The sequence below is a fragment of the Burkholderia sp. SIMBA_051 genome, from assembly GCF_046534915.1.
Lineage (GTDB): Bacteria > Pseudomonadota > Gammaproteobacteria > Burkholderiales > Burkholderiaceae > Burkholderia > Burkholderia ambifaria.
This window is the reverse complement of record NZ_JAWRXS010000016.1, coordinates 113,150-169,741: the sequence shown is the minus strand read 5'-3', so window position 1 is coordinate 169,741 and position 56,592 is coordinate 113,150. Positions and strand designations below refer to the sequence as shown.

The window sequence follows — 56,592 nt, the reverse complement described above, 5'->3', positions numbered from 1 at the left end:
CTACAGCTTCGGCAAGGTGCAGCGCGTGCTCGCGATCAAGCTGCTGTCGAACGAGTTCCTGACGGCGCTCGTGCGCGACGGCAAGGTCGCGACGTTCGACGACCAGCGCGACCTGCTAGCGTTTTCGAAAATGGAAGGCAGTTCGTACCGTTGTTATCACGAGCTTCGCAAGAGCCTGCGCTGCGAAGCCGGCAGTTGACCCCGCGACAGGCCGATCGATCCCGATCAACCCAACTCAAGACCCAAGGAGCTCCTCTCATGACGACCCAGACCGTTCCGGCCGACGCGCTCGACATCCTGTCCCGCGAAGTCGCGAAGATCCTCAACGTCGAAACCGTCGATACGGACGCCGGCATCGGCGAGCTCGGCATCGATTCGCTGAACATCGTCGAGCTGATCGTGTTCTGCGAACAGCTGTACGGTTCGATCGATCCGGAAGCGCTGAACATCACGCAGTACACGACGCTGCAGCAGCTCGACGCGCAACTGCGTCGCCAGCAGCACGCGGCCTGACCCGGCGATGCTCGCGCCCCTTGCCACCGCGGCCGCGCACGACGCCGCGCTGCCGGCCCCGGCCACCGCGTTGACGGTGCAAGCGCTTGCGTACCGGCGCGCCGCGCCGTCGCGCGACGGCCACGCCGTGCCGCTCGACGACACGGCGCGGGCGATCGGCGCACTCGCCTGCGCGGAGCGCGAACGCGTGTGCGGCGCGATCGGCGCGGACGACTACGTGCTCAGTTCGACGATCCTGTCGATGCTGCTGATGAACGACTCGCCGCAGCATCGCGTGTTCGCGCGTGCGCTGGCCGGCGCGAACGACTATGGGCCCGACTGGATGACGTGCTCGTACGAGTGTGCGGGCTGGGGCTACGTGCTGCGCCGCACGCTCGCGACGGCTGCCGAGACGGGGCCGCGCACGCTGCTGCTGCAGATCGTCGATATCGACGTGCACGGCTATACGTACTGGCATGGCAACCCGGCGTGGGGCCGCTCGGGCTTCGGCGTGTGCACGCTGCTCGTCGACGTCGGCCGCGAGGCGACGCCGTCGGTGCTCGCGGATGCCGCACCGCCCGCGAGCGCGGTCGTGCGGCTCGGCCGCGACATCCGCGGATTCTGCGCGGCGCGGCCCGGCGTGCGCGCGGCGCTGCCGTTCTTTCCGGCCACGTCGCGCCGCGCGCTGCTCGCGTCGGTCGGCACGACCCCGTTGCTGCCCGACGGCCACGGGCTGTTCGGTCATGCGTTCGGCAGCGATCCGTGGCTGTCGGTGCTGCTCGCGCACCGCGACGGCGACACGCCACGCCGCGCGGCCGTCTGCTCGCTCGCGTTGAACGGCTATTACGCGATCGCCGACGTCGCGTTCGCGCCGGACGCGATGCTCTCTCTCGACGGCGAGGCCTGACATGGTGCGCCCCGTTCACTTCACCTACCGGATCGAGCGCGATGCGCGGCAGCCGGTCACCGTCGCCGCGAGCGCGTACCGGATGCCGCTCGACACGCCGGCCGACTATGCGCGCGCGGCCCTCGCGGAAGCCGCCGGCGAGGCCCACGATGCGCACCGCATGCCCGGCGGCGAACGCCGCGTGCTGCTCGACCATGTCCAGTATTTCGCGTTCCTCGCGGACCTCGCACGGCGCGTGCGCGCCGCCGTGCATGCGGACGCGCGCCTGTTCATCGAAGTCTGCGCGCCGTACTTCGGCGCGCTGCCTGCCGAGCTGCTCGCGCCGCACGTGTTGCTCGGCGTGAACCTGTACGGCGAAGCGCTGCGCGATGCGACGCGCGGCACGCCGGTCGTATGGATCGGCGACCGCATCCTGCGCGACGCGGAGTTCGCCGGCGACAACCGCGTGCATTGCGCGATCTGGCCCGCGCGGCTCGCCGATGCGTTCGACGCGCAGCTGCGCGGCCCGTGGCCCGCGTATGCGATCCGTGTCGAGCCGCACGCAGCCCCGCTTTCCGCGCATCCCTCGTTTTCCGCGTTATCCGATTCCGCCCATCATTCCGGCGCCGCCGCGCTGCCGGGGAGACCATGACATGACTGACACGCTCACCGTTATGCAGGACACGGCCGACATTCGCTGGTCGATGCCCGTCGACGCGCTGATGTCGAACGACTACGCGCTGCGCGAAGAGGCGCTGAACCGGTTGTACGAGAAGGCGAAGGCCGCGCAGTGGGACGTCGCGACCGACGTCGACTGGAGCCACGAACTCGATCCGGCCAACCCGCTTGGGATGCCCGACCCGACCCTGCTGATCTACGGCACCGAGCTGTGGGGCAAGCTGTCCGACTCGGACAAGCGCGAGGTGCGCCACCACGCGCAGGGCTGGCTGCTGTCGCAGATCCTGCACGGCGAGCAGGCGGCACTGATCTGCGCGTCGAAGCTCGCGTCGGCCGAGGACGGGCTGAGCGCGCGGCTGTGCGCGGCCGCGCAGATGATGGACGAAGCGCGCCACGTCGAGGCGTACGCGAAGCTCGTCAACGAGAAGCTCGACGTCAGCTACCCGATGAGCCGTTCGCTGAAGGGGCTGCTGCACAACACGATCACGAGCAGCGCGCTCGACATGACGAACCTCGGGATGCAGGTGCTCGTCGAGGGCATCGCGCTGTCGATCTTCCAGAGCGTCGTCGCGTACAGCACGGACCCGTTCATCAAGGACCTGTTCATGCGGATCCAGCGCGACGAGTCGCGCCACTTCGCGGTCGGCCGGATCACGCTGTGCCGCGTGTATGCGGAGATGAGCGCGCACGAGCTGCGCGAGCGCGAGCAATTCGTATGCGAAGGCGCGGCCGTGCTGTACGAGCACCTGTGCGCGGACGACATCTGGGAACCCATGGGACTGTCGAAACGCGAATGCAGCGCGATGGTCCGCGAATCGCCGGTGTCGAGCTCGATCCGCCGCTCGATCTTCCGGCGGCTCGTGCCGACGATCCGCGAGATGGGCCTGCTCACGCCGACCGTGCAGGCGACCTTTGAAAAACTCGACGTCCTCGACTACGCGGCGATGCCGCTCAACTGATATGACGATGGCCTCTTCCCAAGCATCCCGCGACCCCGGCTTCTGGATCGGCATCGACGCGGTGGCCTACGAGCTGCCGGGCCCGCCCATCGACATCGAGGCCTGGGCCGCCGAACGCGACTACCCGGCGCAGCGGGCGGCCGCGATCGTCCAGTCGGGCAGCCGCTATTTCCACATGGTGCTCGACACGAGCGAAACCGACCTCGCGATCGCGGCGGCCGGCCGCCTGCTCGACTCGGCCCGCGTGCAGCCGTCCGACATCGGCGCGATCGTGCATGTGCACACGCAGCAGTTCAGCGTGCCGCCCGCGCCGCGCAGCCTGCCGCACGAACTCGCCGCGCGCTTCGGGATCGAGCCGCTGTGGCTCGGCTCCGTCGCGCAGCTGAACTGCGTGTCGGTCGCGGCCGGCATCGAGACGATCCGCGCGCTGATGCGCCGTCATCCGCAGCTCGACGCCGCGCTGCTCGTGTCGTCCGACCGCGTGTACGGCGAGGATTTCCGGATGCGGCAGATGACGGGCGTGCAGTGCGACGGCGCGGCCGCGATGCTGATCGCGCGCAACAGCACGAAGAACCGGCTCGGCGGGATCGCGATCGAGACGCATGCGAAATGGCATCGCGGCTCGGACACCGTCGCCGCGAACGAGGCCGACCTGATCATGATGGAGTGGCCGTACACGCGCAAGGCGATCGACGCCGCGATCGCGCTGGAGCCGCACGCGCTCGACGCGTACGAACTCGTGCTGCCGCACAACGCCGACCTGCCCGGCTGGAACGCGCTGTGCCGGGCGATGCGCGTGCCGGCGGAGCGGCTGTATGCGCACAACATCCACGCGCGCGGCCACGCGTGCTGTTCGGATTTCCCGATCAACGTGGCGGACGTCGGGCTCGACGCGGTCGCGCGCGGCAAGCGCGTGCTCGGCGTGATGCAGTCGAACTGCGGCGCCTATGCGGCCGCCACGCTTCATCCGGTGGGCCGCCATGACGCCTGAGCGCCCGCTTCCGCCCGCCGCCGACTACGGCTGGCTCGCCGACCTGCGCACGCCGTGCTACGTGTACGAGCCGGAAGTCGCGATCGCGCGCTACCGGTCGCTGAAGGCGCGGCTCGGCACGAAGCTGATCGTGTCGCTGAAGGCGAACCCGAACCAGGACATGCTCGCGCGCTGCGCGCATGCGTACGAGGACGGTGTCGAACTCGCGAGCCGCGGCGAACTCGACGCGGTGATCGGCCGGATCCGCACGCCGCGCTACCTGAACAACCCGTCGATGGACGAGATGTTCATGCGTGCGGGGCTCGCATCGCGCTGTCATTTCGTGCTCGACAACCCGGACGCGGTCGCGCGCTTCGTGCCGCTGGCGCGCGAAGCGGCGGCCGGCGGCAGCACGCCAGGCGCCGTGCTGCTGCGCATGAATGCGGGCGCACTCGCCGCCGAGCACGCGCGGGCGCTGTGGCACGACCACTTCGGGATGACGCCGAACGAAGCGCACGACGCGGTGCGCACGCTCGCGGCCGCCGGCTTGCCCGCAGCCGGGCTGCACGTGTTCTCCGGCCCGCACTCGTTCATCCGCCAGGACGCGACGCAGCCCGACACGCTCGTGCTGCCCGAGCGCCTCGCCGCGCTCGCCCGCGATCTCGCGCCCGCCAACGGCGCGCCGCTCAGTGCGCTGAGCCTCGGCGGCGGCTTTGCCGACGATCATCCGAGCGACGCCGCATTCGAACGCTATGCGGCCGCGCTCGCACCGCTGACCGGCGACTACACGCTCGCGCACGAAGCCGGCCGCGCGATCTTCGCGGACGCGGGTGTGTTCGCGACGCGCGTCGTCGCGGTCAAGCCGTGGCAGGACCGCACGATCGCGGTGTGCGACGGCGGCCTGTCGCATGCGTTCCTGCTCGCGCAGACCGAATCGGTGATGCGCCGGCTCGCCGCGCCGTCGCTCGTGCGCCGCGGCGCGGCGCCGCCGTCGCGCGGCGTGCCGACGCTCTATGTCGGCAGCACCTGCAGCCGCGCGGACGTGATCGGCCGCGACGACACGGGCGTACCGCCGCAGGTCGGCGACATCGCCGTGTTCGCCCGGTGCGGCGCGTATCACCGCACGTACTCGATGGCGCATTTCCTGTCCCACGAAGCCGCGCACGTGTACGTGCGGCCCGCCTAGACCTCCCAAGGAGCCGATCATGAACGCACTGATCAGCATCGCCGACCTGCTCGAGCGCGGCGCGCAACGCTGGCCGCACCATGTCGCGTATGCCGACGGCGGCGGCCGGATGACCTACGAACAGCTCGCGCACGCGGTGCGGCGCGCCGCCGACGTGCTCGCCGCACGCGGCGTCCGGCCCGGCGAGCGCGTCGCGATCTACGCGCCCAAGCGCATCGAAACCGTGGTCGCGATGCTCGCGGCCAACGCGCTCGGCGCGATCTTCGTGCCGGTCAATCCGCAATTGAAGGAAGCGCAGATCGAACACATCGTCACCGACAGCGGCGCGGCGCTGTTCGTCACCGGTGCGCAGCGCCTCAAGCGGCTGCCGGCGCTCGCGACGCTCGTCGGCACGCGTGCGCTGCTGATCGAGGAACTGACCGACGCGATCTCCGTGTCGGACGCCGGCGACGCATCGTATGCCGCCGGCCGGCCCGTCGACGACGATCCTGCCGCGCTGCTCTATACGTCCGGCTCGACCGGCAAGCCGAAGGGCGTGGTCGTCTCGCACCGCAATCTCGTGTCGGGCGCGTTCAGCGTCGCCGCCTACCAGCAGCTGGCCGACGACGACGTCGTGCTCGGCGTGCTGCCGCTCAGCTTCGACGCGGGCCTGAGCCAGCTCACGACCGCGCTGGCGTCCGGCGCGTGCTATGCGCCGCTCGACTTCCTGCAGCCGGCCGAGGTGCCGCGCCACTGCGACGCGTTCGGCGTCACGTCGATCACCGGCGTGCCGCCGCTGTGGATGCAGCTCGCGTCCGCCGGCTGGAGCGACACCGCACGCGCACGCATCCGCCGCTTCGCGAACACCGGCGGCCATCTCGCGACGCCGCTGCTGCAGCGCCTGCAGGCGCTGTTCACGCACGCCGACCCGTACCTGATGTACGGGCTGACCGAAGCGTTCCGCTCGACCTACCTGCCGCCCGCGGATGCGGCGCTGCGCCCCACGTCGATCGGCAAGGCGGTGCCGAACGCGGAGATCCTCGTGCTGCGCGCCGACGGCAGCGAATGCGCGGCCGACGAGCCCGGCGAACTCGTGCATCGCGGCGCGTTCGTCACGCTCGGCTACTGGAACCGGCCCGAGCTGACCGCGCAGCGCTTTCGCGCGCTGCCGCGCCGGCACGGCGAGATTCCGCGTCACGACGTCGCCGTGTGGTCCGGCGACATCGTGCGGCGCGACGCGGACGGCTACCTGTACTTCGTCGCGCGCGGCGACGACATGATCAAGACGTCCGGCTATCGCGTGAGCCCGACCGAAGTCGAGGACGTGCTGTTCGCACTGCCGCATATCGCCGAAGCGGCGGTGTTCGGCGTGCCGCACCCGGCGCTCGGCGAGGCGATCGCCGCCTGCGTCGTGTCGACGCTCGACGCGGATGCATGCCGTGCCGACATCGCACGCGCATGCCGCGAAGCGCTGCCGACCTACATGAGCCCGCTCGTCGTCGAGCCGCTGCCCGCGCTGCCGCGCAACCCCAACGGCAAGATCGACCGTCCGGCGCTCAAAGCCCGCTATCGCGACACGTTCGCGAGCCCCAACCTCGAGGAGACCGCCGCATGACCCCGTCGACGCTCGACGAAACCCGCGTGGGCGCGCGCCGTGTCGCCGCGCCCGGCACGCTCGCGCTGTCCGGCGGCGTCGTGGTGCTGCCGCCCGCCGTCGTATTCAGCGCGATCCAGGCGCAGGAGCGCCACCCCGGCTACCGTCATCTGCTGCTGCCGCAGGCGCGCTTCGCGCGGCCGCGCGGGCTCGGTGCGCTGACGCCCGAGGAAGGCGTGCGCCTCGCGCCCGGCGGCCGCCCGGTGCTGCGCGTCGCGCCACCCGGGCGCAGCCTCGCCGATCTCGCCGCCGACGCGGCGCTCGACCTGCGTGACCAGCTCGGCTCCGCGCAGCTCGCCCGCACCACGCACGTGATCGTCGCGAGCTGCGCGCTCAACGAAGGCATCGGCGATTCGGTCGTCGGCCGCATGCAGTACGAGCTCGGGCTGCAGCGCGTGACGCCGTTCGCGCTCGGCCAGAACGGCACGCTCGGCTGGTACTCGGCGCTGACGCTGCTCGAAGGGCTGCTGAACGAAGGCGACCAGGCGCTCGTGATCCTCAGCGACAAATGGCTGTATCCGTTCTTCCGCCAGTTCGGCGATCTGGTCGGCTACGGCGACGCGGCCGCCGCGCTGCTCGTGTCGTGCGCGGGCCCGGCGCCCGAGCCAGCGGCATGGGGCGGCGTGCGCGCGGTCGCGGTGGAGTTCGGGCCGTCGATCGCCGATCCGTGGGCCGATGCTCCGGCCGCGCTGCGTGACACGCTCGCGCCGGTCGCCGCCCGCGCGATTCGCCGCGCGCTCGACATGGCCGGCCTGCGCACCACGGACATCGACTGGTGCGTGCCGCCCGGCTTCGATCCGGGCTTCGCGGCGCGCGTGGCCGACGCCGCATCGATTCCGCTCGCCGCGCGGGTCCAGCACGAGGCGTCGGGCCACCTGTCGTCGGCCGAATCGGCGGCGGCGCTGATCCGGCTCGCCGGTGCGCTCGACGAAGGCGAGCGCCGCACGGTGCTCGTATGGGACGCGGCGCTGCATGGCGCGGCGGGCGCGGCCGTGGTCGACCTGGCCGGCGGCTTCGACGCCGCGCTCGATATCGAGGGAGAAGCGTGATGAGCGCATACAAGGTGAGCCTGCGCGAACTGCGCTTCTTTCTGTGGGAACTGTTCGAAGCCGACCGACACTTCCTCGAACACGGGCCCTACAGCACGCACGATCGCACGTCGATCGACGCACTGCTCGAACGCGCGCGCGACTTCGCGCTCGACCTCGGGCGCAGCTACCAGCAGGCCGACGTCGAAGGCTGCACGCTGCTCGACGATGGCCAGGTGCGCATCCCGTCGCATTTCCACGCGCTTTGGGCGCGCTTTCGCGACGAATGGTCGAACACGCTGTTCGGCACCGCGCACGGGCTGCCGCCGATCGTCACGCAGATGATCTACGAGATGTTCATGGGCGCCAATCCGTCGTTCATGACGTATGGCGGCTTCACGCGTCCCGCGGTCAAGCTGCTGCAGATGCACGGCACGCCGCACCAGAAAACGCTGATCGCGCCGCTCGAGGCGTACCGCTGGGATGCGTGCTTCTGCGCGACCGAACCGCAGGCCGGCACCGACCTCACCGCGGTCGCGCTGCGCGCGACACCGCTCGAACGCGACATCTACGCGGTCGACGGCGAGAAGGTCTACATCTCGGCCGGCATGCACGAGCTGACGGAAAACACGCTGTACTTCGTGCTGGGCCGTGTCGACTGCGCATCGCCGGACTCGTTCTCGCTGTCGTGCCTCGTCGTGCCGCGCTTCTGGCCGGACGAGGAAACCGGCGAACTGCAGCCGAACCATGTCGACTGCATCGGCCTGCCGCGCAAGATGGGGCTCAAGGGCTGCGCGAACACGCACCTCGTGTTCGGCGCGAACGGCACGACTCGCGGCTGGCTGCTCGGCGGCCGCCGCAACGTCGGCTTGCTGCAACTGATGCCGCTGATGAACCAGGCGCGCATGAGCACCGGGATGTTCGGTGTCGGCGTCGCGTCGAGCGCGTACCTGCATGCGGTCGAATACGCTAGCCGCCGGCTGCAGGGCCGGCCGATCGAGCGTGCGTCGAACACGAATGCGGCGCGCGTCGCGATCGTCGAGCATGCGGACGTGCAGCGGATGCTGGTCGACATGAAGAGCCGCGTCGACGGCTGCCGCGGCCTGCTCGGCAAGCTCGCCGCGACCGCGACGCGCGCGGCGATGCTCGAGGCGACGCCCGACGCCGACCCGGCCGAAATCGAGCGCCATCGCAAGCTGCAACTGCTGCTCACGCCGATCTGCAAGGCGTTCATCTCCGACCAGGCGTGGCGGATCTGCGAAACCGCGATCCAGGTGCACGGCGGGCTCGGCTACACCGATGCGAGCCCGGTCGAACAGAATGCGCGCGACGTGAAGATCCTGTCGATCTGGGAAGGCACCAACTACATTCAGGCGCAGGACCTCGTGCGCGACAAGCTCGGCTTTGGCCGCCATTCGCGGCTGATCCAGTACTACCGCGACGAGCTCGACGCGTTTCTCGCGCACCAGCATCACGGCAGCACCCACGCGGAACTGCGCCCGCTGTTCGACGCGCTGCGCGCGGGCGCCGACCGGATCGCCGCCGCGCTCGACGACATCGCGCGCGACGTCCAGGACGGCCACACGCACCGCAGCAGCCAGTTCTACACGCGTTTTCTGGAGATGTTCGGCGTCGTCACGTCGGCTTGGGTGCTGCTCGAATCGGCCACGATCGCCGCGCGCCGCCTCGATGCACCCGACACGGCCGACGCGCCGGCCGAACTCGCGTTCTATCGCGGCAAGCTGAAAAGCGCGCGTTATTACTTCGCGAACGTGCTGCCGGTGGTCGACCAGCATGCGGCGGTGCTGGCCGCGATGGCACATGCGGCGATCAGCGTGAGCAGCGACGAACTCGTCCAGGCGGAATGACATGGATACGACGCTCGCCTCTGCTGCAAACCCGACCGCAACCGCTGCGACCGGCGATGCGCCGCGCAACCTGCTCGGCCGCCCGGCCAGCCGCCATCGCGGCACCGACATCGACGGCGCGACGCTGGAGCCCGAAGCGCTGCGCGTGCGCGATCTCGACCTGAACACGCTGATCGGCGCGACGACGTTCGAAGGCGCGCTCGCGCATCTGTGGTTCGACGTCGCGCCGGGCAGCGACGCGCACCGCGCGCATCAAGCGGCCCTCGGCGCGCGGCTGGCCGCGTTCGCCGCCGCGCTCGCGCCCGGCTCGGCCGCGCAGTGCGTCGCCGCGAATCTCGGCGCGGCCGGCGTCGCGCCGGTGTTCGCGGCCGCGTCCGGCCTGCTGCGCGGCTTCGACGACGTGCTCGCCCACATGGATGGCCCCGCCCCGGACGACGCCGACCTCGATGCGATGCTGCTGTGCGTGGCCGCCGCGCCGTTCCTGTTGCATGCCGCGATCGAAGGCCGCCCGTTCGCCGCCCGAGACGACGCCGCGGCCGCGTCGCTCGCGCACGCATCGACCCACGCACAACGGATGCTCGCGCTGACCGGCGCGACCCGCGACGACGCGCCGGCGCAAGCCGCGATGGACATGCTGCTGGTCGCATGGCACGCCGGTTTCGGCTACATCACGCCGACCGTGCTCGCGCCGCGCGTCGCGATCGGCACCGGCGTCACGCTGACGCAGGCGATCGCGGCCGGCTTCCTCGCGAGCGGCCCGTCGCACGTCGGCGCCGCACTCGAGGCGATGCATTGGCTCGGCGCGCTCGCGCGCTCGGTGCCAGGCGGCCCCGCCGCGCCGCACGCGGCGCTCGACGCCGCCGGCCGCACGGCGATCGATGCGGCGCTCGACGCGAAACGCACGCTGTACGGCTTCGGCCATCCGCTGTTCGTCGCCGATCCGCGTCCGCCGCACATGCGCCGGCTGTTCGCCGAACGCGGTTTCGACGGCACATACCTGACGCTGTTCGACGCGTGCTGCGCGCAGGCCGATGCGCGCCGCGCGCTGCGGCCGAACATCGATTTCCTGACGGCGGCCACGTTGCTCGACCTCGGCGTCGCGGCGCCGTCGTGGGGCGTCGGCGTCGGGCTCGGCGCGCGCATCGCGGCGATGGCCGCGCATGCGGTCGAGCGGCGGCGCCGCCCCGCGTTCGGCGTCAACAGCGCGACCGCGCGACGGCTGCTGGCCGCCGTGCCGGTCGGCTGGCTGTGATCCTTCACCTTCAGCCCCCTTCAGCCAAAGGAACGTCATGCTGCTCAAGAACCTGCGCCCGGCGAACGACTACGATCGCTTCGCCACCGAAACGCTCGAACCGTGGGACCTGCTGTTCATCAGCCGGATCCGCCAGCTCGCGCGCGCGATGACGCCCGGCGTGATCGCCGACATCGGCACGGCCACCGGCGTCGTGCCGGTGCGCCTCGCGACCGATCCGGCGATGCGCGGCTGGCGCTACGTCGGCATCGACCTCGACCCGGCGATGCTCGACGAAGGCCGCCCGCGCATCCACGAACTTGGCCTCGACGACACGATCGAGATGCGCGTGGGCGACGCGCTCGCGCTGCCGTTCGACGACGGCACGCTGACGATGGCGGTCGGCCGCGCGACGCTGCACCACCTGCCGGACAAGGCGCTGAGCCTGACCGAGATGTATCGCGTGCTCGCGCCGGGCGGCATCGCGCTCGTGCACGACATGCGCCGCGACGCGCCGCAGCATCTGCTCGACCGCTTCACCGAGATGCGCGCGGCCGCCGACTATCCGCCGACGCACGTCGAGGAAAAGATCACCCTCGACGAAGCGCATGCGCTCGTCGCCGCGGCCGGCCTCGCGGACGTCGCGTCGATCTACAGCCCGAGCGCGGGGCTCGGCGCGCTCGGCTTCGAAATCCTGCTGAAGAAACCGGCGCTGGCCTGAGCGATGACCGATCTCGCCTTCCTCGCCGCGCACGCCGCGATGCGGCTCGGCGCCGACGACGTCCACTGCGCGCCGGTCGCGCCCGGCGCGACGCTGCCGCTGTGCGTGACGCCGCGCAGCGCGGAACTCGCGACCTCGCCGGAGATGTTCGTCGCGTGGTACCGCTCGCGGCTCGATACGATCGACACGCTGCTCGACGCGTGCGGCGCGCTGTTGTGGCGCGGCTTCGCGGTGCCCGACACCGCCGCGTTCGGCCGCCTCGGCGCACTGTATCCGGCACACGCGAACGGCTACACGGCGGGCGCGGCCCCGCGCAAGCAGCTCGACGGTCGGGTGTACGAATCGACCCGCATGCCGCCGCCGTTCAAGATCGGATTGCATCAGGAAATGGCCTATATGCCCGCGTTCCCACGCCTCGTCGCGTTCTATTGCCGGCAACCGGCCGACGCGGGCGGCGAAACGCCGATCTGCGACATGCGGCGCGTAACCGCGCGCGTGCCGCCCGCGCTGCGCGATCGGTTCGCCGCGCGCGGCGTGATGTATCTGCGTAATTTCGCGGCGCCCGGCGATCGCGCGCACGGGCTCGCCGCCAATCCGAACCTGCCGTTCGCCGAATACCACCGGCCGTGGGACGACGCGTTCGGCACGACCGAGCGCGACGAGGTCGAGCGGCTGTGCAAGGCGCGCGGCGTCGGCTGCCGCTGGCTCGACGACGGCAGCGTGACCGTGTCGCACGTCGGCAGCGCGCTGCGCGCGCATCCGCGCACCGGCGAGACGGTGTGGTTCAACCAGGCGAGCGCCCAACACCCGAACCCGCGCTCGATGGGCGAACTCAGCTACCGCTACCTGCAGCGCGTGTACGCCTCGCGCGCGGCGTTCCCCTATGAAATCCGCTATGGCGACGGCTCGCCGATGCCGTTCGACGATCTGGTGGCCGTCTACGACGCGTTCGACGACGAGGAGCTGTCGTTCCCGTGGCAGGCCGGCGACGTGCTCGTCGTCGACAACATGCTGGTCGCGCACGGCCGCAACCCGTACCGGGGCGCGCGCGACACGCAGGTCATGCTGTTCGACTGACAGGATGCCGACGATGAGCGACTCGCTACTCGCCTCCGTGCGCGCGCTGTTCGGCCCGCCGCCCGCGTTCGACCGGCCGCAGCGCTCGGGCGCGCAGCCGCTGCCCGACGCGCAGGTGCCCGCCGCGGCGCTCGGCGCGCGTGCGCTCGACGTCACGGCCGGCGATTTCCGCTTCCGCGCGCAGCACGTGCGCTTTCGGCTCGGCGCGATCACCGCGATCGTCGGGCCGAACGGGTCCGGCAAGACCACGCTGCTCGAAGCGCTGCTCGGCTTCCGGCGCGGCGCGACCGACGTGCGCGTGCTGGACCAGCCGGCCGCGCGCTTCATGCGCGACACGCGTTCGCTGCGGCGGCTCGGCGCGCAATTGCAGAAGGTCGAGTATCCGGACCACCTGCGCGTGTCCGAGATCGTCGCGCTGCATCGCGCGATGTACGTACAGGCGGACCCTGCGATCACCACCGCGCTCGGCATCGCCGAGCTGCTCGACAAGCCGTGCCGCGCGCTGTCGAAGGGCCAGCGCCAACGCGTGGACCTGTACGTCGCGCTCGCGCACCGGCCCGAGCTGGCCGTGCTCGACGAACCATTCACCGGGCTCGACCGCCGCTATGCGGGCGTCGTGATCGACCTGCTCGGCGACCGCACGCGCGGCACGAGCGTCGCGATGATCTGCCATTCCGAAGAAGAGCTGGCCGCCGCCGACGATCTCGTGTGGGTGCGCGACGGCGGCATACGCTACCAGGGGGACAAGGACACGCTGCGCGCCGAGCTTGTCGGCGACGCGCGCGCGGAGCTGCATTGCCGCGACGAAGCCGATGCGCGCGCCTTGCGCAAGCGGCTTGCCGCGCTGCCCGGCGTGACCGGCGTGCGCGTATCGCCTTCGCATGTCGTCGAAGTGTTCGGCGACGCGACGCTGCATCCGAACGTGCACCGGATCGTCGGCGAACGGGGCATCCAGCATCTCGCGCTCGCGCCCAGCACGCCGGGCGACCTGCTGCGTCTGTGCACCGAGGGCCCGGCCCGTGACTAAGGTATTTCTGATTCTCGTGCGCAACGAGCTGCTCGGCTATCTGCGCAGCCGCTCGTCGCTGTTCTGGACGCTGGTGTTCCCGGTGTTCCTGCTGAGCGTGATGCTGTTCGCGTTCGGCGGCTCGGGCTCGCTCGGCACGGCCGACATCGCGTTCGACGTGCCGGGCGGCCCGAGCGCCTACAGCCGCGCATGCGAAGCGCAGATCGTCGACAGCCTGTCGCACAGCGACACGGTGAAAGCGACGTTCGGCCGCGGCACCGCAGCCGATCGCGTGACCGTCGTGCTGGGCGCCGACGAACGCACGCCGGCGACGATCCGCTACGACTTCAACGGCACGCTCGCGGTGAAGGCCGCGTCGCGGGTCGTCGAGATCGCGCTCGCGCGCTGCGCCGCGCAGCGGCTCGGCGTACCGGCCGCGCAGGCGCGCTTCGAGAACAGCGCGCCCGCGCGCCGGCCGTTCGACTATGGCGCGTTCTTCGCGACCGGCCTGCTGGTGATGGCGTTCATGGCGATCGGGCTGAACTCGACGACGACCGCGATCGCCGCGCTGCGCGAACGCAACACGTTCAAGCTCTACGTGTGCTTCCCGGTGTCGCGCGGCGTGTTTCTGGCCGCGCTGATCGTCGCGCGAATGGTGATGATGGCGCTGTCCGCGCTCGTGCTGCTGACGGTCGCGCGCGTCGCATTCGGCATCGCGCTGCCGATCGCGGGCCCGGACGGGCTGCGCGCGTTGCCGATCGTGCTGCTCGGCGCGGCGATGCTGCTCAGTATCGGCGTGCTGCTCGCGAGCCGCACGCGCTCGCTCGCGGCCGCCGAACTCGCGTGCAACGTCACCTACTACCCGCTGCTGTTCTTCAGCGACCTGACGATTCCGATGCACGACGCACCGGCCTGGCTGAAAACCGCGCTCGCGTTCCTGCCGACCAACCAGTTCGCCGTCGCGCTGCGCGGCACGCTGCTCGACGGCGCATCGTACGTGCAACTCGCGCCGCAATTGCTCGGGATGGCCGCGAGCACGGCGCTGTTCCTGTTTGCCGCCGCGCGGCTGTTCCGCTGGCATGACGCATGACGCGTCGGCCGCTGTTTCGACGTTTCGACGATGGAGAAAACCGGATGAAAGCGAACAATCCCATAACCGACTACCTGCTGCATGCGAGCAACTTCCTGCCGGCGATCGTGTTCCTGTTCTACGGCCGGCTCGGCCCCGGCGAGCCGGGCGCACGCTGGACGCATGCGTTCCTGATCGGCGGCGTGCTCGCGCTCGTGCATGGCGCGTGGCTGATGCGGCGCGCGCAACGCAACAGCATCGCGCTCGGCGTCGACCTGTTCCTCGTGATCGGCGCGGTGCTCGCGATCGTGTCGCCGGCAGGTAGCCGGTTGTGGGGCGAGGAACTCGGCCCGGCCGCGATGCTCGTCTGCGTGCTGGTGGTCGGGATCGTGCACACCGCGTGGTCGGCCGGCGGTTTCGTCGACGGCACGGCCGCCGATCAGGCGCGCGTCCGCTCGCTGTCGTTCGTGATGCTCGCGGTCACGGCGGTCGCGCTCGCGGTATCGATCACGATGCGGCACAGCCCGCTGTGGGGCGGCGTCGTGCCGCTGATCGCGCTCGTCGTCGTGCGCGGCCGCCTGCGCCGGCAACTCGCGCACGCGCACTGACGATGAGCGCGCTGCCCGAACGCGCCGCGCAACGGCACGCGCTCGCCGCGGCGCTCGGCGACGGTTGGCTCGACGGCGACGCGTGCGAGCCGTACGCGACCGATGCCGCGCGGTACGGCGGCACCGCGCTCGGCGTCGCACGCCCGGCGTCGACCGCCGAAACCAGCATGCTTGCGCAGGTCGCGGCCGCACACCGGATCGCGCTGGTCCCGCAGGGGGCTCGCAGCGGGCTCGTCGGCGCCGCGATTCCGGATCGCAGCGGCACGCAATGCGTGGTGTCGTTCGACCGGATGCGCGCGATCCGCGCGTTCGACGCGGCGAACCGCAGCATCACGGTCGAGGCCGGCGTGCGCCTGTCCGAGATCAACCGCACGGCGGCCGAAGCCGGCCTCTGCCTGCCAATCGATCTCGGCAGCGATCCGGCGGCCGGCGGCCTCGTCGGCGCGAACGCGGGCGGCAGCCGCCTGATCAAGTACGGCGACGTGCGCCGCAACGTGCTCGGCGTCGAAGTCGTGCTCGCCGATGCGGCCGGCACCGTGATCGATGCGCTCGCGCCGCTGCGCAAGCGCAACGCCGGCTTCGACGTCGCGCACTGCTTCATCGGCGCGAACGGTGCGAACGGGCTCGTGACGGCCGTGTCGTTCGCGCTCGCCGCGATCGAGCGCTCGTCGTGCGCCGTGTTCGTCGCATTCGCGTCGTATGACGCGGCGCTCGCCGGCTTGCTCGCGTTCGAACGCGCGTTCGGCGAGCTGCTGTCGGCGTTCGAATTCATGTCGGCCACGGCCGTGCGATGTGTCGCGGCCGCCTGTCCGGACCTGCGCATTCCGTGCGCGACGGACGCCGCCGCGTGCCATGCGCTCGTCGAGATCGCGACCGGCATGCCGGGGCTCGATGCGTTGCTCGAAGCGCGCGCGCTGGAAACGCTCGAGGCGCTGGCCGACGACCGTGTGGTGCTCGATGCGGCCTGCGGAGCGGCCGAACGCTTCTGGCGGATTCGCGACGCGCTGCCGGTCGCGGTCGCGCAGGAAGGGGTCCCGCTGTCGTTCGACGTGTCGTTTCCGCGCGGCGCGCTGGCGGCGTTCGTCTCCGGCGCCGAGCAGTGGCTCGCCGACGCGCATCCGTCGCTGCGCTGCCACGCGTTCGGACACTTCGGCGACGGCGGCTGTCACCTCGTCGTGTCGATTCCATATGACGAAGCGCAGCGCTACGGGCCGTTGCAGCAGGTCGCGCTGCGCGGCGCGCTGTACGAGCGCGTCGTGCGCGCCGGCGGCTGCTTCAGCGCGGAACACGGGATCGGCCCGGTCAACGTCGCGTACTACCGCAAGCACGTGCCGGCCGCGCAACGGCAACTCGCCGGCGCCGTCCAGCGCGCGATCGACCCGCTCGGCCTGATCGGGCGAGTCCGTTACTGATGCGCCGATTCGATGCGCCACGGAGAATTCGTATGAAATCCCCCCACCCGCCCTGCCCGGGCCGCGCCGCCGAACCGGACGACGATCCGTCGTTCCCCGGCATGCCGGCCGCACTGCCCGACTCCGGCGCGGTGGTCAACGTGCGCGGCGTCGCGTACGTGATCGAGCTGCCGCCGCGCGACCATGCGCGCGCGGCGCTGTGGCGCGAGCTTGCGCATTGGCGCGACGATCGGCCGGCCGATGACAGGTCGGACGGCGACGCCGCGGTGGATGCTCGTCAGGATTGAGCGTTCATGCCCGGGGGCACGTGCGGGCGGTGTTCGGTGTTCGGTGTTCGGTGTTCGGTGTTCGGTGTTCGGTGTTCGGTGTGCGGTGTGCGGTGTGCGGTGTGCGGTGTGCGGTGTGCGGCGTGCGGCGTGCGGTGTGCGGTGTGCGGCGTGCGGTGTGCGGTGTGCGGCGTGCGGCATGCGGCAGTGCCGCTTCACGCGGCGATCGGCACACGGCCGCTCCGGCCAGCCATTCACCGCCCCCGCGCAATGCGGAACACCGACATCGCGGCCTGCATCGAACCGGCCTGCTGCTCGAGCGCGCTCGCGGCGGCACTCGCCTGTTCGACGAGCGCCGCGTTCTGCTGCGTCATCTGGTCCATCTGCGTGACCGCCTGGCCGACCTGGTCGATACCCGCACTCTGCTCGACGGTGGCCGTCGTGATCTCGGTCATGATCGTCGCCACGCGCCGCACCGACGACACGATCTCGTCCATCGCGCGCCCGGCCTGCGACACGAGTGCATTGCCGTCGCGCACGTCGTCGATCGACGCGCCGATCAACTGCCGGATCTCGCGCGCGGCGCCCGCGCTGCGCTGGGCCAGCGTGCGCACCTCGCCCGCGACGACCGCGAAGCCGCGCCCGTGCTCGCCCGCGCGCGCCGATTCGACCGCCGCGTTGAGCGCGAGGATGTTGGTCTGGAACGCGATGCCATCGATCATCGCGGTGATCTCCGCGATCTTCTGCGAGCTCGTGTTGATCACGCCCATCATATCGACCGCGCGGCCGACCAGTTCGCCGCCTTGCTCGGCGAGATCCGCCGCGCTCGCCGCGAGCGTGCTCGCCTGCTGCGCATTGTCCGCGTTCTGGCGTACCGTCGACGTCAGCTGCTCCATGCTCGCGGCGGTCTCCTCGAGCGACGCGGACTGCTGTTCAGTGCGGCTCGACAGGTCGAGGTTGCCCGCGGCGATCTCGCGCGCGGCCGTGTGGATCGCGTCGCTGCTGTCGCGCATGCCGGTGACGGTCGTCGCGAGGCCTGTCTGCATCCGCTTCATCGCTGCGAACAACTGGCCGATTTCGTTGCGGCCGGCATTGGGCACGTTCACGGTCAGGTCGTTCGACGCGATCCGGTCGAGCAGCGCGGCCGCGTTCGCGAGCGGCCGCGACACGATCGCGCGCAACGCGAAGTGCGTCGCGGCGATCAGCGCGAGCGCCAGCGCGACACCGATGCCGACCATCGCGACGATGCGCGTGTACGCGGCGTTGTCGTCGTCGATCGTGTCTTCCGCCAGCTTGTTGGCCGTGCGCTGGAATTTCTCGACGTTCGCCGAATACACCTGGCCGGCGAGCGTGATTTCCTTGTCGTTGATCTCGGCATACGCGGCGGTATCGCCATTGCGCAGCGCGTCGCTCGCGCGGGCGAGGACGCTCGCGAGATGCGTCGACGACTCGACCAGCGCCTGCTTCAGGTCGGCACCGAGGCTGCCGATCGGCGCGGTGTCCTTGAACGCCTGCGTTTCCTTCGCCGACAGATCGAACGTGCGCTGCGCGCTTTGCAAGGCCGAGTCGCGCTGCGCCGGGTCGTTGTGTTCCTTCAGTGCCGAATACGCGCGCACGAGCGCCGAGCGGGTACGCGTGCTGTCCTTGTACGCGTCGTTGACGAGCGACGTCTGCGTTGCGATCGCGTGCAGACGTTTCGCGTTCGTGTTCGCGCTGCCGAGCGCAACGACCCCGACGATGCCGCCGACGATGATCATCGCTGCAAACGTGGCCAGCACGGCGAGCAAACTGTTTTTTACCTTCAGATCGCGCATGGTGAATCGACTCTCGAAGTTATCCCTAGTCGGTTAACGACAGCGGCTGGTTCAACTTGAGTCGATTGCGCTTCGTCGTGCGGATCAGTTCGTCCCGTCGTACGTGACGATCTCGACCCAGTTCGCGCCCTTGCCGACCGGATACTTGCCGAGCGCGTCGAGGTGGCCGGTGTGCCGGTCGATGCGATACACCGCGAGCATCGGCGACAGTTGCCCGGCCGCGAGCAGATATGTGCCCGACGGATCGATCGCGAAGCCGCGCGGCTGCCGCTCGGTCGCGAACGTGCCGACTCGCGCGAGCTTGCCCGACGCCGCATCGACCCGGTACGCCGCGAGCGTGCTCGACGTGCGCTCCGACGCGTAGAGGAATTTGCCGTCCGGCGTCAGGTGCAGGTCCGCGCCCCACGGCTTGTCGCCATGAAAATCCGGCGGCAGGATCGACACCGTCTGAATCGGCCGCGCCTCGGCGCCGCCATGCGACAGCCCCAGCACGTGCAGCTTGCCGTCGAGCTCGTCGATCAGGTATGCGAACCGACCGTTCGACGAAAACACGAAATGGCGCGGGCCCGACTTCTCCGGCAGCCGGTAGGCGGGCTCGGCCGTGTCGGTCAGCGTGCCGGTCGACGCATCGAACGGCAAGCGCAGCCATGCGTCGGCGCCGAGCACCGACGCGAACGCGTAGCGGCCGTCCGGCGACTGGCGGATCGCATGCGCCATCGGGCCGGTCTTAATCGTCTGCTGCACGTCGCCGGCCACGCCGTTCTCGCCGATCCGGTTGACCGCGAGCAGGTTGCCGCCGTACGACGCGGAGAACAGGTAGCGGCCCGACGCATCGGTCGACACATACGCCATGCTGTCCGCGAGCGGCGCGCGGCCCAGCTCGATCAGCCGCCCGTCGAGCGGATTGATCGCGAAGCTGACGACGCGATACGGCGTCGAGCGCAGCGCCGCGTACAGCCGGTGATGATCGGGCGACAACGCCATCGGCATCACGGTGCCGTCGACCGGCACGGTTTCGATCGCGCGCAGCGCGCCGCTCGACGTGTCGACGCCGAACACTGAGATGTCGCGGCTGTCGCCGTTCGATACGTACGCATATGTCGCGGCATGCGCGAGCGATGCGGCCAGCGCGAATGCGGCGGCTGCGACGGCGCGCCATGCTGTGTTGTGGTTCATGGGAATAGATACGCTATCCGTGATACGCGATACGTGAAAAACACCGTTGACGCGATGACGGCGCCGGAGGTCGTCCGGCGCCGCGACAGGCAAGGCCTAGCGGTCAGAACACCGCGTGGCCGCTGATCAGGCTCGGCAGCCAGGTCGAGAAGAACGGCATATACGTGACGATGTTGATCGCACTGAAGATCGCGAGGTAGTACGGCCACGCCATCTTCGTCGTCTCGCCGATCGACACGTTGCCGATCGCGCAGCCGACGAACTGCACCGAGCCGATCGGCGGGTGCACGAGGCCGAGCGAGCAGTTCAGCAGCAGCATGATCCCGAACTGCACCGGCCCGACGCCGCACGCCATCGCGATCGGCAGGAACAGCGGCGTCGTGATCAGGATGTGCGCGGCCATGTCGACGAACGTGCCGAGGAACACCTGGATGATGTTGATGTACAGCAGCATCAGCCACGGCGCGGCGGTCGACTGCTTCAGCAGCCCTTCGATCGCATCCGGAATCTCCAGGTACGACATCTGGAAGCGCAGCATGTTCGACACGGCGATCAGCAGCAGCACGACGCCCGTCGTGCGCGCCGCATGCGACAGCGCACGGCGCAGCTTCGCGACGGTCAGCGTGCGGTACACGATCGCGGTCAGCACGAGCGAATACACGACGGCGATCGCGGCCGCTTCGGTCGCGGTGGCGATCCCCTTCGCGACGCACACGAGGATGATCGCGATCACCATCAGGCCCGGCACCGCGCCGACGAAGCTGCGCAGCACCGCATACCAGCCCGGAAACGACGGCAGCGCGGACGAACCGTCTTCACGGCGCGGATAGCCGTGACGCACCGCTTGCCAGTACGCGGCGACGAGCACGAAGCCCATCACCCACAACACCGGCAGCAGCCCGGAGAACAGCAGGTCGCCGATCGACACGCCGCTTACCTGCTGGCCGTGCAGCATCCCGGTGATCCCCTGCGCGGCGAACGCGTAGATGATCATGTTGGTCGAGGTCGGCATCAGCGCGCCGGCGAGCGACGCGTGCGTCGTCACGTTGACCGCGTAAGCCGCGCTGTAGCCTTCGCGCTTCATCAGCGGAATCACCACGCCGCCCATCGCCGACGTATCGGCGGTCGGCGAGCCCGACACGCCGCCGAACAGCGTGCATGCGACCACGTTGGCCATCCCGAGGCCGCCGCGGAAATGGCCGACGGTCGCTTGCGCGAAGCGCAGGATCCGGTCCGCGATGCCGCCATGCAGCATCAGCTCGCCGGAGAAGATGAAGAACGGCACCGCGAGAAACGAGAACGCGTTCATCCCCGAGATCATCGACTGCATCGCGGTCGCGATCGGCAGCCCTTCGACCATATAGGTCAGCACGCAGGAAATGCCGAGCGCGAACGAGACGGGCACGCCAAGCACGAGGAAAATCAGAAAACTGACGGACAGGATCGCGAGTTCCATGGCGTTATTGTCCCGACGAAGAACGACGAAGCGCGAGCAGGTGCTCGAGCGAGAAGAGGACGATCGCGATCGCCGCGGGAATCGTGATCAGGTAGCGCACGCCTTCGGGCAGCCCGATGATCGGGATGCGGTCGGCCATCGTCTCGGCGGCCATGCTGCCGCAGCCGACCATGATCGCGATCGCGAACGCGATCAGGCTCAGATGCTGGATCGCGATCACCACGGTGCGCGGGCCCGGCGACAGGCGCCGCACGAACGAGTCGAGGCCGATATGGCCGCCGTCGCGCACCTTCATCGCCGCGCCGAACATCGCGATCACGATCACCAGCAGCAGCGCGATCGGCTCGACGAAATCCGGCGCGTTCTCGAACACGTAGCGCATCACGACCGCGTAGAACACCAGCAGCGTGAGCGCCGCGAGACACAGCGACGCGATTCCCGCCAGCGCGCGGAACAGCAGGTCGTTCGCGCAGCGCAACAGCGGCGCGGCCGCGCGCGGCCGGCCCGGCGCCGCACCGTCCGCGGCGGCCGCGTCCGGCGAGCCCACGGCCGCCGCGCCGTTCAGGGAAGTGCGACGGGTCACTTGGTGGCCTCGATCTCGTCGACGATCTGCTTCATCTGCGGCGTCTTCTCGTACTTCGCCCACAGCGGCTGCATCGCCTTCACGAAGGCCGCGCGGTCGACCTGCGCGGCCGGCAGGATCTTCGCGCCGCCCTTCGTCACCGCCTGCTGCGCCGATGCCTCACGCGCGGTCCACAGCTTCTGGTAGTACGGCACCGAATCGGCCGCGGCCTTCCTGATCGCTGCCTGCTCCTGCGGCGACAGCGTGTCCCAGATCTTCTTCGAGAACACCAGCACTTCCGGCGTCATCGCGTGCTGCGTCTCCGAGTAGTCGGGCGCCACCTCGAAGTGCTTGGTTTCCTCGTACGACGGCAGGTTGTTTTCCGCCGCGTCGACCAGGCCCGTCTTCAGCCCCGTGTACACCTCGGCGAACGGCATCGGCGTCGGCGTGCCGCCCATCGCCCTGATCTCGTCGACCATCAGGTCCGATGGTTGCACGCGCACCTTCAACCCCTTCATGTCCGCCGGCGTGCGCACCGGACGCTTCGCGTAGATCGAGCGCGCGCCGCTCTCGTAGAACGTCAGCGCGATCATCCCCTTCGCCGAAAACGCGTCGAGGATCTTCTGCCCGGCCGGGCCGTACATCGCCTTGCGGAAATGGTCGACGTCGCGGAACAGGAACGGGAACGACGGGATCAGCGACTCCGGCACGATCTCGTTGAACGACGCGCCGTTCACGCGCGCCATGTCGATCGCGCCGATCCGCACCTGGTCGACCGTGTCCTTCTCCGAGCCAAGCGCGCTGTTGCCGAACACCTTGATCGAGTCCTTGCCGCCCGTGAGCTTCGACAGCTCGTCGCCCATGAACTTGACCGCCATGTTGGTCGGGAAGCTGTCGCCGTGCACGTCCGCCGAGCGGAATACGCGGGCCTGCGCGGACATCGCGAAGCCGGCCATCAGCGCGACGGCCAGTGCGGTACGGGAGCGGGGGAATCGGTGCGTCATCGTCAGTCTCCTTGTTGGTTGTAGCTCGCTATTTGGCGGCGATTCGGGTGGCTTGTGCATAGATCGGGCTTGGGCCTTCGCTGAATCGCAGTCATACGTTGTATGACGTGTCGGAGCGAATGTACGTCGGTTAATCGTTTAACTCACTTGGTGCATACCCCTATAAGCGCCTCTGTAGCGGGTTCACGGACGGATAGAGGGAAAAGCGTTCTCTGTTTAGGCGGATGCTAGCGAAACGTTTTCCGGAAATGGCTCTGTATTTGAATCGGAGGTAGGTTGCGTCGTTTTCCTGATGCCGAATGCCGTCTTTCGTTTCCCTGCCTCACGTCATAGGATGACTGTTCACAAGGGCGGCTACGGCCCACGCCGCCGCCCCGCCTCGACCGACCCGATACCAACCCGGCAGCGTCCGCGCACGCTGCCTCACCAGGAGACATCCGTCATGACATCCCGACTTTCCGTGTCGAGCGCCCGCCCGCGCGTGCTCGCCCTGTTCGCGACGCTCGTCGCGACCGCCGCCGCGTTGAGCGCGTGCGGCGGCGACGACGCGAGCACCGGCAGCAGCGCGGCCGCCTCCACGCCGCCCGCCGCCAGCGTGTTCCAGGTCGGCACGACCACCGTCGACGCCGCGCTGCCCGCCGAGCCGACCCTGCCCGCCGACACGCAGGTGTGCAGCACGCTGGAAGCCACCAATACGCTCGTGAGCCGCCCCGACGGCTCGCTGCCGCCGGAGGCCGATCCGTCGATCGCGGGTGTCGGCAAGGCCGTGTCGAGCGCGACGGCGAACCCCGACCAGGCGCGCATCCAGGCCGCGCTCGACGCGTGCGGCGCCGCCGTCGACGCCGAAGTCGGCGCGACGATCGCGGCCGCCGACGCATCGGCCACCGCTGCGCAGAAGACGGCGGCCGCGCCGAACGTGAACATCGCCGGCGCATCCGGCGAGGAGCTGGCCAAGCCGAAGTACCGTGCGAGCAAGTTCGCGGTGCGGCTCGTCGTCAACCGGACGGGCGCCGGCAACAGCTTCATCAGCGGGCCGCTGACGCTGCCGTCCGGCGTCACGCTGTGGATCGACAAGGGGGTGACGCTGTACGCGTCGCGCGACGTGAAGGCGTACGCGCCCAACGTCGCCGGACCGTATTGCGGCAACACCGCGGTCAGCGCGACGAAGGCCGGCAGTTCGTCGAACTGCCTCGCGCTGATCACCGGCACGAACCTCGTGAATTCGGCCGTGGTCGGCGACGGCCGGATCGACGGGCGCGGCTACGCGGAACTCGTGACGTCCGACGCGAAATACCCGCTGATGAAGGTCGACCTCACCTGCTCGAACACCTACGCGGCGTACAAGAGCGGCACCGTCGCGCCGGACGGCACCGCGTGCGACGACGGCGGCACCGTCGTCGATTCGAAGTCGACCGTGCGCAACATGACGTGGTGGGATCTCGCGTATCTCGGCAACATGGTGCAGAACGGCACGACCGGCTTCGGCTCGCAGTCGAACTTCCGTTTGATGGTGTTCAACTACGCGAAGAACCTGACGCTGTACCGCATCACGCTGAACAACAGCCCGAATTTCCACGTGGTGCCGAGCGGCGTCGACGGGCTGACGATCTGGAGCGTGAAGGTGCAGACGCCGACGCTCGCCGCGTTCGCGAACCCGGCCGGCAACGGCAACCCGCTGTACAACGGACAGACGTTCAACGCCGACAACGTGAAGAACACCGACGCGTTCGATCCGGGTTCCGCATCGAAGCCGACCTCGACGACGCTGTCGACCGGCAGCACGACCTCGTCGACCGGTGCGATTTCGTTCGACGGCTACCTGAAGAACTTCGTGTTCGAGTTCAACTACGTGAGCACCGGCGACGACGATATCGCGCTGAAGGGCAGCAACAATCCGTCGCCCGCCGGCTCCGGGTTGTTCGGCATCGACGGAAATCGCGACGTACGCTCGGATCGAAAATGGGGCGTCGTGATCGCGCACAACCATATCTACTGGGGGCATGGGATTTCCGTCGGCAGCGAGACCAACGGCGGCGTGACGAACGTTCAGGTGTACGACAATTCTTTCTGGGATTCGGAGGAAGGATTGCGAATCAAGTCCGACTACGCGCGCGGCGGCGAAGTGAGCAACATCCACTATTCGAACATCTGCATCCGCGATGCGAAGAACGCGTTGCTGTTCACGCCTTACTACAGCACAAAGGCCGTGCCGGCCGGCGGGCCGCTGTATCCGAACTTCCACGACATCTCGATCGCCAACGTCGTGATCATGGGGACGGCCGGCGTGAAACTGCAGGGGTTCGAAGCGAATACCGGCGGCTACGGCGAGCCGGCATTCCCGCTCGTGATGTCGCTGACCGATGTCGTGGCCGACACGCCCGACGGGATCTCGACCATCGCATCCGACGCGAACCTCACGCTGCACAACGTGAACCTGCCGGTGTTCGCGTCAACTGCGAACCGCGTCGTCGTGAATGGCGAGGCCACCCGCAACGCGCGTCCGGGCAACGTGCTCGACTGCAGCAAGGCGTTCGTCGACTTCCCCGGCATCGACCAGTCGAACCCGTTCGGCTCGACTTGGGCTCCGTCGTTGTAATGACGATGCGATGACGTCGGTTCTGCGTCGTCATGCGGGGCGTCGCGTCATCGTTGTCGGCGCGCCTGTCCTGTGCGCTTCGACACGCGGGCCGGACACGGCGCGCGTGTCGTCGTTGCGGGCACGCATGATGCGCGCTCGCAGCGACGTCGGAAACGCGAAAGGAGGTGTGCTATGCAGACGACCAGAACGCCGGCGGGGCAGAATCAAGACCCGCCGTTGAATCCGGGCGATGAAGGGCCGCCCGATGCGCCCGGCGTAGGCGAGGATCTGTGCGGAGTATGCCGCGGCACCGGCATGGTCGAAGGGCAGAAATGCGCGGTATGCGGCGGTACCGGCAAGGTATTACAGGGAATCGGTGGCGGTTAATCGGGATTCGGCGATGCCCCGGACGGCTTGGGCATCGCATGCGACCCCGCTTCAGCGTCGGACGCTAGTGCGGCATGTCGGCTATCTCGCCCCGCACGACTTCAACGCCCCAGCCGCCGGTCACGCAGGAACGCATTCAACTCACCGCCCGCATGCTCGATGTGCCGCTTGAGCAGTGACGCCGCCGCCCGCGCATCGCCCTTGCGGCACAACGCGACGAGTTCGGCGTGTTCGGATTCGGCCACGTCGCGCGCGGCCTCGGATAGAGACAGTTGCACGCGCGTGTAACGGTCGGTCTGTTGCAGCAGCGACGCGACGATCGCCGTGGTTTTCGGCTGGTCGGCACGCGACAGCAGCAGCTGATGCAGTTCGGTGTTCAGTTCGCCCCAGCGTCCGGACTGGCTCGCATGCAGCACTTCGCTGTATTCCGCGAGGATCGCGTCGAGCCGCGCGAAATCGTCGGCGGTGAGCTTCGGAATCGATTTTTTCAGCAGCACGGGTTCCAGCAGCGCGCGCAATTCGAACAGTTCGGTGATGTCCTCCGGTGACAGCTCCGAGACGATCGCACCCTTGTGGGGCAGGATCTTCACGAGCCCTTCGCTCTCGAGCTGCACGAGCGCTTCGCGCAGCGGGATGCGGCTGATGCCGAGTTCGGTCGCCAGCGCATCCTGGCGAAGCTGGTAGCCGTCGACATACTCCCCTGTCAGGATACGGCGGCGCAATTCGTTCGCTGCGGCTTCGGCGCGCGTGGCGTAGACAAGAGCAGGGCGTTTCTCGTTCATGTTGCGATTCGGACTTGGGGAAGGCGGGCAGGCAAGCGCCGGTGCGGCGGCGGATATTGCATATTTTCTACAATATTAGCAGAGGGGTCTTGGGGGAGGTGGCGGCGGACGCGGAGCGTCGGGCAGGCGTGCCGCCGCGCCCGTCGGTCAGCCAACAAAAGGGCTCTTCGTAGGTGTCGCTACCGACCCATTTCAGCCAGTCACGAAGTCGGAGCGTGAATGTCGGTTCGGGGCAGCATTGGACAATGGTCCCCGACGTTACAAGCCCGCGTCGTAGTTGTCGCTACTGCCGCAAATGCGGAGCGAAGGTCCTGCCGACCACGCCCGAGATGAAATCGATGACCGCGCGAATCGGCGGCGCATGCCTGAGATCGGCATGCACAACCAGCCAGATTTCGCGAGAGAACGACTCCCCATCAAACGGCAGGCGTTGCAGATCGGGATCGCTATCACCCATGAACATTGGCAACGCAGCCACTCCGACTCCCGTTCGGGCCGCCACCTGCTGCGTCGTGATATCACTTACTTCGCAAATGATCGGTCGCCCTTGGGCAATCGACTCAAGCCACTTCTGGTGCGGCATTTCCGCGAATTGCGCTTCATAGCCGATGAATGCCCAATCGGCGGGGGTAGACGCGTGCACATATCCGTGGCTCGCATATAGCCCAAACATCATCTCACCAAGCTTGCGCGTGACGTTTTGTGGTTCCTCGGGGCGAACGAGCCGCACCGCAAGATCCGCTTCACGGCGGCCTAGCGAGATTCGCTGCGCCTGACTGGCCATCGACAACCGAATGCCCGGGTGTAATCGAGTGAATTCATGAAAGTGATTCGCGAAGAGGTTATTCGCGAGCACTGGCGGCACGCTCATGGTCACCATGCCGTGCATCGGCATGTGCTCCGCTAGCGCAAGTCGCTCAATCGCAAACGCGTGCTCTTCCATTTGCTCGGCCAATTGGAGAATCTGCCCGCCTGCTGACGTTGGTCGGCACGCACGCGGCAATCTGTCGATCACACGTACCTGCAGTTCGGCTTCGAGCGCGCTGATGCGACGACTGACCGTCGCATGATCGACACTCAATCGTCGTGCCGCGGCCGAGAGACTGCCAGTTTGCGCAACGGCAATGAAGCAGCGAAGGTTTTCCCAGTCGAACATCGGTGCATTTTCTCCGGGTTGCTATGCGATTTTGCGGAATATTCGCACAGACCGCGATCCTATACGCTTCGACCTTCCCAATTCGAAGGATTGTCGATGCCGTCACCATCCAAACATCAGTCGTTGCTGGTTCAAGTGGCGGCATGCCTCGGCTTTGTCGTCGTTCTGGTCGACGTCAGTGTCGTCAACGTCGCGCTCGACACGTTGCGGACGGCTTTTGGCGCAAATGTCACCGACCTGCAATGGGTCGTCAATGCGTATGCGCTCGTCTTCGCATCGTTGCTGCTAATTGCGGGCGCGCTGGGCGACCGGCTTGGTGCAAAGCATATGTTTATCGCAGGCTACGCGATTTTCACGCTGTCATCGATCGGCTGCGGCTTGACGCAAACCATGCAAGCGTTGATCGAGTGGCGTCTGGTCCAAGGGCTAGGCGCAGCGCTGCTGGTGCCGAATTCGCTGGCCGTCTTGCGTCTGGCGTTTCAGGATACGGCGACGCGCAGTCGGGCGATAGGCTGGTGGGGCGCGGGAGGTGGTATCGCGTTGGCCGCAGGACCGCTTGTGGGCGGGCTACTTGTCGCTGTAATCGGCTGGCGCAGTATTTTTCTGGTCAACGTGCCCGTCGGTGTAGCAGGCATCTGGTTGACCTGGAGATTCGTGCCTGATACGAAAGCCCAACGTGGCAGGAGTCTCGACCTTCCCGGGCAACTCACCGGCGCACTTGCACTGGCGGCGCTCACGTTCGCATCAACCGAAGTCAGCGCGCTGGGCTGGAGCAGTCCCGTTGTTCTCGGCGCCTTCGCACTATGCATCGGGCTGAGTATCGTATTCATCCGTTTGGAAACACGCAATCCGGCCGCGATGCTGCCGACCGCGTTGTGGGAGGACCGGACCGTCCGCAGCGCGACGATTATCGGCATGATCGCGAATCTGGTCTTTTACGGCATTGTCTTCACGTTAAGCCTGCTCTTTCAGTCCATCTGGCACATGACGCCAGTGCGCTCGGGAGTTGCACTCTTGCCGATGATGGGTATTTTGATGCTGATGAACATAGTTGCCGGACGACTGGCGAGTCGGCTGGGGGCGCGGACGTTGGCAACGATCGGCTTACTGATTTCCGCAGTCGGTTATCTCGCGATGTGGCCGGCAATCGCCGCGGAATCTTTCTGGCTGCTTGCAGTCCCGATGCTCCTCGCAGGCAGTGGCATCGCCCTTACGATTCCCACTATTACTGCTGCCACGCTTACCGCCGTGAGTAGCGCACACTCGGGGGTGGCATCGGGATTGTTGAATGCTGCCCGTCAGATCGGTGGCGTAATGGGCGTCGCGATATTCGGCTTCTTCGTTCGGCGGTCAGGGTGGGTGTCGTTTATGCACGGGATGGAGCATGCATTGGTCGTTTCGGTACTACTCTTGATAGTCGGCGCCGCAATGGCCTGGCGAAATTTAGGCCAGACGCCGCCTCTAGCTCGAAGACAGAATGGTCGTTCACCGTCCTGAAGCAGACGATTGAGCGTCAGCAAGTCGTCGCACGAATAAGACCGCTTCTGGCCGACTACAGCCCGACGGTGAGCCGTTGTCGGATGCCGGCGTCGAACGGACTGCATCCGGTTGAATCCGCCACCCTTCCCGGCCATTCGCTACGTCAACTTGACTTGAAGGGAGATCCAGTTCGAGTCCCGAGCAACGGGCGCTACCTGACCCGGACGCTCGCCTGAAACCGAAGCGGCCATTGACACTCTTGCTTGAGTCGGTTTGTCGCTTTCACCAATAGCGCCTCACCACGCGATGTGTCCTTCGACACAATCGCTGCCAACTTTGGCCAGCGCATTCACCAGCCCTGCGCGCAGCAGGGTCAGCGCGCGGCTCTTTTCGTCGATTTCTGTGAGCTTTGCTTGCAGGCAAGCGACCTTTTTCGCAACACCGAATGTCGGACTGTCCCATATATGAATGACGTCGCCAATTTCCGTGAGCGTGAAGCCTAATGCCTTCGCATGGATAATCAGCTGTATCCGCTGTAACGAGCGTTCGGAGTAGTGCTTGTACGTATTTGTCGCGTGAGGTTGTGTTGCTTTGTCCAGCAGCCCCATTCGCTCGTAGTAGCGCACGGTATCGTGCGAAACGCCCGCCCGCTTGCATAGTTCGCCGATGCGCATGCTGCCTCCATTCAATGTTGTGGACCGTCATTAAGGCTTGACCGTTGCCTGTAGTCAACGGTTTACAGTCCAAGTCACCTTCCACTCCATCCGCGGGCTATGAGAAATCGTTTCGATTTTCACGGAAAAACAGCACTTGTCACGGGTGCATCGTCGGGTATCGGGCGCGCGTTTGCCTATGCATTGGCCAAACGTGGTGCGAGCCTTCTGCTGGTCGCACGTTCTCGCGACAAGCTGCGCGATCTGGCCGCGGAACTGCGACGCGACTATGCGTGCGACGCCGATTTCCTGACGGCCGACCTGAGCACAACTGATGCCGTACACACGATCGATTGCCACCTGAAGGTGACCGGAAAAGTCATCGATGTACTCGTCAATAATGCGGGCTTTGCGGCTTACGGGCGCTTCGAAACGATTCCGTGGACGCGCCAACGCGACGAAGTGCTGGTGAACTGCATGGCCGCAATCGAGCTGACTCATCTTCTGCTGCCGGGGATGCAGGCGCGTTCCGCTGGCGTGGTCATCAACGTCGCGTCGACAGCCGCATTCCAGCCCGATCCTTATATGGCCGTCTACGGCGCAACCAAGGCCTTTCTGTTGTCATTTTCAGAAGCCGTTTGGGCTGAGAACCGGCATCGCGGCATCCGGGTCGTCGCCTTATGTCCCGGGGCGACGCAAACCGCCTTTTTCGATGTCGTTGGCGCGCAGGAGGCGGCCGTCGGCACGCCGATGCCTGTCGCGAGTGTGGTGCAGGATGCCTTGCGGGCGCTGGATCGCAATCGGAGCCATCGGATTGTTGGAACCCGGAACCGGCTGCTTGCCAATTTGCAGAGACTGTTGAGCCGCGAGATGTCGGCACGCCTGGTTGAGAAAATCCTTCGGCCGAGAGACGTTCAGGACCTGGTGACCGGAGAGACCAACGCGTAGGGTGCGGCCACTATCCGCCCCACGTTGCGCTCCAGCCGTTCCGGTTTGAATGTGAGCGGCTTCCGGCGGCCGTATTGGGCGGCGGAACGTGATGTCAGAGAACGAAATGGCCCGACGCGGATGGTCGCCACGTGCGGTTGGTAGGCCTGCCGGCGGAGTTGGCCATCGATTGTCAACGATCCGAGCGTCCGTGTCGAACGGCTGAAATTGGCCGGTTTCTGTCTTTTATCGATCGCTTACCGATGGAACGACGAGTCCGGCATCCAAGGCCATGCGTATTCGGGGTAAGGAGCCTTTGCAGCTCCTTGCAGCTCACAGGGCGCGAGCGCACAGGAGATATTGCCTCGAGCAATCAGCCTGCGCCGTCGGCGGTGCACGGAGTATCCGTCGATGTCGCATCCTGGCGGCCTGCCCGGATTACTACTCCCTGCGGTAGTGGCCTACACTAGAACTTACCCGTTCCGCGGGCTCGGTTGCAGTTGCAGCTTTGATGCAATGCAGTGTTGCCGCCGGCCGATCGAAGCGAGCGACTGGCGATACCACGGGCGACGCCGGAGTTATCTGCTGCCTGAGCTCATCTGGAACCGACGTTCAAGGAGGAGTTCATCATGTTGCAAACCAGTGAAATCCAAAAGCGCTTTACCCATCTGCAGCAAACCGTGAGCGAGGCATCACGTACCTGTCACGCCGACAGGACGATTCCAAAGGACCTGATCAACTGGATGGATGAGTTGGACAAGGAATGCAAATCGGCGAAGAAGCTCATGGCGTCCAACGATGAAGATCGTATTCGGCAATGCGTCGACGATCTCGAACGAATCGGTGATCGTGCAGAGCGTGCTTGCCAACAGGCCGGCAGTCTTGATGCCAAGATCATGAATGCAGTAAGTACGATGCATTCGGAACTTTCCGATCTAAAGCGACAACTGCATTGACGTACCCGACAGCCCCGGTTTCATGTGTGTTTCACGCCGGGGCTGTTTGCCCTTCGGCCCGCACTTTGACACGCCGATAGGCAATATCAACAACTGGACCTTCCCGGCACCCGCGGTTTGTGAACACGCGGCGCAACAGTTCGAGTACTTGCACGCGGGTCCTGAAGCAAGGGCACTTTATGCGCTGATGCGATTGGTCGAGGGGCTTGATCCGTCCTTTCGGGAGTGATCGCAGCCGTGGTGGTCGCGCCCATGCGAGCGCGATTGGGCAAGCCCACCCCTAATCCGTGCTCGCGTTCGCAGATCATCAGCGGACCGGAGTCGACCCACCCACTCGCGCCGTTGGAACCTAAGCTACCTCAACGGCAGGTACTGCACACAAGAAGTCACCTGTGCCTAAGTGCTGGCGCCCGACCATGTCGATCCGGAACCTGAGTCCGCGCCGACAATCGGGAATATCCGCTGCGCGCAATCAGAAACGCGTTCAGCTCGATCACGCGGAACGTCGCCGACATCATTAGCGAGTCGACGTGGCGACACATCGGCGTTTGGCTCGGCGCCCGCGGGAGGGAATAGGTCAGGCCAATGCGTCGCCAGGCTCCCAGATCCTATTCTGGATTGAAGACGGTCTGATCGTAACTGCCCGGCGTTGGAAAATGACCGCCGGATTGATCATGCAGGAATGCTCGTATTGCGGATGGCCGGCACACCCGGACTTTTCGCGCGATGCGCATCGGCATTTGCAGTCGCAAAGCAAGTAAGGTGCGGCCTCGTGGCCGCACCCGGATCGAGACGGGTAGCATACGGGTATGCCGCTCTCCGCGAAACTTGCCCAGTAACAATCAGGCGCAGCTTACGGCGCGTTGCCGCCTCCCTTTCCATTGTTCGCACCGCCCCGGCCGAGAGCCGGCTGGTTGGCAGAGATATCACCATAGCCGCCCAGACCGCCAGTGCCATAGGTCAGATCAACCGCCGACGTCGTGAGGCCAATGTTGATCTTGACGGTCGGCGCGAGCGACCCGCCGCGCCGCGGGCCGATTGCGTCGATAAAGGATTCGACCAGGCCGCCCGGCATCACATAGTGCGAATACGATTGGAATGTGCGTGGATTCTGGTTTGGATCCAGCGCAAACGGAAAGCCGATAGGTTGAGTGAGGTCGGTCGGGTTGCCGAGCACCAGGCCGCTGCCCTTGTTCATCGGCAGGAAATCGCTGCGGATCCCGTTGCCGACGAAACCCATCACGCCATCCGGCCCGTCGACGCCAGTCGCATAGGTCGAGCGGTGGGTGATCGTGAACAGATAGTATTTGCCGTTGCTCAGATAGATCTGCGGCCGCTCGGTCTGGTCGTCCACGCAGTTCGCGGAAAGAATCGGTGGAAGAAACTTCCATGCAGTGAGCTGAGGATTCGTCGCGATCGCGAGGCCGACGTTCGCTTTCTGCAGTACCGCACTGGAAGCATTCACAGCTGCGACAGTCTCGGCGAACGGGTCGCCGGATACATAGCCGAGGTCGTCGGCAGTGCACGTGGGCGCCCCACGCGGGCCGGCGGTGTTGCCCTCGAACACCATGTACGTGTCGCCCGGATGAGCCGGATCGAGGAACACGTACGGGTCACGGAAGTTGTAGAAATTATTTTGCGCACCATTCTGATACAGGACACCGTCGGGTTGCAGCAGCGCCTGGTGATCATTGAAGCCGTCGAACCACACATGCGTGGCGTCCGCGTGGATATGGCCGTCCGCGCGCGCAATGATCGCGACCGGCGGGGTGATGTCCGGGCCGTTCGGGGACGTTTTGTTGAACGCCAGCGCCGTGTAGTAGAGACTCACGTTGGCGCCGCTGGTGAGCCTGGCGGAGCCGGACCATTCGGCGTTTTGCGTGATCGGCACGGTGGGGCCGAAAACCCTGATGCTCGAGCCATCCGGGAACAGATGGCCGCCGAAGATCCATCCGCCGTTCGCGGGCCGCTGTGACGCGGGAATGCCCGTCTTGCGATAAAAGAATCCAATGCGCGCATGCACGTGCCGGTCGTCGAACGAATAGCCGCCGTGGCGATCGGCGGTCAGCGAGAAAATCACGTCCCAGCCCTTGTAGCTGAGTTGCACTGCGTGCAGGTCCGCGAGCGGCCAGGTGTCCCATACCCAGAAGTCGGCATTGGTGTCAGGGAAGTCCGCGCGGATGTTCGGCATGGTGAGGGCCGGGGGCAGCGAGTTCCCGCCGACTGTAGTGGGAAGGGACATGGCCTTGATCTGCCGGGCATCCGCCCTTGTCCATCGGGAGGTAAAGCTGGCGGCGGGATCGAATGCCTGTTGGGAGTGAGGTGTCGGGGCTGGGAATTGCGCCTGAGCTGGTGTCGTGGCGATAATCATCACGACGGCAGAAACTGCGCTCGCGAGCAGGTGGGGGCGGAGCAGCCGGCTCTGCGGAAAACAGCTACTCATCATCATTTCTCTCCTGAGTAATAACTGGTAGCACACCGTAATTTTTACGAAATGCGAGTCTAGTCAAGAGCACGCAATTGAAGGTGTCAACCGCTTGATTGTGTCAGGCCGATGCCCGACGGGATTGGCCCTACAGCCGGCATCCGTGGAACTACATACATAGTTCAAAGTCGCCCGCCGTTCGGCGTGACGGACCATCCTGCATGCCTTGACGGCAGCGATACACTTGGCATTCGCAACGCGGCACGTCCGGGAGAACCAGGCAAGTCCTTGCTGTAGATGCGATGCGTTCTGGCGGAGCCCAGCTTTCGAGCCAACGCATGGCACTATTGCTTTGCACCGCGTGGATCAGCGAGACGGGTAATCGTCATATCGCTGAACGTCGCCTCGCCATTGTCGGCGAAGACCGAAACGCGATTGGCGTCGGGTGCCGGAAAGATGAGGTCGGTGATGACAGTACGGCCGTCGCCCGTAAACACTTCCACTGAATTCCGGTCGACCAGTACGGTAAGGCGCAACTTCCCGTTCTCCAACGGCATATTGACAATGTGCTGCTTGCTGAACGCGTTCGAGAATCGGATGTTGCCGGACCTAGAGCGGTCGAGCGTGAGGGTCGGGCTAGCGGTGTCGTAGAAGATCCAGGTGCCGACATCACCATTCGCCGAGCCCCGCACAGTAAGGCCGGCCCGCTGGGCCGAATCGTAGATGGATTTATCAGATGTGTAGTGGTCGAATGAATTCGGACACTGATTTTGGCGAGAATGATCGCCATGAAGCGGTGTCTGACGAGCAAGCACCGACGTCCGTTTTCCCCCGGAGTTCAAACAGCAAGCAGCCAGTCTGGTGCTCGACCAGGGCTATAGCCATATGGAGGCAAGCCGCTCGGTCGATGTCGGCGAGACGGTGCTGTGTCACCGGGTGCAGCAACTTCAGATGGAGCGTCGGGGCGTCGTGCCGCAGGCAAGGCAATCACGCCGGATCAACGGCGCATTCAGGAACTCGAGGCGCGTATCGAACGCCTCGAGCGTGAGAAGGCCATTTTAAAAAAAGCTACCGCGCTCTTGATGTCGGAAGGCACCGAACGTGCGAAGCAATTGATCAGATCGGCGCAAGCGAATCGGTCGAACTGATCTGCACGGTATTCGACTGTAGCGATCCTGCCAGTATGCATACCGGGAGCATGCCCAGCGCGTTGACACCGAGCGCATGGCACCGCGTGGCCGGGTACACGAGCTGTTTATCGAGAGCCGAAGCTCTTGGCACCGATCGCGGTCGAATTCTGCGTTCGCAGAACTGGTCACACACCAAGGCTCACCGGCGCAGCCCGAACACGCCGTGCCAGAGCGCGCTGAAAAAGTCCGTATGCGCGTGTTCGCCACTCCTTCGCGCGTCGCTCTTTGACGCCTGCGCCGATGCCGCCTGTGTCGCCCTCTCGTCGCATTGCGGCATCTGCTCATCACGCTCCCCGTCCCGCGATGCGCCCGGCTGGCGCGACGCATGCAACTCGACCACGCTGCCGGCAATGCGCTCGGCGAGTTGAACATCGCAATCACGGCCGAGCAGAACACCGAACACGACGTCGCGGTTGTGCCCTTGCTCGGCGAAGCGCATCGCCCATGCCACGAACCGCGCATATTCCGCTTCGCGCTCCGCGTTCAAGCGCTCCCCTTCTTCGCGAAGCCGTGCGTGACGCAGCATTTCCTCTGCGTAAGCGGTGTCATAGACGCGGCGCAGCTCCGGGTCCGAGAGAATCGCGTATGCCTCCTTGATCTCCTGAAATCGCGCATGCGCGTCTGCTTCGCACCCGACGTTGCGGTCGGGATGCGCTTTCATCGCCGCCTTTCGGTAGCCTCGCTTGATTTCCTCGTTGGTCGCGTTCTCGCACACACCGAGCAATTCATACATTGTCGTCATTGTGCGTCGGGATGAAAGTCGGATCGCGTTGATCGTAGCATGTCGCCGCAGCGCCAATCCGTCGGGTTGAGAATTCACCGGGTTCTGACACCCTGAGTGGAGGTCAGGAACGCTTTGGCAGATGACGAAATCTGAATCATTCTCATCGGAACGGCCGTTTGCCGACTGGAGCGGTCGCTCGAGTGTCCGAATGTGCATGCAAGCGAACGGCGCCTCATTTCAAGAAAAAGTAAACAGTTTTTGAATGAACTGACAGCGAAGTCCCCCATCGATTCATGGCATTGACGTTCGCTTAAGCAGAATGGCTTGATCCGACTCGACCAACGTTGCGAAACATCTGAGAGGCACCGAAATTAGATGCCTTGGGACAACAATCCGCTCGCACGTCCAATCCTCTGCAAGGACCTTTGGCAGTCCGTCGTCGACCTTTCTGTCGATATCGCTTTCAAGCTCCCGTCCTGCCGCGACAACAAAGGTGTTCGAGATGCGTCTGGTGACATTCGCCGTCTCCATAAGAAACTGCCGCAACTCGTCGAGATCAAAATTGCGCGGCAAAGGAAGGGAGACGACGAACTGTGCCCTCACACCATTTTCTTCAATACCGATGCTGCTTCGAGCGCCGCCGGCTCCGATAGATTGATCACCGTATATGAAAAGCAGTTCATCATTTCCTGCACCGGCTGCCAATAGGGACTCGCCTTCAGGCCACGGTTCACATTGCGCAACGCCGGTCTTGTAGTTGTTCCGACATATCTCGTGAAGGTTGTCAAAGAACGGGGCGTAGGACTTTGCGAGATCGAAAACCATCCCGAGGCGTTCAGCCGGCGAGATCGCTTTCTCAAGCACGGTGACTATATTCAGATGTTCAGCCATGGTATGCCCCTTCGGACAACGACCATTTAGTTGGAACAAGGGCTGTCGCGATCGCTTACCCAAACGCGGCAACAAACTACCGCTCATCATCCAGCCCCGCCGACGCCTTCCCTCCCGTCGACATCCCTCACCGCGTCCCCTCCCCTTCCCCGGCCCCTCTAGCCGCAACCATGCGACTTTGCACAGCAACGAGTTGATCATCCGTAGTCGCCACCAGCCACAGACGCGCCTGCTCCTCGATCCGGCGGTTGTGATCTTTCAACGGACCCATCGTGGCAGCGGCCTTCCAGACCACCGGGCCGATACGGCTTTTCCTGCCCGATGGCGCGCCTACCAGCAGACAGTAAGGTCCCAGCGGCAGCGACACGAATGGAAGTGCCGGACTCGCGGATACGCGCCAGTCAATGAACGGCGCGTCGCCGATAAGGAGTGGCTGGGGCAAGCCGTAGAGCACACTAAAATCGTACAGCCCAAGTTGCTCGCGCATGCCGACATAAACGCGCCGGATGTCGTCGACAACCGCCGCGCGGATCTCGTCGTCGAACATGGGTTCCTGCGCGTATCGGGCAAATGCGTTGCGAGCCTCCCCTTGGTATGCACTGAACAGGCCAATCTCCACGCAGTCCTGCACGGCGCGCTGCACCTCCGCTACAGAACCGGCTTCTTCCGGCTTACCCAACTGCGCAGCCCGCAAAAACCGGGCAAGGCCGGCCTCCTGAATTGCGGGCCCCTCCACAGACGCATCGTCGTCAGCGCCGTTGCCAAGCGGCACGTAGATATATTTCTCCGCTGCGAAATGCGACTTCTTGCCTTCATCAAACTTGATTTCGCAGTCGACGCAGTCCAGATAGCGAGTCCCGATTCGGCCGTGCTCCCAAACCCAATTTTTCAGGAACGGACGTAGCGGATGCAGTCTGTCGTGATCAGTCATGGAACCCTCCAGGTTGCCCCAGTATAGTTCCAAGTTGCCGATCGCCCCGTGCAGGACATGGCGATCGATCAATCCGACGGATCGAGGCGCCGGTCAGACTGCACGCGACACAAGCTCGCGCAGAACCGTCTCCAGTTCGACGCGGCCACGCACGATTTCGTCAGGATTACTTTCGAAATCGATCCAGCCTTCGTTGAAGCCGTCCAGCATGCGCATCCGGGGTAGAGGATGCTTCATGCCCTGCCCGCGGAACAGCGCTTCCCACGTCTGCCTGTCGACAACTTCCGCGCGTACCTGCGCACCCAGCACGTGAGCGAAGGCCAATGCGAGATCATTGGGACTCACCCGGCGCGGGCCCTCGAGCTCGACCACGCGCACACCGCACCACGTCTGCTGGAGCAGTTCGGCCGCAACGCGGCCTACATCCGCGGTAGCGACCATCGGCACGGGCTTGTCGAGCGGCTGGAGGTAACTCGCAATGACGCCATCGCCTCGCGCGGACGCGACATCCCATGCAGCGTTTTCCATGAACCAGCCAGGCCGCAGGAATGTCACCGGCATCGGCATCTCGCGCAGTGCCTGCTCCATCAGCGTGCGTTGCGTGAGCAGATTGCTCTCGTCGGCCTGCGCGCCGATCGTCGACAGGCAAACGACTTTTTCGGGCCGCGCCTTCAGGAGCGCTGCGGATACAGCCTCGATCACCTTCCGCGCTTCGGGAAACCCGGGTGCCGGATCGAACTCCGAAGGCGGCAGGATAAAAACGCCGGTGGCGCCCTCGAACGCGGCGGCGAGCGACGAAGCGTCTTCCATGAACGCCGTCGCGATCTCGCAACCTCGCTCTGCCCATGATCCTGCCCGCGTCGCATCGCGCACGACCGCGCGCACCGGCTGCCCCGTGGCCAACAGCTCGCGGGCCAGTGCGCCGCCAACCTGGCCGGTGATTCCTGTTATTGCATACATTGCTCGTTCTCCATGTGGGATACATCGGTTGTCTCGGTGACACGCATTCTGGACAAACGCCGATCGAAACAAAATGACATGGATGGCATCAGATCAGTGACAACGAGTCATCAATGCGGCATGATCAGCGGCGTTATCCTGCGCTGCTGCACGGCGCAGTTTTGGCGCGTTGGCCTTCGGGTTTGTCGGTCGCGATCCACCACCCGCATTCAGTCGAGCAACCATGAGATCCAGTAGCGAGAAGCTGTCCGGCAGCATCAGCGTGTTCGCCGCCGTGGTGGACATGGGGACGTTCGCGGCCGCTTCGGAAGTCATAGGAATGACGCCACCGGGCGTCAGTCGCGCGATTGCGCGGCTGGAAAAAAAGCTCAACATCCGGCTCTTCAACCGAACGACGCGCTCCGTCTCGCTGACTGAAGAGGGCCGCCGCTTTTACGAGCAGGTCATGCCCCATCTCGCCGGGCTGGAGGAAGCAGCTGCGGCTGCGGCAGGTAGCGCCTCCGCAGTGCGTGGAAAGCTGAGAGTCAATCTGGATCCTGTCGTCTACCGGACCATTCTTGGGCCGCAACTCGATGCGTTCATGGACGCGCACCCGGAACTCGAAATCGAGCTCATCGCGCGAGACAGTCTTGGCGACCTCGTCATGGACGGCTTCGACATCGCCGTGCGATTCGGCGAGCCCCGAGCCTCTACGCTGATCGCGAGAAAGTTGCTCGATACCGGCATTGTTACGGTCGCGTCGCCCGCGTATATCGCTCGCCGGGGACGGCCGGCAAAACCCGAGGACCTTGAAAGCCGAAGCCACCGATGCATTGAATTTCGCAACCCGGAGACAGGCAAGCCGTTCGCGTGGGAATTCCATCGCCGACGGAAACGCGTTGTGGTGGACACCCGGGGACGCCTCACTGTCAACGATCCGGGCGCCTTGCTGAACGCATGCCTAGCTGGTTCCGGAATCGCGCAGATGTTGCTGCTCGGTGCCGAGCCCCTGATCGCGAACGGCCTATTGATCAATCTGTTTCCCGAATGGGCAGACGAGCGATTTCCGCTATACGCGTACTACCCGTCCCGGCATCACCTGCCGGCAAAGATGCGGGCGTTTCTTGACTTCGTTGTGGAGTTGATGGGCAAGAACGAGCGCGGCGGCGCGCGTTAAGCACCCACGATCTCGTCGTCAGTCGCATCTCAAAGCAGCAGCGACACACATAGCGCCACACCGGTCAGGTAGGTACCCAGTGCGCCGACGAACCGCAACGGGTTGAACCTTGCCATCGTCGGCCATGCGATCAGTCCGATGACGAGCAAGCAGCGGCACACGGTCGCCGCGACCATCAGCGACACTGTCGCCGTCGAAGGCGATCGCGCACCAAGATAGAGAAACAGTAGCGCGAGGAACGGCGCGTATTCGGCCGTGTTGGCATGAGCCCGGACGAGCTTGTGCAGCAGGTTCGCGGGGTCCGGCTTGCAGCCCGACGCGATGCCTTCACGGAAACGCATCGCCGAGATCGACAATCCGAGGCCGAACAGGAGCAGCCCTAGAACCACCACGCATGCGAGAGCAACGTTGTTCATTCGAGCGCACCTCCTTGGCAGAGCATCAACGAACGCCGGTTTGGTGGGGTAAAGCTACACCGATCTTTAGCCAAACCATCAGCGCAGATCGGCACGAAGGTCGCGCACACCGCGCCCGGTCCTCTGGCGCAGGAGCGCACCCAACGTCGCCCCGTCGATATAGCCTACCTGAGCGGCCGCGGCTTCCAGGTCCATGCCGCCATGGAGCAGCGCTTGGGCGTGCTCCACGCGCAAGTCCTGAAAATAGGACAGCGGCGATTTTCCCAGTATCGCTTGGCATCGCCGCTGCAATGAGCGCGTGCTGGTCCCTACCGCGGAAGCGGCATCCGGCAGGGAGAATCCATCTTTCAGATGATCCCTTGCCCAGCGCTCGAAACGCAGGACGAGGGGATCGGCCTGCGCCAGATGGTTCGGGATAATGTATTGCGCCTGCGACGAACGCAGGTCGGCGAGCAGGTATCGCGAGACCACCACGGCCAACTCCGGACTCGCCTTGCGAATCAGCCAAAGCGCAAGGTCGAGATGCCCCATCGCCGCGCCGGCTGTTACGCCGATATCGGTCGGCACCAGCATTCGCGACTCTTCGAGCTGCACCTTGGGGAAGCGTTGCCGGAACAGCGGCGCAAGCCACCAGGTCGTCGTCGCCTCGCGATCATCGAGAAGACCGGTTTCGGCCAACACGAACGCCCCGATACACGAAGTGGCGAGGTTGGCTCCCTGCTCATGCCACCTCCGGAGCTCCACAACCGCCTGCTTTACGTCAGCCCGCTCGAGCGCCGGAATCAGAAGCTCCGGTGTCGAAGTCGCCAGGGCAGGAAGAATCACCCAGTCCGGCATCAATGCCGGCGTTATGGGCTGCACGGGAATAAGGAGCCCGCCATTGGTCCGCACCTTCTTGCGCACCCCCACGACGCTTATTTCAAACGGAAGTTGCCTGCCTTCACGGGCCGCGAAACTGTTCGCCATCCTGAGCGCATCGAGCATCGCCGTGTACCCGGTGTCAAACACACCATCGAGAGCAATCAGCGTGATTCGCATGGCGTAAACGACCCCAAAGTTGGCATTTACGACTGTACCTTCTTTCGAGTGCGGGGACTAGACTCTGCCTCGTCGATTCACCAAGGAGACGACAGATGAAAGTTTTTGCAATCGGAAAGGGCGTGAAACCCATCACGGACGACGTTCGGCAACAGATCATGCCGAAGGAAGTCCCGCACACACTTAAGCTCTACCTCGAAGGGAAAATCGAGCAGTTTTACTTTATCGACGAACATCCGGGCGTGGTCTTCCTGATGAGCGTCGAATCTGTCGATGAAGCCAAGGCGATCGTGGGTGCAATGCCCCTCGCGGCTGGCGGCTTCCTCGACTTCGAGTTCCTGCGGGTCGGCCCGCTCAAACCCCTCGGTATGCTGCTTCAGGGTAAATAAGCGAATAGCGCCGTCAATGATGCTGCAAGTTGTTGACGGCGCACCGGATGCTTTGAAGCGAGGGGAAGCGCGCTGACTATGAAGCCGACAACAGAGTGAGGCCGGTTTCTAGGCACCGCCGCCTCCAGCGACTTTAAGTTGGTCAACAAAAGCTAGAGCAACCGGCGCCCAAGACATACCGCGCGCCTTTAGCTAGATGCCACCGTGCGCGGCGATGAACATGGCAACGGCCGACCGGCAATAGGATTCGATTTCGTTGTCGTCCGCTGCTCTCGCCTGATCGAAGCGTGCGACCATCAGAAGATCGGATCCTTTGAAAAGCGCGGCAAACAAGCGGGCGGACCGGAGGGGATCGGGCACGTTCAGAAGCGCCTTCGCATGCAATTGACGCAACAGGGCCTCAATTTGAGCGATGACATGGGCGGGGCCAGCTTCGTAATGGAGCTTGCTTAACGAGTTTTGATTCGTCTTGTCGGCCATGACCATGGCTTCGACACTGCGAACATCTGATCTCAACAGCGTGCGCAGCAGTGATGATCCCACCGCCATGAGCTGATCTTCGACCGAACCGTCGACGCCTTCAAGAAGGGCCTGTGGTGCAAACAGCTGATGGCAGCCGGCCGCGATTGCCGCGCTGAACAGCGCCTCCTTGTTCTCGAAGTGCCGATAGATGCTGAGCTTGGATATCTTCGCCCGCTGGGCGACCTTGTCCAACGTCGTCGCTTGAAAACCCAATTCCACAAATAGTTCGCCCGCGGCGTCGACGATCGTTTGGGCAAGCGCCTCATTGGCGGGCCGGCCACGCCGGGCCTGTTTATTTTCGGTCACGATAATTCCGGTACTTGACAGTATCTCAATAATATAATTACGATACCACGTAGTACCTGAAATGTGCAAGCCAATGGGTGGCGTCCTCCGAATAGGTTTCCCCCCAGCCCCCTCCATCCACAACACGGAGCCCATCACCATGAATGACGTCATCATCATCGGCGGCAGCTTTGCCGGCCTCGCCGCCGCCCTGCAGCTCGGCCGTGCCCGCCGCAACGTCACCGTTCTTGACACCGGCCGTCCGCGCAACCGCTTTGCCAGCCACTCGCATGGCCTGCTCGGCCACGATCACAAGCCGCCGCTGGACATCCTGCTCGAGGCGCGGCAGCAGCTGGCGCGCTATCCAACGATCACGATGGTCAATGCCCGGGCGGAGAGCGTGTCTGGCGCCATCGACGATTTCTGCATCGTCACTGACGACAACGAAAGCCTAAAGGCGCGCCGCCTGATCCTGAGCTATGGCGTCGCCGACCAGATGCCTGATGTTCCGGGCTTTGCCGAAAGCTGGGGCACGTCCATCGTGCCCTGCCCCTATTGCGACGGCTTTGAAGTCGCCGGCCAGCATTGGGGCCTCGTTTGGTCCGGCCCGCAGTCGCACCAGTCTGTCAGGCTGTTCCACGATTGGACCGACAAGTTGACTGTCTTCTCCGATGGTCACGACATTCCACCCGATATCCAGGCCGATCTGGCGCGCCGCAAGATACCTGTCGTCGATGGCCGGATCGTCGAGATCGCCCATCACGAGGGCCATATCGTCACCGTCAATCTCGATACCGGTCGCAACGTGGCGGTCGACGTCCTGTTCGCCAATCCGCGCAACAAGCCGTCGGCAAGCCTGCATGAATCACTGAGCCTCGCCACGGTGGATACGCCCACCGGCATCGTTCTCAAGGTCGACGAGCGCCGCCAAACCAGCATGCCCGGCATCTACGCCACTGGCGACCTCGCCACGCCCTTCTTGCCATCGGTTACCCAGGCATCCTCGCAGGGCGCGATGGCGGGCATCTTCGCCCAGCAGTCGATGGTGGTTTGAGAGCACGGATTCCCTTCTCTTGTTGCGTCGCCGCCTTCGAAAAGGTTGGCGTAGATCGATGCGGCGAAGGGTGGATCGTCGAGCCAAGGAGATGACATGGCAAAGCAACGTGCGGATCAGGTGGGTGACTGGAATGGTCAAAGCGGGGAGCGCTGGGTCGCCAATCAGGCCCGGCTCGACGCTCTGGTGGCGGTGTTCGGCCAGGCCGCGATCGAAGCCGCCGCGCCCGCGACGGGCGAGCGCGTGCTAGACATCGGCTGCGGCGCGGGCGCGTCGACTCTGGCTCTGGCCGCCCGCGTCGGCCCGGGGGGCCAAGTGCTGGGCGTGGACATATCCGAACCGCTGATCGGCCGAGCGCGCGCACTTGCGCCACAGGATACGCCGGCCCTGTTCCAGGTGGCCGACGCCAGCAGCGCCGAGCTGCCCGAGGGCGCGTTCGACATCCTGTTCTCGCGTTTCGGGGTGATGTTCTTCGACGATCCGACAGCGGCGTTCGCCCATATGCGACGCGCGCTGCGGCCGGGCGGGCGGGTCGCTTTCGTCTGCTGGCGCGGTGCGGCTGAGAACGATTGGATGCGCCTGCCGGTGGGCGCGCTCAAGGGCATCCTCCCGCCGAGTGCGCTGCCCGATCCCGAAGCGCCCGGCCCGTTTTCGTTCGGCGACCGGGAGCGCGTGGCACGCATCCTGACGACGGCCGGCTTTACCGATATCGCTATCTCGCCCTTCGACGCGGCCGTCCGATTCGGCGAGGGCGAAACGCGGGACGCTGCGATCGACGACGCGGTGAAGATGACACTCGAGGTCGGCCCACTGTCGCGTGCGCTCGCTGATCAGCCCGACGACATCCGCGCCCGCGCGTCGGCCGCGGTTCGTGCCGCCTTCGCGGGCCTCGCCGGCGAGCGGTCAGTGATGATCGACGGCGCGGCGTGGATCGTCATGGCACGCAATCCGGCAAGCTGACAGGGATTAACAAGGGAGACGCCCTGCTCGGTGGAGCTGCGCGTCTTTGGCCGCTCAGATTGATGTCCCTTCTGGCCGATGAACATGAGACGCAACCCACAGCAGCACCTGCAACCGTCACTCCAATGATGATGCAGCAGTACCTGCACCTTATCTGACGAGGCTCGGCGCGCAAACCTACGCCACGACCTACGCTTACCCTTTCGAGAATCGGCCGTTACCGAGGCTGTGTGAAAACGCGAAACCAGCCGGTTTTCGGGTGTCGCTTTACCCTTCCCGAACCGCCGCCAAGCCTATACAGCGCGATCTGAAGGGGGCGAATTCCTGGAGCAACGCGGCCAGCCTGCGTTTTCACACAGCCTCGACCCGAAGCCGTCTTCCGACGCGTCTTGCGAGACAATGGCACCTCTGCGACTGCATCGTCGGCATAGCGCGTATTACGTGCAACTCAAACGCGAACTTATTCGCAGCTTCGATAATTGTGAAAATATACGCTTTGTCGTTCTTTTATTAATAATAAGTGAATGCCGACCTGCAGTGCTGCAAATCTTCAAAGTATAGATCGGGTTGCACGTGAGTTATGCGCCAAGATGGAGCGCGAAACTTCGCCAAGCAAAAAAGAAATTTCTAGTTCATTACCTTTATTTTTCTATACTTTCTAATCGTTGATTGGCAACGCCAATAAAATTCCGAAGTGAATATTATTAATATGAAGCGCGATTTTCGCCATGGCTTTGACGTGTCTGCTGACTATTGCGGAACAAAGCAAGGCGAGATCCAGGCGGGGGCGAGCATCCTTTTCGTGTGGTCAACGATCGGTCAGGCCGCGGTAAGGCGCGCTACAAAGATCTGGCGATGAGCACCGCGCGGTTGTTGACCTATTAAGAGGGAGGTCCGGTCCTGAGTGCGTAAAGCGAGTCAGGAAAGAGACCAATTCGGCTCATTTTCGTGAAAACATTCTCGGCGCGTATTTTATATCAAGATATTTGATTGCGGGATTGTATCGAAACACTCACCGACAAAAAGGTGATTGATCGGTGCTTCCTTAATCTGATGAAAGGAGAAAAAAGGCAATTAGCAAGCCGGTTATTTATCAATAGCTTCTTGGAGAACAAGCATGAAGAATCTAGCTTTGATTGCATTGACAGCGGTGCTGGTCGCTCCCGCGGCATGGGCCGAAACCAATGCCGCCGATGGGCCCAGTGGAGCACATTTTGCAACTGCCGCGCCGGTATGCACCGTAGATCAATCCACTCTGGATGTCAGTTGTACCGGGGCTACCATCGGGGGGATCGGCCACACGAATGCGACAGCGAACCTGTCGGCGACTTACTCGGGCACCGTTCAGTGCAGAAACCATGGCGGTCAGGTCGTTGACGTGAAGACGCAGGTCACGGATGCTGCTTCGGCGGGAAAGCTGATCGCGTCCAAGAACGGGCAAATCGTCGTGCCGCCGCTCGGCGTGGTGGCGCCGACGTCCCAGCAGTTACTCGCCAATGCCAGCTGCCCCAACGGGAACTGGACCAAGCAGCTTACCGCGGGCCCCACCCTCGCGAATTTCGTCTATACGATCACCTTCGCGGGCTTCAGCGGGCCTTATTTCAGCCTCGTGGGTCCTTGATTGACGTGGCACAGGCTTCGGCACATTCCACTGAACGGGAAGACCCCGGCATTAGCGAGAACGCCCTAAGCCATAGGGATGGGCGTGCCAGCATCCGCTGGCACGTCTGCAATCGGTGACGGCTGGTACCGTCATTTCATACGGTGCCACGCCCACTTTTTCATGAATCATCGGATGCTTGGTCATGCAACACGATGTTCACCTTGGTTGCCGCGCGTGGCATGTCCCACATGCAGCGCGCTATTTTTTGCACGCTCGGTCGATGCTGCTGTTTAGTCTGCTGATCACCGGATGCAGCGGAGGGGATTCCGCTCCACCATCAACGGCAGCCCCGCAGCAAGCTTCGTCGGGATTGGCCCCATTGGCGGCGCAAGGCACGCCGCCAGGAGGGGAAAAATCGGCACCGTTGGGAGTGGTGGACGAACCTCCCGTGCCGTCGACAGGCTCTGCCACGATGGTGCAACTCAGTGCCCTACCACATCTGTCATCGCTGTCCGACCGTGAGAGAGCGGGGTTGCTCATGCTGCTGCCATCCAAGTCGGCATCGCAACGGCTGGCCTTGATTAACATGTATCCCAGCCTGGTCAAGCTCCCGGAGCAGCAAAAGGAACTGTTGCTGGACAGACTAGAAAAAATCGTCCCGGTCACGGTAAGTGAGCGTCAATGACCGCTTCCTTCCGACGAAGCTTTGGTGCTTTCGTAACGAGAGCGAAATTCGATGTGAAGCCGCCGTCTGAGTGTCTGAGCAAATCGCGGGTTGAATCCGCAGCCGAACGCCTCCCCAACGCTCCCGAGAACCCCGCGATACCAAACAAAAAAGCCACCCTCCCGGGTGGCTTCCCATCAGCGATCACGCCATCACCCCCGCATCACGCACGCGTGCGCCGACTCGCCTCCGCATCGACATCGCGCAGCGACTTGCCGCGCGTTTCCTTCGCAAGGCCCACGCACACGATCGAGATCACGGCCGCGGCAACCAGATACAGCGCGATCGGCGTCGACGAGTGATAGCGCTCGAGCAGCGACAGCCCGATCAGCGGCGCGAGCGAGCCGGCCATCAGCGGCGCGACCTGGTAGCACAGCGACAGCGCGGTATAGCGCACGTTGGTCGGGAACATCTCGGTCATCAGCGCCGAATACGGCGAGTACGTCATCGATTCGATGAACAGACCGAGCACGATCGCGGCCATGATGATCCAGTCGTTGCCGGTATCCATCATCGGGAACGCGACGAAGCCCCAGCCGGCGGTCAGCACCGCGCCCGTCAGGTACACAGGCTTGCGGCCGACGAAGTCCGATAGCAGCCCCATCAGCGGAATGAAGAAGAAGTGGATCGCGTTGGCCGCGAACATCAGCTTCAGGATCCGCGTGGTGTCGGCCCCGACCACCAGCTTCAGGTAGGTCAGCGAGAACGTGACGACCATGTAGTACAGGATGTTCTCGGCGAACCGCGCGCCGATACCGATCAGCACCTGCCGCCAGTGATACTTCAGCACGTGCACCACGCCAAGCTGCTTTTCCTGCTTCTGCGCGCGGCGCGCCTGCGCTTCCTTGAAGATCGGCGCATCGTCGACCTTGCGACGAATCCAGAAGCCGATCAGCACGACCACCGCCGAGAACCAGAACGCCGCGCGCCAGCCCCACGACAGGAAGTCGGCCTCGGACAGCGAACTCGACAGCACCAGCAGGATGATGGTCGCGACGAGGTTGCCGGCCGGCACGCCGGCTTGCGGCCAGCTGGCCCAGTAGCCGCGGCGGTTGTCCGGGCTGTGTTCGCTGACCAGCAGGATCGCGCCGCCCCACTCGCCGCCGAACGCGAAGCCCTGAATCAGCCGCAGCGACACCAGCAGCACCGGCGCCCAGTAGCCGATCGCATCGAAGGTCGGCAGGCAGCCCATCAGGAAGGTCGTGATGCCGACCACGATCAGGCTGACCTGCAGCAGGTATTTGCGGCCGAACTTGTCGCCGTAGTAGCCGAACACCAGCCCGCCGATCGGCCGCGCGGCGAACCCCACCGCATACAGCGCGAACGCGGCGAGCAGGCCGTCGATCGGGTTGCCCGTCTTCTTGAAGAAGTGCGTGCCGAACACCAGCGCCGACGCCGTTCCATACAGGAAGAACTCGTACCACTCCGCCACCGATCCGACCATCGACGCCGCGACGACCCGCTTCAATTCCCGTTTCGACGCCGTGTCCTGCACGGCTGCTGCACTACCGGGCGAGACTGCCTCGCCGACCTGACTTGTCATCTCCGTATCTCCTCTCGTTGTCGTCCATTTCCCGTGACGGGGCGGCTCGCGAGTAAGCGCGCCGAAAGATTTTATACAATATCCAATACACAATCCACGCAATCTCAAAAATGCTTTCGGCAGAAATGCGACACGGCGGGCGCGTGGTACGCCGACCGGGATGGAAGCCTGCGAGACGGATGTTTTTGGTCGGAGGAAAGGGCGGCGAGGATAAGCTTGCGGGGCGCCAGTCGGGCTGCCAAGCCATCAGGCGGAGCCGGAACGCGGCGTCGACCAGCTTTGTCGAGTGCGGCCGCCCTCCCCGCCGAAGGCCGCCGCGACGCGGTTCTCAACTTCCCCGACACCGCGAAACGACGCCCCGTGTCACGCCCTTTTTATTTTATATTGTATAAAATATGCGGACTGGCTAGAATGCACTCGTCGATGGCTGACTCTCGGTCGAAACCGGAGGCAACGTTTCGGCACCGAGGCAAACAAGAGGCGGCCGGCCGCCGTCCGGGTGACGTGAAGCACCGACGAGACGGCGAGCGCGCGTACGGCCCAGGTTGCCAGCACTGGCAATTGACCCTATCTGAATGTGAGGAAACGAGATGAGCGACAACATTTTTACCGGCACCATTCCGGCCCTGATGACTCCGTGCACCGCTGATCGTCAGCCGGATTTCGACGCGCTGGTAAAGAAGGGCAAGGAGCTGGTGGCACTCGGCATGCGCGCGGTGGTGTACTGCGGCTCGATGGGCGACTGGCCGCTGCTGACCGAAGCGCAGCGCCAGGAAGGTGTCGCGCGCCTGGTCGAAGCCGGCGTGCCGACGATCGTCGGCACCGGCGCGGTGAACTCGAAGGAAGCCGTGTCGCACGCCGCGCATGCGGCGAAGGTCGGCGCGCACGGCCTGATGGTGATCCCGCGCGTGCTGTCGCGCGGCGCGTCGCCGGCCGCACAGAAGGCCCACTTCGCCGCGATCCTGAACGCAGCGCCGAAGCTGCCGGCCGTGATCTACAACAGCCCGTACTACGGCTTCGCGACCCGCGCCGACCTGTTCTTCGAACTGCGTCGTCAGCACCCGAACCTGATCGGCTTCAAGGAATTCGGCGGCGCCGCCGACATGCGCTATGCAGCCGAAAACATCACGTCGCAGGATGACAGCGTGACGCTGATGGCCGGCGTCGACACGCAGGTGTTCCACGGCTTCGTGAACTGCGGCGCGGCAGGTGCGATCACCGGCATCGGCAACGCGCTGCCGCGCGAAGTGCTGCAACTGGTCGACCTGTGCAAGAAGGCCGCGCAAGGCGATGCGGTGGCGCGCGTGCGTGCGAAGGAACTCGAAGCGGCGCTGGCCGTGCTGTCGTCGTTCGACGAAGGCTGCGACCTCGTGCTGTTCTACAAGCACCTGATGGTGCTGAACGGCGACAAGGAATACACGCTGCACTTCAACGAAACCGATGCGCTGAGCGACGCGCAACGCAACTACGCGGAAGCGCAGTACACGCTGTTCCGCAACTGGTACGCGAACTGGTCGAAGACCATCGCGTAAGCCGTGCGATACGCGGCCGTGACCCGGCCGCCTGCATGAGAAAGGAAAAAGCCACGGAGCGATCCGTGGCTTTTCCTTTATCCGCGCACACTCGACAGGCGCCTGCCGAATCAGTGCTGCTGCACGGCCGCCCCGCTCGCGCGCTGGTGTTCGGTGATCTCCGTTCTGCAACGGCCAATCGCATACAACGCACCGGCCGCGGCGAACTCCGGCACCGCAATCAGGCTGAACCCATCGCCGAAACGCCAGCCGAGCCCCATCGCGACATGCGCTGCGCGCACCCGCACAGTCAGGGCTTCACCGTCCCCCGCCGCGACTCGATCCCGTCGATCTTCGCGAGCAACACATTGCCGAGTTTCATCACGTGGCGCGGCATGCCGGGAATCGCGAGCAGCACCTCGATCCGTGCGCGCCAGTAGCCCGGACGACTCACGCGCATCGCGTACGGCATCGCCGCCGCGCCGGTATCCGCATCGCTTTCGAGCAGCGCGACCATTCTCTCGATATGAGACAGCTCGCGCTCCACGTAGTCTCTTGTCAGCATGTGATTGACACTCCCCCGCAACACGGCATCCGGCCTGGCGTCGTCGGCGTGTCGCCGCATGGGCTTCTCGCTCGACACGTCGTCGTTTCCCGTCACGGTACGCGCGTCGTGTGTCAGGAAATCGCCGGCACGCGCGAGGGTTCTGTTCGTATCGTCGGATCTATGTCGCGCTGCGCAGCCGGTGCCACGTCCATGGCGACGACGACCGTCAGGCGGGATCGCCGAGTTCGTCGGGAAGTTGAGCGGCTGAACGCGCTCAGCCGCGTCGGCCGCGCGCGCTCGTACGCTTGCCCGTGCCCGCCGGCGGCTCGCCCGCGCTCATCCGGTCCAGTTGCCGGACGATCTCCGCGCGCAGCTCGGCCGAAATCTCCACGCTGTCGAGCAGCTCCGAGATCCACAGCCCGTCGGCGGCCAGCCGGCAGATCATCAGCGTCGCCGCCCGCTCGAGCGGCACCGGGTCCGGCCGCGTCCACTCGCGCATCGGCACCGACCAGCGCGCGCGCGTCTCCTGCTCGGTGATCATCGACGCGACCAGCACGCGCAGCACGTCGGTGCTCGCGGCCGGCTGCGCGGTGTCGAGCACCGCATGCAGATACGCACGCGCCGCCGCGCCGTCGCCGTACGAGTCGGCCGCCCGGCGCGCGGCCATCTGCGTCGCGAAGCGTTCGGTTGCCTGCCCGAACAGCGCATCGAGCAGGCCCTGCTTGTTCGCAAAGTGATACTGCAGCGCGCCTTTGGTCACGCCCGCACGCTCGGCGACCGCATCGAGCGTCAGCGCGGCCACGCCCTGACCGGTCGCGATGTCCGACGCGGCTTCCAGCAGCTGCGCGCGCACCTGCTCCGGCGCCTTTTTCCGCCGCACGCCGGCAGCGGGCGTGGGCGCGGGCGCGCTCCGGGCGTCGGCCGGTCCGGCCGTGTCGACAGGCACGGCGGTAGCGCGCGAAACGGGTTCGAGGCGTTTTTTCATGGGGGCGATGGTAGCACCCGCGGTCTCGATATAAACATTCCGGCTGGATGGTATGATCCGCCGCATGAACAAACCCGCCCCCTCCCCCTGGTCCGCGCTCGACACCGCGATCGCCCGTGGACGCGACGCGCTGATGCGCCTTCAGCAGCCTGACGGCAGCTGGTGTTTCGAACTCGAATCCGACGCGACGATCACCGCGGAATACATCCTGATGATGCATTTCATGGACAAGATCGACGACGCGCGCCAGGAGAAGATGGCGCGCTACCTGCGCGCGATCCAGCGGCTCGACACGCACGGCGGGTGGGACCTGTACGTCGACGGCGATCCCGACGTGTCGTGCAGCGTGAAGGCGTACTTCGCGCTGAAGGCCGCTGGCGACAGCGAGCATGCGCCGCACATGGTCCGCGCGCGCGACGCGATCCTCAAGCTCGGCGGCGCGGCACGCTCGAACGTGTTCACGCGCATCCTGCTTGCGACGTTCGGCCAGGTGCCGTGGCGCGCGACGCCGTTCATGCCGATCGAATTCGTGCTGTTCCCGAAGTGGGTGCCGATCTCGATGTACAAGGTCGCGTACTGGGCCCGCACGACGATGGTGCCGCTGCTCGTGCTGTGCTCGCTGAAAGCGCGTGCGCGCAACCCGCGCAACATCGCGATTCCCGAGCTGTTCGTCACGCCGCCCGACGAGGAACGCCAGTACTTCCCGCCCGCGCGCGGGATGCGCCGCGCATTCCTCGCGCTCGACCGCGTGGTGCGCCATGCCGAGCCGCTGCTGCCGAAACGCCTGCGGCAGCGCGCGATCCGGCATGCGCAAGCATGGTGTGCGGAGCGCATGAACGGCGAAGACGGCCTCGGCGGGATCTTTCCGCCGATCGTGTACAGCTACCAGATGATGGACGTGCTCGGCTACCCGGACGATCATCCGCTGCGCCGCGACTGCGAGAACGCGCTGGAGAAGCTGCTGGTCACGCGGCCCGACGGCAGCATGTACTGCCAGCCGTGCCTGTCGCCGGTATGGGACACCGCGTGGAGCACGATGGCGCTCGAGCAGGCGCGCGGCGTGGCCGTGCCGGAAGCCGGCGCGTCCGCGAGCGCACTGGACGAACTCGACGCACGCATCGCGCGCGCGTACGACTGGCTGGCCGAGCGCCAGGTGAATGACCTGCGCGGCGACTGGATCGAGAACGCGCCCGCCGACACGCAACCGGGCGGCTGGGCGTTCCAGTACGCGAACCCGTACTACCCCGACATCGACGACAGCGCGGTCGTCACCGCGATGCTCGACCGCCGCGGCCGCACGCATCGCAACGCGGACGGCTCGCATCCGTATGCGGCACGCGTCGCGCGCGCGCTCGACTGGATGCGCGGGCTGCAATCGCGCAACGGCGGCTTCGCGGCCTTCGACGCCGACTGCGACCGCCTGTACCTGAACGCGATCCCGTTCGCCGATCACGGCGCGCTGCTCGATCCGCCGACCGAGGACGTGTCGGGCCGCGTGCTGCTGTGCTTCGGCGTCACGAAGCGCGCGGACGACCGCGCGTCGCTCGCGCGCGCGATCGACTACGTGAAGCGCACGCAGCAACCCGACGGCAGCTGGTGGGGCCGCTGGGGCACGAACTACCTGTACGGCACGTGGAGCGTGCTGGCCGGGCTCGCGCTCGCGGGCGAGGACCCGTCGCAGCCGTACATCGCCCGCGCGCTCGCGTGGCTGCGCGCCCGTCAGCACGCCGACGGCGGCTGGGGCGAAACGAACGACAGCTACATCGACCCGGCGCTCGCCGGCACCAATGCGGGCGAAAGCACGTCGAACTGCACCGCGTGGGCGCTGCTCGCGCAGATGGCGTTCGGCGACGGCGAATCGGAATCGGTCAGGCGCGGCATCGCGTATCTGCAAACCGTACAGCAGGACGACGGCTTCTGGTGGCACCGGTCGCACAACGCGCCGGGCTTTCCGCGCATCTTCTATCTGAAGTATCACGGCTACACGGCGTACTTCCCGCTGTGGGCGCTCGCGCGCTATCGGCGGTTGGCTGGCGGCGTGTCGGCAGCGGGCGCGCACGCGGTGCCGGCGTCCACGGGCGCGGACGCCGCGCTCGCCTGAGCGACGGCACGCGCACGCGCACGCGCACGCCGCACGTTACGGCTTGCCGTTCAGCGACTCGACGATCCGGTACGCGGTCTTCACGCGATCCTCGATCGGGAAGCTGCGGTTCGCGAGCATCACGATCGCGATCCGCTTCGCGGGGACGAACGCGACATAGGTGCTGAAGCCGTTGGTCGAGCCGGTCTTGTTGATCCACGTGTCCGGGCGCGGCGCGAGCGGCGGCTTGAGTGCGGTCGCGGGCGTCGCGTCGTGGAGCATCGCCGGCCCGTTGCCTTCGAGCAGCGTCGGCAGCGCGACCGGATACGGATACTGTTCCCAGATCAGGTCCTGCGTGAACGGCCCGGCACGGAAATAGCCGGTGTGCGTGCGCTCGAGCGCGCGCTGCAGACGCGGCGCCGTGTCGACCAGCCCCATGTTCGCCTGCACGAAGCGCAACAGGTCGGCCGCCGTGGTCCGGACGCCGTACGCCGGCTGCCACAGCATGCCGCCCGTCATCCGGATCGGCTTGCCGTCCTGCGTATAGCCCTGCGCATAGTCGCCCCGGCGCGCGGCGGGCACGTTGATGTAGGTATGCGTCATCCCGAGCGCGGGGAACAACCGCTGTTCCATCAACGCCGCGAAGTCGCGGTTCATCGCCTTCGCGGTGAGTTGCCCAAGCATCCCGATCGCGACGTTCGAGTACGTGCGGCGCGTGCCCGGCGCGTACGCGGGCCGCCACGCATCGAGATAGCGCATCAGGTCCGCGTCGTCGCGGATGCTGTCGGGCACCTGCAGCGGCATCCCGCCCGGCGTGTGCGTGCCGAGTTCGAGCAGCGTCACGCCACCGAACGGCTTGCCCTGCAGCGCGGGCAGGTACTTGGCCGCCGGATCCGACAGCGACAGCTCGCCGCCCTCTTGCGCGTCGGACGCGAGCGTCGCGGTCAACGTCTTGCTGACTGAGCCGATCTCGAACAACGTGTCGCCGGTCACCGGCTTGCCGGTTTGCGTCGACATCACGCCATAGTCGAACACGTAGGGCTTGCCGTCGGCGACGATACCGATCGCCATGCCGGGAATGGCGAACTGCTTCATCAGCGGCGCGACGTTGCGGGTCACGGTGTCGTGAATCTCGTCGGGCGTGGCGGCGGCCGCGCGGCCGGCCGTGACGGCGGCGCACGCGGCGACGAACAGGGTCGCGGCGATGCGTATCGCGTTGAATCGCATGGTTGCGGTTCCTTCGATTTTCTGATGGTTGTGTGGACAACAGGTCCGGCCGCGCCGCGCGGAGAATGTGGCAGCCGGCCGGTCGAAGCAGGACTATCCGCCACCGGCCGCCATCCAACAATCGATGATATTTTGCGCGAGCCTAAAGAAAATCTTATGCAACGCATACACCGGCCATGCCGATGTCAGTCCGGTAAGCGGTCGAGAAAGGCCAGCATCGCGGCGTTGAAACGCGCCGGCCGCTGCAGTGGCGCGAAGTGGCTCACGCCGGGCAGGATCGTCAGTGTCGCGCCCGGAATCGTGCGCGCGAGATAGGCCGCATGCTCGGCGCGGATGAACTCGTCGTGCTCGCCCTGCACGATCGCGACCGGCACCGCGATCGCAGCGAGGTCGGCCGCGCTGTAATTCGGTTGCGTGCGCATCATTTCGCTGACGGCGGCGACGAACGCATCGAACTGGTCGGGCGTCGCGGACAGTCGCGCGTAGTCCTTGCGGTGCCGCGCGAAGCAGCGGTCGATCAGCGGGCTCGGCACCATCTCCTTCGTGCCGCCCGGATCCATGTTGCACGCGAAGAAGAACACGCCCGCCGCGCGCTGCGGCGCGCGGGCGGCCAGCACGAGCGACACGCACGCGCCATCGCTCCAGCCGACGAAGCGCGCGCGTCCGATGTGCAGCGCATCGAGTACCGCGAGCACGTCCGAGGCCATGCGTTCGTACGAATAGGGGCGATCGTCGCGCGTGCTGCGGCCGTGGCCGCGGCTGTCGATCACGATCGCGCGGTAGCCGGCCGCGAGCAGCGCCGGCACCTGGTTGCCCCAGTTGCCGCCGTGGCCGAGGCCGCCGTGCAGCAGCACTACCGGCGGGCCGTCGCCGAACGACGCGTGCCAGATGCGCGCGCCGTCGTGGTCCAGCCATCCTTCGGCATCGGCCGCGGGCAGCGGCGTGCCGCCTTGCGCGTCGAAGCGGACGAGGTCGTCGTCGGCGAATTCCGCATTCATCGTTCTGCCGTCCTTTCGAGGGAGACGAGCTTGCGATTGTAATGCGCGGTGTGGCGTGCCGCGATGCGTCGGCGTGCTGTGCTGGGCTGTGCGGCGCCGTGCCGTCAGGCCTGCGTCGATACGAGCCCGCCGGACGTCGAGCCCCCCGACTTCTGGAGGGCCTGCGCGAGCTGCGCGATCGCCGTCGACAGCGCGGCCGAGATCGTGCTCGCTTCCGCGCTCAGCGTCTGCTGCTCGACCGCGGCAGCCGGGTCATCCTTCGCGCGCTGCGCGGCAGCCGCCATTTGCTGCTGCAGTTGCGCGAGTTGTTTCTGCAAGCGCTCGATGAGCTGTTTCAGTTGCGCGACCGCGGGATCGTCAGCCGACGATCCCGACGCGCCCAGCGTCTCGCCCGCGCCACCGGACGGCGCGGC

Annotated in this window: 54 protein-coding genes and 2 pseudogenes (2 of these 56 only partly in view); 32 read left to right on the top strand and 24 right to left on the bottom strand. The window is 65.6% G+C overall.

From position 1 onward, the window contains the following. The 18 genes in view from SB771_RS31165 to SB771_RS31080 are tightly spaced (at most 59 nt apart) and all read left to right on the top strand, a layout consistent with a single transcriptional unit that may run on beyond the window. Positions 1-199 carry the 3' end of a hypothetical protein gene (locus SB771_RS31165; protein ID WP_244096885.1) on the top strand. 914 nt of this gene lie to the left of the window's left edge, so only the last 199 of its 1,113 coding nucleotides appear in the window; the start codon falls outside the window, past its left edge; its stop codon occupies positions 197-199. A 59-nt stretch (positions 200-258) separates the two neighbouring features. Continuing rightward, complete coding sequence (locus SB771_RS31160) at positions 259-513, top strand: acyl carrier protein (protein WP_011661019.1); 255 nt, start codon at positions 259-261, stop codon at positions 511-513. A gap of 7 nt (positions 514-520) precedes the next feature. Beyond that, positions 521-1,399 (top strand): hypothetical protein, encoded by an 879-nt coding sequence (locus SB771_RS31155; protein WP_175662663.1) that lies wholly within the window; start codon positions 521-523, stop codon positions 1,397-1,399. A gap of 1 nt (position 1,400) precedes the next feature. Next, complete coding sequence (locus tag SB771_RS31150; protein WP_175662664.1) at positions 1,401-2,030, top strand: hypothetical protein; 630 nt, start codon at positions 1,401-1,403, stop codon at positions 2,028-2,030. A gap of 1 nt (position 2,031) precedes the next feature. Beyond that, a complete protein-coding gene (locus SB771_RS31145) occupies positions 2,032-3,015 on the top strand; it encodes a ferritin-like domain-containing protein (RefSeq protein WP_175662665.1) in 984 nt (327 codons plus the stop codon). 1 nt (position 3,016) lies between these two features. Further along, the gene (locus SB771_RS31140) at positions 3,017-4,006 is read left to right on the top strand and encodes a 3-oxoacyl-ACP synthase (protein WP_175662666.1); all 990 of its coding nucleotides are present in this window, start codon (positions 3,017-3,019) and stop codon (positions 4,004-4,006) included. Then, entirely contained in the window at positions 3,996-5,171 is a 1,176-nt protein-coding gene (locus tag SB771_RS31135; protein WP_175662667.1) for a PLP-dependent decarboxylase, read from the top strand. The genes SB771_RS31140 and SB771_RS31135 overlap by 11 nt, the downstream gene beginning before the upstream one ends. A 19-nt stretch (positions 5,172-5,190) precedes the next feature. Beyond that, the gene (locus SB771_RS31130) at positions 5,191-6,765 is read left to right on the top strand and encodes an acyl-CoA ligase (AMP-forming), exosortase A system-associated (protein WP_175662668.1); all 1,575 of its coding nucleotides are present in this window, start codon (positions 5,191-5,193) and stop codon (positions 6,763-6,765) included. Further along, a complete protein-coding gene (locus tag SB771_RS31125; RefSeq protein ID WP_175662669.1) occupies positions 6,762-7,853 on the top strand; it encodes a hypothetical protein in 1,092 nt (363 codons plus the stop codon). Before SB771_RS31130 ends, SB771_RS31125 begins: the two co-directional genes overlap by 4 nt. Next, positions 7,853-9,700 carry an acyl-CoA dehydrogenase gene (locus SB771_RS31120; protein WP_175662670.1) on the top strand — a complete coding sequence of 616 codons (1,848 nt, stop codon included), beginning with the start codon at positions 7,853-7,855 and terminating at the stop codon, positions 9,698-9,700. The genes SB771_RS31125 and SB771_RS31120 overlap by 1 nt, the downstream gene beginning before the upstream one ends. Before the next feature lies 1 nt (position 9,701). Further along, entirely contained in the window at positions 9,702-10,952 is a 1,251-nt protein-coding gene (locus SB771_RS31115; RefSeq protein ID WP_175662671.1) for a citrate/2-methylcitrate synthase, read from the top strand. Between the two features lie 37 nt (positions 10,953-10,989). Next, positions 10,990-11,652 carry a class I SAM-dependent methyltransferase gene (locus SB771_RS31110; RefSeq protein ID WP_165754307.1) on the top strand — a complete coding sequence of 221 codons (663 nt, stop codon included), beginning with the start codon at positions 10,990-10,992 and terminating at the stop codon, positions 11,650-11,652. A 3-nt stretch (positions 11,653-11,655) separates the two neighbouring features. Further along, the gene (locus SB771_RS31105; RefSeq protein WP_175662672.1) at positions 11,656-12,729 is read left to right on the top strand and encodes a TauD/TfdA family dioxygenase; all 1,074 of its coding nucleotides are present in this window, start codon (positions 11,656-11,658) and stop codon (positions 12,727-12,729) included. 13 nt (positions 12,730-12,742) lie between these two features. Beyond that, on the top strand, positions 12,743-13,756 hold the full coding sequence (locus SB771_RS31100; protein ID WP_175662673.1) for an ATP-binding cassette domain-containing protein: 1,014 nt from the start codon (positions 12,743-12,745) through the stop codon (positions 13,754-13,756). Then, entirely contained in the window at positions 13,749-14,825 is a 1,077-nt protein-coding gene (locus tag SB771_RS31095) for an ABC transporter permease (protein ID WP_126224261.1), read from the top strand. The genes SB771_RS31100 and SB771_RS31095 overlap by 8 nt, the downstream gene beginning before the upstream one ends. Before the next feature lie 44 nt (positions 14,826-14,869). Further along, positions 14,870-15,412, top strand: a complete 543-nt coding sequence (locus tag SB771_RS31090) for a permease (protein WP_175662674.1) — start codon at positions 14,870-14,872, stop codon at positions 15,410-15,412. A 2-nt stretch (positions 15,413-15,414) separates the two neighbouring features. Then, positions 15,415-16,824, top strand: coding sequence for an FAD-binding oxidoreductase (locus SB771_RS31085; protein WP_175662675.1), 1,410 nt, complete (start codon positions 15,415-15,417; stop codon positions 16,822-16,824). Positions 16,825-16,856: 32 nt separating this feature from the next. Then, on the top strand, positions 16,857-17,111 hold the full coding sequence (locus SB771_RS31080) for a hypothetical protein (RefSeq protein ID WP_175662676.1): 255 nt from the start codon (positions 16,857-16,859) through the stop codon (positions 17,109-17,111). A 233-nt stretch (positions 17,112-17,344) separates the two neighbouring features. Here SB771_RS31080 and SB771_RS31075 read toward each other — a convergent pair whose 3' ends face one another. The 5 genes from SB771_RS31075 to SB771_RS31055 form a co-directional block, all read right to left on the bottom strand. Beyond that, positions 17,345-18,904 carry a methyl-accepting chemotaxis protein gene (locus SB771_RS31075; protein ID WP_175662677.1) on the bottom strand — a complete coding sequence of 520 codons (1,560 nt, stop codon included), beginning with the start codon at positions 18,902-18,904 and terminating at the stop codon, positions 17,345-17,347. Positions 18,905-18,988: 84 nt separating this feature from the next. Beyond that, positions 18,989-20,080 carry a lactonase family protein gene (locus SB771_RS31070; RefSeq protein ID WP_175662678.1) on the bottom strand — a complete coding sequence of 364 codons (1,092 nt, stop codon included), beginning with the start codon at positions 20,078-20,080 and terminating at the stop codon, positions 18,989-18,991. Between the two features lie 103 nt (positions 20,081-20,183). Next, entirely contained in the window at positions 20,184-21,536 is a 1,353-nt protein-coding gene (locus SB771_RS31065) for a TRAP transporter large permease (protein WP_006755328.1), read from the bottom strand. Between the two features lie 4 nt (positions 21,537-21,540). Beyond that, the gene (locus SB771_RS31060) at positions 21,541-22,119 is read right to left on the bottom strand and encodes a TRAP transporter small permease (RefSeq protein ID WP_175662679.1); all 579 of its coding nucleotides are present in this window, start codon (positions 22,117-22,119) and stop codon (positions 21,541-21,543) included. Further along, positions 22,116-23,102: a TRAP transporter substrate-binding protein gene (locus SB771_RS31055; RefSeq protein ID WP_175662680.1), complete on the bottom strand. Its 987-nt coding sequence runs from the start codon at positions 23,100-23,102 to the stop codon at positions 22,116-22,118. Before SB771_RS31055 ends, SB771_RS31060 begins: the two co-directional genes overlap by 4 nt. Before the next feature lie 442 nt (positions 23,103-23,544). Here SB771_RS31055 and SB771_RS31050 point away from each other — a divergent pair, with 442 nt between their 5' ends. Both SB771_RS31050 and SB771_RS31045 read left to right on the top strand, forming a co-directional pair. Next, positions 23,545-25,698: a glycoside hydrolase family 28 protein gene (locus SB771_RS31050; RefSeq protein ID WP_175662681.1), complete on the top strand. Its 2,154-nt coding sequence runs from the start codon at positions 23,545-23,547 to the stop codon at positions 25,696-25,698. A gap of 174 nt (positions 25,699-25,872) precedes the next feature. Beyond that, positions 25,873-26,067 carry a hypothetical protein gene (locus tag SB771_RS31045; protein ID WP_006750620.1) on the top strand — a complete coding sequence of 65 codons (195 nt, stop codon included), beginning with the start codon at positions 25,873-25,875 and terminating at the stop codon, positions 26,065-26,067. 101 nt (positions 26,068-26,168) lie between these two features. On the opposite strand, the gene SB771_RS31040 is transcribed toward SB771_RS31045, so the two are convergent. Both SB771_RS31040 and SB771_RS31035 read right to left on the bottom strand, forming a co-directional pair. Further along, on the bottom strand, positions 26,169-26,849 hold the full coding sequence (locus tag SB771_RS31040) for a GntR family transcriptional regulator (protein ID WP_006750619.1): 681 nt from the start codon (positions 26,847-26,849) through the stop codon (positions 26,169-26,171). Between the two features lie 283 nt (positions 26,850-27,132). Then, the gene (locus tag SB771_RS31035) at positions 27,133-28,005 is read right to left on the bottom strand and encodes a LysR family transcriptional regulator (protein ID WP_175662682.1); all 873 of its coding nucleotides are present in this window, start codon (positions 28,003-28,005) and stop codon (positions 27,133-27,135) included. A gap of 96 nt (positions 28,006-28,101) precedes the next feature. Here SB771_RS31035 and SB771_RS31030 point away from each other — a divergent pair, with 96 nt between their 5' ends. After that, complete coding sequence (locus SB771_RS31030) at positions 28,102-29,502, top strand: MFS transporter (RefSeq protein ID WP_175662683.1); 1,401 nt, start codon at positions 28,102-28,104, stop codon at positions 29,500-29,502. Positions 29,503-29,780: 278 nt separating this feature from the next. On the opposite strand, the gene SB771_RS31025 is transcribed toward SB771_RS31030, so the two are convergent. Beyond that, positions 29,781-30,158 carry a heavy metal-responsive transcriptional regulator gene (locus tag SB771_RS31025; RefSeq protein ID WP_175662684.1) on the bottom strand — a complete coding sequence of 126 codons (378 nt, stop codon included), beginning with the start codon at positions 30,156-30,158 and terminating at the stop codon, positions 29,781-29,783. Between the two features lie 99 nt (positions 30,159-30,257). On the opposite strand from SB771_RS31025, the gene SB771_RS31020 reads away from it, so the two are divergent. Together SB771_RS31020 and SB771_RS31015 are read left to right on the top strand one after the other, a co-directional pair. Next, a complete protein-coding gene (locus SB771_RS31020) occupies positions 30,258-31,085 on the top strand; it encodes an SDR family NAD(P)-dependent oxidoreductase (RefSeq protein WP_175662685.1) in 828 nt (275 codons plus the stop codon). 608 nt (positions 31,086-31,693) lie between these two features. Then, a complete protein-coding gene (locus SB771_RS31015; RefSeq protein ID WP_006749580.1) occupies positions 31,694-32,020 on the top strand; it encodes a hypothetical protein in 327 nt (108 codons plus the stop codon). A gap of 853 nt (positions 32,021-32,873) precedes the next feature. Here the strand turns inward: SB771_RS31015 and SB771_RS31010 are convergent. Together SB771_RS31010 and SB771_RS31005 are read right to left on the bottom strand one after the other, a co-directional pair. After that, a complete protein-coding gene (locus tag SB771_RS31010; protein ID WP_410721231.1) occupies positions 32,874-34,469 on the bottom strand; it encodes a glycoside hydrolase family 68 protein in 1,596 nt (531 codons plus the stop codon). Between the two features lie 320 nt (positions 34,470-34,789). Further along, a pseudogene (locus SB771_RS31005) lies at positions 34,790-35,161 on the bottom strand (GH32 C-terminal domain-containing protein); the annotation flags it as partial. A 72-nt stretch (positions 35,162-35,233) separates the two neighbouring features. On the opposite strand from SB771_RS31005, the pseudogene SB771_RS31000 reads away from it, so the two are divergent. After that, positions 35,234-35,720, top strand: a pseudogene (locus tag SB771_RS31000) (transposase); the annotation flags it as partial. A gap of 54 nt (positions 35,721-35,774) precedes the next feature. Here the strand turns inward: SB771_RS31000 and SB771_RS30995 are convergent. From SB771_RS30995 to SB771_RS30980, 4 genes are all read right to left on the bottom strand, one after another. Beyond that, complete coding sequence (locus SB771_RS30995) at positions 35,775-36,377, bottom strand: J domain-containing protein (protein ID WP_410721230.1); 603 nt, start codon at positions 36,375-36,377, stop codon at positions 35,775-35,777. A gap of 273 nt (positions 36,378-36,650) precedes the next feature. Next, positions 36,651-37,250: a hypothetical protein gene (locus tag SB771_RS30990; protein WP_175705180.1), complete on the bottom strand. Its 600-nt coding sequence runs from the start codon at positions 37,248-37,250 to the stop codon at positions 36,651-36,653. Between the two features lie 127 nt (positions 37,251-37,377). Then, positions 37,378-38,181 carry a hypothetical protein gene (locus SB771_RS30985; RefSeq protein ID WP_175662154.1) on the bottom strand — a complete coding sequence of 268 codons (804 nt, stop codon included), beginning with the start codon at positions 38,179-38,181 and terminating at the stop codon, positions 37,378-37,380. A gap of 93 nt (positions 38,182-38,274) precedes the next feature. Next, on the bottom strand, positions 38,275-39,141 hold the full coding sequence (locus tag SB771_RS30980) for an NmrA family NAD(P)-binding protein (protein WP_175662155.1): 867 nt from the start codon (positions 39,139-39,141) through the stop codon (positions 38,275-38,277). 223 nt (positions 39,142-39,364) lie between these two features. Between SB771_RS30980 and SB771_RS30975 the strand changes: the two genes are divergently transcribed. Continuing rightward, on the top strand, positions 39,365-40,297 hold the full coding sequence (locus tag SB771_RS30975) for a LysR family transcriptional regulator (protein ID WP_175662156.1): 933 nt from the start codon (positions 39,365-39,367) through the stop codon (positions 40,295-40,297). Between the two features lie 29 nt (positions 40,298-40,326). Here SB771_RS30975 and SB771_RS30970 read toward each other — a convergent pair whose 3' ends face one another. Further along, positions 40,327-40,713, bottom strand: coding sequence for an MAPEG family protein (locus tag SB771_RS30970; RefSeq protein WP_165754292.1), 387 nt, complete (start codon positions 40,711-40,713; stop codon positions 40,327-40,329). 78 nt (positions 40,714-40,791) lie between these two features. Then, positions 40,792-41,751 (bottom strand): GlxA family transcriptional regulator, encoded by a 960-nt coding sequence (locus SB771_RS30965; protein ID WP_175662157.1) that lies wholly within the window; start codon positions 41,749-41,751, stop codon positions 40,792-40,794. Between the two features lie 95 nt (positions 41,752-41,846). Between SB771_RS30965 and SB771_RS30960 the strand changes: the two genes are divergently transcribed. Beyond that, complete coding sequence (locus tag SB771_RS30960) at positions 41,847-42,140, top strand: hypothetical protein (protein WP_165754290.1); 294 nt, start codon at positions 41,847-41,849, stop codon at positions 42,138-42,140. Positions 42,141-42,332: 192 nt separating this feature from the next. Here SB771_RS30960 and SB771_RS30955 read toward each other — a convergent pair whose 3' ends face one another. Next, the gene (locus SB771_RS30955; protein ID WP_165754289.1) at positions 42,333-42,968 is read right to left on the bottom strand and encodes a TetR/AcrR family transcriptional regulator; all 636 of its coding nucleotides are present in this window, start codon (positions 42,966-42,968) and stop codon (positions 42,333-42,335) included. A 139-nt stretch (positions 42,969-43,107) separates the two neighbouring features. Here SB771_RS30955 and SB771_RS30950 point away from each other — a divergent pair, with 139 nt between their 5' ends. The 4 genes from SB771_RS30950 (at position 43,108) to SB771_RS30935 (ending at position 47,249) form a co-directional block, all read left to right on the top strand. Continuing rightward, positions 43,108-44,001, top strand: coding sequence for an NAD(P)/FAD-dependent oxidoreductase (locus tag SB771_RS30950; protein ID WP_175662158.1), 894 nt, complete (start codon positions 43,108-43,110; stop codon positions 43,999-44,001). Positions 44,002-44,097: 96 nt separating this feature from the next. Further along, the gene (locus tag SB771_RS30945) at positions 44,098-44,961 is read left to right on the top strand and encodes a class I SAM-dependent methyltransferase (protein WP_175662159.1); all 864 of its coding nucleotides are present in this window, start codon (positions 44,098-44,100) and stop codon (positions 44,959-44,961) included. Between the two features lie 1,117 nt (positions 44,962-46,078). After that, on the top strand, positions 46,079-46,582 hold the full coding sequence (locus SB771_RS30940; protein WP_175705179.1) for a hypothetical protein: 504 nt from the start codon (positions 46,079-46,081) through the stop codon (positions 46,580-46,582). 184 nt (positions 46,583-46,766) lie between these two features. After that, positions 46,767-47,249 carry a hypothetical protein gene (locus SB771_RS30935; RefSeq protein ID WP_244096863.1) on the top strand — a complete coding sequence of 161 codons (483 nt, stop codon included), beginning with the start codon at positions 46,767-46,769 and terminating at the stop codon, positions 47,247-47,249. Between the two features lie 202 nt (positions 47,250-47,451). On the opposite strand, the gene abaF is transcribed toward SB771_RS30935, so the two are convergent. Next, positions 47,452-48,831, bottom strand: a complete 1,380-nt coding sequence (gene abaF / locus SB771_RS30930; protein WP_279607334.1) for a fosfomycin efflux MFS transporter AbaF — start codon at positions 48,829-48,831, stop codon at positions 47,452-47,454. A 590-nt stretch (positions 48,832-49,421) separates the two neighbouring features. On the opposite strand from abaF, the gene SB771_RS30925 reads away from it, so the two are divergent. Beyond that, positions 49,422-50,363 (top strand): dihydrodipicolinate synthase family protein, encoded by a 942-nt coding sequence (locus SB771_RS30925; protein ID WP_105830193.1) that lies wholly within the window; start codon positions 49,422-49,424, stop codon positions 50,361-50,363. Between the two features lie 110 nt (positions 50,364-50,473). On the opposite strand, the gene SB771_RS30920 is transcribed toward SB771_RS30925, so the two are convergent. From SB771_RS30920 to SB771_RS30910, 3 genes are all read right to left on the bottom strand, one after another. Then, the gene (locus SB771_RS30920) at positions 50,474-50,623 is read right to left on the bottom strand and encodes a hypothetical protein (protein ID WP_244096864.1); all 150 of its coding nucleotides are present in this window, start codon (positions 50,621-50,623) and stop codon (positions 50,474-50,476) included. 29 nt (positions 50,624-50,652) lie between these two features. After that, positions 50,653-50,907 carry a hypothetical protein gene (locus SB771_RS30915; RefSeq protein WP_175662161.1) on the bottom strand — a complete coding sequence of 85 codons (255 nt, stop codon included), beginning with the start codon at positions 50,905-50,907 and terminating at the stop codon, positions 50,653-50,655. 256 nt (positions 50,908-51,163) lie between these two features. Continuing rightward, on the bottom strand, positions 51,164-51,874 hold the full coding sequence (locus SB771_RS30910) for a TetR/AcrR family transcriptional regulator (RefSeq protein ID WP_175662162.1): 711 nt from the start codon (positions 51,872-51,874) through the stop codon (positions 51,164-51,166). Between the two features lie 52 nt (positions 51,875-51,926). On the opposite strand from SB771_RS30910, the gene shc reads away from it, so the two are divergent. Further along, positions 51,927-53,975, top strand: a complete 2,049-nt coding sequence (gene shc, locus SB771_RS30905; protein WP_175662163.1) for a squalene--hopene cyclase — start codon at positions 51,927-51,929, stop codon at positions 53,973-53,975. A gap of 36 nt (positions 53,976-54,011) precedes the next feature. Here the strand turns inward: shc and ampC are convergent, their stop codons facing one another. The 3 genes from ampC to SB771_RS30890 form a co-directional block, all read right to left on the bottom strand. Continuing rightward, the gene (gene ampC, locus SB771_RS30900) at positions 54,012-55,181 is read right to left on the bottom strand and encodes a class C beta-lactamase (RefSeq protein ID WP_175662164.1); all 1,170 of its coding nucleotides are present in this window, start codon (positions 55,179-55,181) and stop codon (positions 54,012-54,014) included. A gap of 185 nt (positions 55,182-55,366) precedes the next feature. Then, positions 55,367-56,179: an alpha/beta fold hydrolase gene (locus SB771_RS30895; RefSeq protein WP_175662165.1), complete on the bottom strand. Its 813-nt coding sequence runs from the start codon at positions 56,177-56,179 to the stop codon at positions 55,367-55,369. Positions 56,180-56,283: 104 nt separating this feature from the next. Further along, a protein-coding gene (locus SB771_RS30890) for a hypothetical protein (RefSeq protein WP_175662262.1) crosses the window boundary here: on the bottom strand, positions 56,284-56,592 show its 3' portion. The gene runs 147 nt beyond the window's last position; the window shows 309 of its 456 coding nt (coding positions 148-456); its start codon lies off the right edge, out of view; it ends in the stop codon at positions 56,284-56,286.

Coding starts and splice junctions, on each gene's coding strand:
- SB771_RS31160 (WP_011661019.1), top strand. CDS start 259: ATGACGACCCAGACCGTTCCGGCCGACGCGCTCGACATCCTGTCCCGC.
- SB771_RS31155 (WP_175662663.1), top strand. CDS start 521: ATGCTCGCGCCCCTTGCCACCGCGGCCGCGCACGACGCCGCGCTGCCG.
- SB771_RS31150 (WP_175662664.1), top strand. CDS start 1,401: ATGGTGCGCCCCGTTCACTTCACCTACCGGATCGAGCGCGATGCGCGG.
- SB771_RS31145 (WP_175662665.1), top strand. CDS start 2,032: ATGACTGACACGCTCACCGTTATGCAGGACACGGCCGACATTCGCTGG.
- SB771_RS31140 (WP_175662666.1), top strand. CDS start 3,017: ATGACGATGGCCTCTTCCCAAGCATCCCGCGACCCCGGCTTCTGGATC.
- SB771_RS31135 (WP_175662667.1), top strand. CDS start 3,996: ATGACGCCTGAGCGCCCGCTTCCGCCCGCCGCCGACTACGGCTGGCTC.
- SB771_RS31130 (WP_175662668.1), top strand. CDS start 5,191: ATGAACGCACTGATCAGCATCGCCGACCTGCTCGAGCGCGGCGCGCAA.
- SB771_RS31125 (WP_175662669.1), top strand. CDS start 6,762: ATGACCCCGTCGACGCTCGACGAAACCCGCGTGGGCGCGCGCCGTGTC.
- SB771_RS31120 (WP_175662670.1), top strand. CDS start 7,853: ATGAGCGCATACAAGGTGAGCCTGCGCGAACTGCGCTTCTTTCTGTGG.
- SB771_RS31115 (WP_175662671.1), top strand. CDS start 9,702: ATGGATACGACGCTCGCCTCTGCTGCAAACCCGACCGCAACCGCTGCG.
- SB771_RS31110 (WP_165754307.1), top strand. CDS start 10,990: ATGCTGCTCAAGAACCTGCGCCCGGCGAACGACTACGATCGCTTCGCC.
- SB771_RS31105 (WP_175662672.1), top strand. CDS start 11,656: ATGACCGATCTCGCCTTCCTCGCCGCGCACGCCGCGATGCGGCTCGGC.
- SB771_RS31100 (WP_175662673.1), top strand. CDS start 12,743: ATGAGCGACTCGCTACTCGCCTCCGTGCGCGCGCTGTTCGGCCCGCCG.
- SB771_RS31090 (WP_175662674.1), top strand. CDS start 14,870: ATGAAAGCGAACAATCCCATAACCGACTACCTGCTGCATGCGAGCAAC.
- SB771_RS31085 (WP_175662675.1), top strand. CDS start 15,415: ATGAGCGCGCTGCCCGAACGCGCCGCGCAACGGCACGCGCTCGCCGCG.
- SB771_RS31080 (WP_175662676.1), top strand. CDS start 16,857: ATGAAATCCCCCCACCCGCCCTGCCCGGGCCGCGCCGCCGAACCGGAC.
- SB771_RS31075 (WP_175662677.1), bottom strand. CDS start 18,904: ATGCGCGATCTGAAGGTAAAAAACAGTTTGCTCGCCGTGCTGGCCACG.
- SB771_RS31070 (WP_175662678.1), bottom strand. CDS start 20,080: ATGAACCACAACACAGCATGGCGCGCCGTCGCAGCCGCCGCATTCGCG.
- SB771_RS31065 (WP_006755328.1), bottom strand. CDS start 21,536: ATGGAACTCGCGATCCTGTCCGTCAGTTTTCTGATTTTCCTCGTGCTT.
- SB771_RS31055 (WP_175662680.1), bottom strand. CDS start 23,102: ATGACGCACCGATTCCCCCGCTCCCGTACCGCACTGGCCGTCGCGCTG.
- SB771_RS31050 (WP_175662681.1), top strand. CDS start 23,545: ATGACATCCCGACTTTCCGTGTCGAGCGCCCGCCCGCGCGTGCTCGCC.
- SB771_RS31045 (WP_006750620.1), top strand. CDS start 25,873: ATGCAGACGACCAGAACGCCGGCGGGGCAGAATCAAGACCCGCCGTTG.
- SB771_RS31040 (WP_006750619.1), bottom strand. CDS start 26,849: ATGAACGAGAAACGCCCTGCTCTTGTCTACGCCACGCGCGCCGAAGCC.
- SB771_RS31035 (WP_175662682.1), bottom strand. CDS start 28,005: ATGTTCGACTGGGAAAACCTTCGCTGCTTCATTGCCGTTGCGCAAACT.
- SB771_RS31030 (WP_175662683.1), top strand. CDS start 28,102: ATGCCGTCACCATCCAAACATCAGTCGTTGCTGGTTCAAGTGGCGGCA.
- SB771_RS31025 (WP_175662684.1), bottom strand. CDS start 30,158: ATGCGCATCGGCGAACTATGCAAGCGGGCGGGCGTTTCGCACGATACC.
- SB771_RS31020 (WP_175662685.1), top strand. CDS start 30,258: ATGAGAAATCGTTTCGATTTTCACGGAAAAACAGCACTTGTCACGGGT.
- SB771_RS31015 (WP_006749580.1), top strand. CDS start 31,694: ATGTTGCAAACCAGTGAAATCCAAAAGCGCTTTACCCATCTGCAGCAA.
- SB771_RS31010 (WP_410721231.1), bottom strand. CDS start 34,469: ATGATGATGAGTAGCTGTTTTCCGCAGAGCCGGCTGCTCCGCCCCCAC.
- SB771_RS30995 (WP_410721230.1), bottom strand. CDS start 36,377: ATGACGACAATGTATGAATTGCTCGGTGTGTGCGAGAACGCGACCAAC.
- SB771_RS30990 (WP_175705180.1), bottom strand. CDS start 37,250: ATGGCTGAACATCTGAATATAGTCACCGTGCTTGAGAAAGCGATCTCG.
- SB771_RS30985 (WP_175662154.1), bottom strand. CDS start 38,181: ATGACTGATCACGACAGACTGCATCCGCTACGTCCGTTCCTGAAAAAT.
- SB771_RS30980 (WP_175662155.1), bottom strand. CDS start 39,141: ATGTATGCAATAACAGGAATCACCGGCCAGGTTGGCGGCGCACTGGCC.
- SB771_RS30975 (WP_175662156.1), top strand. CDS start 39,365: ATGAGATCCAGTAGCGAGAAGCTGTCCGGCAGCATCAGCGTGTTCGCC.
- SB771_RS30970 (WP_165754292.1), bottom strand. CDS start 40,713: ATGAACAACGTTGCTCTCGCATGCGTGGTGGTTCTAGGGCTGCTCCTG.
- SB771_RS30965 (WP_175662157.1), bottom strand. CDS start 41,751: ATGCGAATCACGCTGATTGCTCTCGATGGTGTGTTTGACACCGGGTAC.
- SB771_RS30960 (WP_165754290.1), top strand. CDS start 41,847: ATGAAAGTTTTTGCAATCGGAAAGGGCGTGAAACCCATCACGGACGAC.
- SB771_RS30950 (WP_175662158.1), top strand. CDS start 43,108: ATGAATGACGTCATCATCATCGGCGGCAGCTTTGCCGGCCTCGCCGCC.
- SB771_RS30945 (WP_175662159.1), top strand. CDS start 44,098: ATGGCAAAGCAACGTGCGGATCAGGTGGGTGACTGGAATGGTCAAAGC.
- SB771_RS30940 (WP_175705179.1), top strand. CDS start 46,079: ATGAAGAATCTAGCTTTGATTGCATTGACAGCGGTGCTGGTCGCTCCC.
- SB771_RS30935 (WP_244096863.1), top strand. CDS start 46,767: ATGCAACACGATGTTCACCTTGGTTGCCGCGCGTGGCATGTCCCACAT.
- abaF (WP_279607334.1), bottom strand. CDS start 48,831: ATGACAAGTCAGGTCGGCGAGGCAGTCTCGCCCGGTAGTGCAGCAGCC.
- SB771_RS30925 (WP_105830193.1), top strand. CDS start 49,422: ATGAGCGACAACATTTTTACCGGCACCATTCCGGCCCTGATGACTCCG.
- SB771_RS30920 (WP_244096864.1), bottom strand. CDS start 50,623: ATGGGGCTCGGCTGGCGTTTCGGCGATGGGTTCAGCCTGATTGCGGTG.
- SB771_RS30915 (WP_175662161.1), bottom strand. CDS start 50,907: ATGCTGACAAGAGACTACGTGGAGCGCGAGCTGTCTCATATCGAGAGA.
- SB771_RS30910 (WP_175662162.1), bottom strand. CDS start 51,874: ATGAAAAAACGCCTCGAACCCGTTTCGCGCGCTACCGCCGTGCCTGTC.
- shc (WP_175662163.1), top strand. CDS start 51,927: ATGATCCGCCGCATGAACAAACCCGCCCCCTCCCCCTGGTCCGCGCTC.
- ampC (WP_175662164.1), bottom strand. CDS start 55,181: ATGCGATTCAACGCGATACGCATCGCCGCGACCCTGTTCGTCGCCGCG.
- SB771_RS30895 (WP_175662165.1), bottom strand. CDS start 56,179: ATGAATGCGGAATTCGCCGACGACGACCTCGTCCGCTTCGACGCGCAA.